This window comes from Ruegeria sp., assembly GCF_965221235.1.
In the GTDB taxonomy this organism is placed as follows: Bacteria; Pseudomonadota; Alphaproteobacteria; order Rhodobacterales; family Rhodobacteraceae; genus Ruegeria.
Window position 1 is genome coordinate 1 of record NZ_CBDCRS010000004.1, and the last position, 57,671, is coordinate 57,671.

50 protein-coding genes and 2 pseudogenes (1 of these 52 running past the window's edge) are annotated in these 57,671 nt (G+C 58.8%); 23 read left to right on the forward strand and 29 right to left on the reverse strand.

The window, feature by feature from the left end; translation table 11 throughout:
* Positions 1-276 precede the first annotated feature (276 nt).
* From ACOQOY_RS03070 to ACOQOY_RS03090, 5 genes are all read right to left on the reverse strand, one after another.
* A complete protein-coding gene (locus ACOQOY_RS03070; protein ID WP_420584029.1) occupies positions 277-732 on the reverse strand; it encodes a DUF1735 domain-containing protein in 456 nt (151 codons plus the stop codon).
* Between the two features lie 21 nt (positions 733-753).
* Complete coding sequence (locus tag ACOQOY_RS03075) at positions 754-8,424, reverse strand: choice-of-anchor R domain-containing protein (protein ID WP_420584030.1); 7,671 nt, start codon at positions 8,422-8,424, stop codon at positions 754-756.
* A complete protein-coding gene (locus tag ACOQOY_RS03080; RefSeq protein ID WP_420584031.1) occupies positions 8,417-8,671 on the reverse strand; it encodes a hypothetical protein in 255 nt (84 codons plus the stop codon). The genes ACOQOY_RS03075 and ACOQOY_RS03080 overlap by 8 nt, the downstream gene beginning before the upstream one ends.
* A 157-nt stretch (positions 8,672-8,828) precedes the next feature.
* Positions 8,829-9,149, reverse strand: a complete 321-nt coding sequence (locus tag ACOQOY_RS03085; protein ID WP_420584032.1) for a hypothetical protein — start codon at positions 9,147-9,149, stop codon at positions 8,829-8,831.
* A 4-nt stretch (positions 9,150-9,153) separates the two neighbouring features.
* Complete coding sequence (locus ACOQOY_RS03090) at positions 9,154-9,531, reverse strand: hypothetical protein (protein ID WP_420584033.1); 378 nt, start codon at positions 9,529-9,531, stop codon at positions 9,154-9,156.
* A gap of 185 nt (positions 9,532-9,716) precedes the next feature.
* Between ACOQOY_RS03090 and ACOQOY_RS03095 the strand changes: the two genes are divergently transcribed.
* The 3 genes from ACOQOY_RS03095 (at position 9,717) to ACOQOY_RS03105 (ending at position 11,589) form a co-directional block, all read left to right on the forward strand.
* On the forward strand, positions 9,717-10,256 hold the full coding sequence (locus ACOQOY_RS03095) for an IS110 family transposase (RefSeq protein ID WP_420584034.1): 540 nt from the start codon (positions 9,717-9,719) through the stop codon (positions 10,254-10,256).
* 68 nt (positions 10,257-10,324) lie between these two features.
* Positions 10,325-11,155 (forward strand): IS5 family transposase, encoded by an 831-nt coding sequence (locus tag ACOQOY_RS03100; protein WP_420584035.1) that lies wholly within the window; start codon positions 10,325-10,327, stop codon positions 11,153-11,155.
* Between the two features lie 26 nt (positions 11,156-11,181).
* Positions 11,182-11,589, forward strand: a complete 408-nt coding sequence (locus ACOQOY_RS03105) for a transposase (RefSeq protein ID WP_420584036.1) — start codon at positions 11,182-11,184, stop codon at positions 11,587-11,589.
* Between the two features lie 2 nt (positions 11,590-11,591).
* On the opposite strand, the gene ACOQOY_RS03110 is transcribed toward ACOQOY_RS03105, so the two are convergent.
* Entirely contained in the window at positions 11,592-12,473 is an 882-nt protein-coding gene (locus ACOQOY_RS03110) for an IS982 family transposase (protein ID WP_420584028.1), read from the reverse strand.
* A gap of 49 nt (positions 12,474-12,522) precedes the next feature.
* Here ACOQOY_RS03110 and ACOQOY_RS03115 point away from each other — a divergent pair, with 49 nt between their 5' ends.
* A complete protein-coding gene (locus ACOQOY_RS03115) occupies positions 12,523-12,705 on the forward strand; it encodes a hypothetical protein (protein WP_420584037.1) in 183 nt (60 codons plus the stop codon).
* Positions 12,706-14,121: 1,416 nt separating this feature from the next.
* Positions 14,122-14,361 carry a hypothetical protein gene (locus tag ACOQOY_RS03120; protein WP_420584038.1) on the forward strand — a complete coding sequence of 80 codons (240 nt, stop codon included), beginning with the start codon at positions 14,122-14,124 and terminating at the stop codon, positions 14,359-14,361.
* Here the strand turns inward: ACOQOY_RS03120 and ACOQOY_RS03125 are convergent.
* A pseudogene (locus ACOQOY_RS03125) lies at positions 14,293-14,451 on the reverse strand (IS6 family transposase); the annotation flags it as partial. The gene ACOQOY_RS03120 and the pseudogene ACOQOY_RS03125 overlap by 69 nt on opposite strands.
* 78 nt (positions 14,452-14,529) lie before the next feature.
* Here ACOQOY_RS03125 and ACOQOY_RS03130 point away from each other — a divergent pair.
* Positions 14,530-15,359, forward strand: a protein-coding gene (locus ACOQOY_RS03130; RefSeq protein WP_420584039.1) for an IS5 family transposase whose coding sequence is annotated in 2 segments (ribosomal slippage) — positions 14,530-14,638 and positions 14,638-15,359 — 831 coding nt in all. Because the reading frame shifts where the segments join, the coding sequence is not laid out codon by codon here.
* 13 nt (positions 15,360-15,372) lie between these two features.
* On the opposite strand, the pseudogene ACOQOY_RS03135 reads toward ACOQOY_RS03130, so the two are convergent.
* Both ACOQOY_RS03135 and ACOQOY_RS03140 read right to left on the reverse strand, forming a co-directional pair.
* Positions 15,373-15,534: pseudogene (locus tag ACOQOY_RS03135) on the reverse strand (IS6 family transposase); the annotation flags it as partial.
* A 39-nt stretch (positions 15,535-15,573) separates the two neighbouring features.
* The gene (locus ACOQOY_RS03140; protein WP_420584040.1) at positions 15,574-16,635 is read right to left on the reverse strand and encodes an Rpn family recombination-promoting nuclease/putative transposase; all 1,062 of its coding nucleotides are present in this window, start codon (positions 16,633-16,635) and stop codon (positions 15,574-15,576) included.
* A gap of 595 nt (positions 16,636-17,230) precedes the next feature.
* On the opposite strand from ACOQOY_RS03140, the gene tnpC reads away from it, so the two are divergent.
* Positions 17,231-18,700 carry an IS66 family transposase gene (gene tnpC, locus ACOQOY_RS03145; RefSeq protein ID WP_420584041.1) on the forward strand — a complete coding sequence of 490 codons (1,470 nt, stop codon included), beginning with the start codon at positions 17,231-17,233 and terminating at the stop codon, positions 18,698-18,700.
* Between the two features lie 43 nt (positions 18,701-18,743).
* Here tnpC and ACOQOY_RS03150 read toward each other — a convergent pair whose 3' ends face one another.
* The gene (locus ACOQOY_RS03150; RefSeq protein WP_420584042.1) at positions 18,744-19,700 is read right to left on the reverse strand and encodes an IS1595 family transposase; all 957 of its coding nucleotides are present in this window, start codon (positions 19,698-19,700) and stop codon (positions 18,744-18,746) included.
* Between the two features lie 371 nt (positions 19,701-20,071).
* On the opposite strand from ACOQOY_RS03150, the gene ACOQOY_RS03155 reads away from it, so the two are divergent.
* The 4 genes from ACOQOY_RS03155 to bmt all read left to right on the forward strand — a co-directional run bounded on the left by ACOQOY_RS03155 (position 20,072) and on the right by bmt (position 25,268).
* On the forward strand, positions 20,072-22,573 hold the full coding sequence (locus ACOQOY_RS03155; protein WP_420584043.1) for a Tn3 family transposase: 2,502 nt from the start codon (positions 20,072-20,074) through the stop codon (positions 22,571-22,573).
* A gap of 108 nt (positions 22,574-22,681) precedes the next feature.
* On the forward strand, positions 22,682-23,563 hold the full coding sequence (locus ACOQOY_RS03160; RefSeq protein ID WP_420583515.1) for an IS982 family transposase: 882 nt from the start codon (positions 22,682-22,684) through the stop codon (positions 23,561-23,563).
* A 245-nt stretch (positions 23,564-23,808) separates the two neighbouring features.
* Positions 23,809-24,129 (forward strand): DUF1476 domain-containing protein, encoded by a 321-nt coding sequence (locus ACOQOY_RS03165; RefSeq protein ID WP_420584044.1) that lies wholly within the window; start codon positions 23,809-23,811, stop codon positions 24,127-24,129.
* A gap of 122 nt (positions 24,130-24,251) precedes the next feature.
* Positions 24,252-25,268: a betaine--homocysteine S-methyltransferase gene (gene bmt / locus ACOQOY_RS03170; RefSeq protein ID WP_420584045.1), complete on the forward strand. Its 1,017-nt coding sequence runs from the start codon at positions 24,252-24,254 to the stop codon at positions 25,266-25,268.
* 19 nt (positions 25,269-25,287) lie between these two features.
* Here bmt and ACOQOY_RS03175 read toward each other — a convergent pair whose 3' ends face one another.
* From ACOQOY_RS03175 to ACOQOY_RS03220, 10 genes are all read right to left on the reverse strand, one after another.
* On the reverse strand, positions 25,288-26,064 hold the full coding sequence (locus ACOQOY_RS03175; RefSeq protein WP_420584046.1) for an enoyl-CoA hydratase-related protein: 777 nt from the start codon (positions 26,062-26,064) through the stop codon (positions 25,288-25,290).
* 72 nt (positions 26,065-26,136) lie between these two features.
* On the reverse strand, positions 26,137-26,592 hold the full coding sequence (locus ACOQOY_RS03180) for a cytochrome c-type biogenesis protein (protein ID WP_420584047.1): 456 nt from the start codon (positions 26,590-26,592) through the stop codon (positions 26,137-26,139).
* Positions 26,589-28,553: a heme lyase CcmF/NrfE family subunit gene (locus ACOQOY_RS03185; protein WP_420584048.1), complete on the reverse strand. Its 1,965-nt coding sequence runs from the start codon at positions 28,551-28,553 to the stop codon at positions 26,589-26,591. The genes ACOQOY_RS03180 and ACOQOY_RS03185 overlap by 4 nt, the downstream gene beginning before the upstream one ends.
* Before the next feature lie 74 nt (positions 28,554-28,627).
* Complete coding sequence (locus tag ACOQOY_RS03190) at positions 28,628-29,206, reverse strand: holin family protein (RefSeq protein WP_420584049.1); 579 nt, start codon at positions 29,204-29,206, stop codon at positions 28,628-28,630.
* Positions 29,197-29,808, reverse strand: coding sequence for a holin-associated N-acetylmuramidase (locus ACOQOY_RS03195; RefSeq protein ID WP_420584050.1), 612 nt, complete (start codon positions 29,806-29,808; stop codon positions 29,197-29,199). The genes ACOQOY_RS03190 and ACOQOY_RS03195 overlap by 10 nt, the downstream gene beginning before the upstream one ends.
* Before the next feature lie 147 nt (positions 29,809-29,955).
* The gene (ccmE, locus tag ACOQOY_RS03200; protein ID WP_420584051.1) at positions 29,956-30,402 is read right to left on the reverse strand and encodes a cytochrome c maturation protein CcmE; all 447 of its coding nucleotides are present in this window, start codon (positions 30,400-30,402) and stop codon (positions 29,956-29,958) included.
* Between the two features lie 7 nt (positions 30,403-30,409).
* Positions 30,410-31,438: an N-acetyl-gamma-glutamyl-phosphate reductase gene (argC, locus tag ACOQOY_RS03205; protein WP_420584052.1), complete on the reverse strand. Its 1,029-nt coding sequence runs from the start codon at positions 31,436-31,438 to the stop codon at positions 30,410-30,412.
* A 93-nt stretch (positions 31,439-31,531) separates the two neighbouring features.
* Positions 31,532-32,341, reverse strand: coding sequence for a glutamate racemase (locus tag ACOQOY_RS03210; protein WP_420584053.1), 810 nt, complete (start codon positions 32,339-32,341; stop codon positions 31,532-31,534).
* Positions 32,342-32,349: 8 nt separating this feature from the next.
* Entirely contained in the window at positions 32,350-33,228 is an 879-nt protein-coding gene (locus tag ACOQOY_RS03215; RefSeq protein ID WP_420584054.1) for a lysophospholipid acyltransferase family protein, read from the reverse strand.
* An 80-nt stretch (positions 33,229-33,308) separates the two neighbouring features.
* A complete protein-coding gene (locus tag ACOQOY_RS03220) occupies positions 33,309-36,728 on the reverse strand; it encodes an indolepyruvate ferredoxin oxidoreductase family protein (RefSeq protein WP_420584055.1) in 3,420 nt (1,139 codons plus the stop codon).
* 169 nt (positions 36,729-36,897) lie between these two features.
* Here ACOQOY_RS03220 and ACOQOY_RS03225 point away from each other — a divergent pair, with 169 nt between their 5' ends.
* The 5 genes from ACOQOY_RS03225 (at position 36,898) to grxD (ending at position 43,612) form a co-directional block, all read left to right on the forward strand.
* Complete coding sequence (locus ACOQOY_RS03225; RefSeq protein WP_420584056.1) at positions 36,898-37,806, forward strand: LysR family transcriptional regulator; 909 nt, start codon at positions 36,898-36,900, stop codon at positions 37,804-37,806.
* A 279-nt stretch (positions 37,807-38,085) separates the two neighbouring features.
* Positions 38,086-40,326, forward strand: a complete 2,241-nt coding sequence (locus ACOQOY_RS03230) for a mechanosensitive ion channel family protein (RefSeq protein ID WP_420584057.1) — start codon at positions 38,086-38,088, stop codon at positions 40,324-40,326.
* Between the two features lie 189 nt (positions 40,327-40,515).
* Positions 40,516-42,675: a phosphoribosylformylglycinamidine synthase subunit PurL gene (gene purL, locus ACOQOY_RS03235; protein WP_420584058.1), complete on the forward strand. Its 2,160-nt coding sequence runs from the start codon at positions 40,516-40,518 to the stop codon at positions 42,673-42,675.
* A 155-nt stretch (positions 42,676-42,830) separates the two neighbouring features.
* Positions 42,831-43,067, forward strand: a complete 237-nt coding sequence (locus ACOQOY_RS03240) for a BolA/IbaG family iron-sulfur metabolism protein (RefSeq protein ID WP_420584059.1) — start codon at positions 42,831-42,833, stop codon at positions 43,065-43,067.
* A gap of 182 nt (positions 43,068-43,249) precedes the next feature.
* Positions 43,250-43,612, forward strand: a complete 363-nt coding sequence (gene grxD, locus ACOQOY_RS03245) for a Grx4 family monothiol glutaredoxin (RefSeq protein WP_170354079.1) — start codon at positions 43,250-43,252, stop codon at positions 43,610-43,612.
* On the opposite strand, the gene ACOQOY_RS03250 is transcribed toward grxD, so the two are convergent.
* From ACOQOY_RS03250 to ACOQOY_RS03260, 3 genes are read right to left on the reverse strand one after another with little or no spacing between them, the layout of a single operon-like run.
* Positions 43,613-43,957, reverse strand: coding sequence for an MliC family protein (locus ACOQOY_RS03250; protein WP_420584060.1), 345 nt, complete (start codon positions 43,955-43,957; stop codon positions 43,613-43,615).
* Complete coding sequence (locus ACOQOY_RS03255) at positions 43,954-44,349, reverse strand: cell division protein ZapA (RefSeq protein WP_420584061.1); 396 nt, start codon at positions 44,347-44,349, stop codon at positions 43,954-43,956. The genes ACOQOY_RS03250 and ACOQOY_RS03255 overlap by 4 nt, the downstream gene beginning before the upstream one ends.
* Complete coding sequence (locus tag ACOQOY_RS03260; protein WP_420584062.1) at positions 44,349-45,143, reverse strand: hypothetical protein; 795 nt, start codon at positions 45,141-45,143, stop codon at positions 44,349-44,351. Before ACOQOY_RS03260 ends, ACOQOY_RS03255 begins: the two co-directional genes overlap by 1 nt.
* A 247-nt stretch (positions 45,144-45,390) precedes the next feature.
* Here ACOQOY_RS03260 and tkt point away from each other — a divergent pair, with 247 nt between their 5' ends.
* On the forward strand, positions 45,391-47,415 hold the full coding sequence (tkt, locus tag ACOQOY_RS03265) for a transketolase (protein ID WP_420584063.1): 2,025 nt from the start codon (positions 45,391-45,393) through the stop codon (positions 47,413-47,415).
* A gap of 55 nt (positions 47,416-47,470) precedes the next feature.
* Here tkt and ACOQOY_RS03270 read toward each other — a convergent pair whose 3' ends face one another.
* Positions 47,471-48,430 (reverse strand): DUF808 domain-containing protein, encoded by a 960-nt coding sequence (locus tag ACOQOY_RS03270; protein WP_420584064.1) that lies wholly within the window; start codon positions 48,428-48,430, stop codon positions 47,471-47,473.
* Positions 48,431-48,611: 181 nt separating this feature from the next.
* Here ACOQOY_RS03270 and gap (ACOQOY_RS03275) point away from each other — a divergent pair, with 181 nt between their 5' ends.
* The 3 genes from gap (ACOQOY_RS03275) to gap (ACOQOY_RS03285) all read left to right on the forward strand — a co-directional run bounded on the left by gap (ACOQOY_RS03275) (position 48,612) and on the right by gap (ACOQOY_RS03285) (position 50,915).
* Positions 48,612-49,613, forward strand: coding sequence for a type I glyceraldehyde-3-phosphate dehydrogenase (gene gap / locus ACOQOY_RS03275; RefSeq protein WP_420584065.1), 1,002 nt, complete (start codon positions 48,612-48,614; stop codon positions 49,611-49,613).
* Positions 49,614-49,684: 71 nt separating this feature from the next.
* Positions 49,685-49,828 (forward strand): hypothetical protein, encoded by a 144-nt coding sequence (locus ACOQOY_RS03280; protein ID WP_420584066.1) that lies wholly within the window; start codon positions 49,685-49,687, stop codon positions 49,826-49,828.
* An 82-nt stretch (positions 49,829-49,910) separates the two neighbouring features.
* Positions 49,911-50,915: a type I glyceraldehyde-3-phosphate dehydrogenase gene (gene gap / locus ACOQOY_RS03285; protein WP_420584067.1), complete on the forward strand. Its 1,005-nt coding sequence runs from the start codon at positions 49,911-49,913 to the stop codon at positions 50,913-50,915.
* On the opposite strand, the gene coaD is transcribed toward gap (ACOQOY_RS03285), so the two are convergent.
* The 3 genes from coaD to ACOQOY_RS03300 form a co-directional block, all read right to left on the reverse strand.
* On the reverse strand, positions 50,907-51,398 hold the full coding sequence (coaD, locus tag ACOQOY_RS03290; RefSeq protein WP_420584068.1) for a pantetheine-phosphate adenylyltransferase: 492 nt from the start codon (positions 51,396-51,398) through the stop codon (positions 50,907-50,909). The genes gap (ACOQOY_RS03285) and coaD overlap by 9 nt on opposite strands.
* Before the next feature lie 83 nt (positions 51,399-51,481).
* The gene (locus ACOQOY_RS03295; RefSeq protein WP_420584069.1) at positions 51,482-51,919 is read right to left on the reverse strand and encodes a CBS domain-containing protein; all 438 of its coding nucleotides are present in this window, start codon (positions 51,917-51,919) and stop codon (positions 51,482-51,484) included.
* Between the two features lie 58 nt (positions 51,920-51,977).
* A complete protein-coding gene (locus tag ACOQOY_RS03300) occupies positions 51,978-52,880 on the reverse strand; it encodes a LysR family transcriptional regulator (RefSeq protein WP_420584070.1) in 903 nt (300 codons plus the stop codon).
* A gap of 103 nt (positions 52,881-52,983) precedes the next feature.
* Here ACOQOY_RS03300 and ACOQOY_RS03305 point away from each other — a divergent pair, with 103 nt between their 5' ends.
* The gene (locus tag ACOQOY_RS03305; RefSeq protein WP_420584071.1) at positions 52,984-54,483 is read left to right on the forward strand and encodes a CoA-acylating methylmalonate-semialdehyde dehydrogenase; all 1,500 of its coding nucleotides are present in this window, start codon (positions 52,984-52,986) and stop codon (positions 54,481-54,483) included.
* A gap of 194 nt (positions 54,484-54,677) precedes the next feature.
* Positions 54,678-55,262 carry a L,D-transpeptidase gene (locus ACOQOY_RS03310; protein WP_420587200.1) on the forward strand — a complete coding sequence of 195 codons (585 nt, stop codon included), beginning with the start codon at positions 54,678-54,680 and terminating at the stop codon, positions 55,260-55,262.
* Between the two features lie 50 nt (positions 55,263-55,312).
* Here ACOQOY_RS03310 and ACOQOY_RS03315 read toward each other — a convergent pair whose 3' ends face one another.
* Both ACOQOY_RS03315 and ACOQOY_RS03320 read right to left on the reverse strand, forming a co-directional pair.
* Positions 55,313-55,789: a fasciclin domain-containing protein gene (locus ACOQOY_RS03315; protein WP_420584072.1), complete on the reverse strand. Its 477-nt coding sequence runs from the start codon at positions 55,787-55,789 to the stop codon at positions 55,313-55,315.
* Between the two features lie 71 nt (positions 55,790-55,860).
* The gene (locus ACOQOY_RS03320) at positions 55,861-56,712 is read right to left on the reverse strand and encodes a class I SAM-dependent methyltransferase (RefSeq protein ID WP_420584073.1); all 852 of its coding nucleotides are present in this window, start codon (positions 56,710-56,712) and stop codon (positions 55,861-55,863) included.
* 133 nt (positions 56,713-56,845) lie between these two features.
* On the opposite strand from ACOQOY_RS03320, the gene ACOQOY_RS03325 reads away from it, so the two are divergent.
* Positions 56,846-57,671: the 5' portion of a carboxylate-amine ligase gene (locus ACOQOY_RS03325; RefSeq protein ID WP_420584074.1), read on the forward strand. Its footprint extends 290 nt past the window's final position; only the first 826 of its 1,116 coding nucleotides appear in the window; it begins with the start codon at positions 56,846-56,848; its stop codon lies off the right edge, out of view.

The following is a 57,671-nucleotide window of genomic DNA, read 5'->3' on the forward strand; positions in this document are numbered from 1 at the left end:
CGTCGCCGTCCGCGAACCGGCCCCGGAAAACGTCACCTGCGGCCTGTCCGTGCTCGCGCCCGTCAGCGTCACGCCGGTGTTGAGGCTGTCACCCGATTTCAGCGCAAGGCTCCAGTCGTCCGTAGTCACATCCATGCCGCCGCCAATCGAAAGCGGCACATCAATCACCCTCACCCGCCACCAGCGCCCGGCCCAGCGTCACCGTGAACTCCGTCGTCCCGCCCTCCGTTGATACGGTCGCTACCAACCCGCGCCAGAGACGCGATCGTCGGCTCATCATCCACGATGGTCAGGGTGACATCCGCCGGGGCCGCCACCCCGTTGCCGCCGCTCACCGTGGCCGAGACGGTCACCGCCTTGTTTGCCGCATCCACCGCCATTGCCGACCGCCGTGATCGTGACCGTGCCCGTGCTCGACCTCTGCCCCGCCGGGATCGTCAGGGTCGTGCCCGCAAGCGTGTAATCCGCCGCCACGGTATTTGTCCCGGGGGCCGCTGCAACCGTCAGCACAATATCCTCATTCGACACAGCCCCGCTCAGCACCGCCGTCACCGTCGCGCGGGTCCTGGCCCCGCTCTCGTCAATCGACGCCGGGCTGAGAACCAGCGTCACCGGCAGCGCCCCGTCATCGGTAATCGTGATGGTCGCAGGCGTGAGCCCGAAGGTCTCCGCAACATCCGCAACCGCCGGCGTGCAGGGTGAGCCCCTCAACCCCCTCGGACGTGCTGTCATCCGTCGGGGTCAGCGTGAAGGTCACCGTGCCGCGGCTCTCACCCGCCGCAATCGTGATCGTCTGATCCGCAAACCGTCGCGTAATCCGTCCCCTCTGTGGCGCTGTCGCTCGCCGCGCCCACCGCAACCGTCACCGTCTTCGCCTCCGGGAAGGTCGTCGCCCCCGGTCAACGTCGCCGTCACCGCAAACGCTGTCGCACCCCCATCCTCGGCCACTGTGCCCGGATCCACCGACAGGGTCACACCCGTCGGAGCAGCGTCATCGTCGGTGATGGAAACCAGGAACGAATTGGCAGTCGAGGAGCGGCCCGCCCCGCCACCCACATTGGTGTTCAGGCTTGCCCGTCCAAATCCGTTCGAACCCGTCCCGTCACTCCCCAGCGCCACAACCACTTGCTCTGCGCTTTCCGAAACCACATCCTGGACCGCTGTCAGCACCAGCGTCGCCGTCTGCGACCCGGCCCCCGAAAACGCCACCTGCGCCGTGGCCGCTATCGCGCTCGTCGGCGTCACCCCCGTCAGCGTCACGCCGGTGTTGAGGTTCTGACCCGATTTCAGCGCAAGGCTCCAGTCAGCCGGGGTCACAGGGGTCACAGTCTCGCCGACAATCACAAGTGGCACATCAATCACCTCACCCGCCACCAGCGCCCGGCTCAGCGTCACCGTGAACTCCGTCGTCCCGCCCTCGTTGATACGGCCGCTACCAACCCGCGCCAGAGACGCGATCGTCGGGTCATCGTCGGTGATGGTCAGGGTGACATCCGCCGGAGCCGCCACCCCGTTGCCGCCGCTCACCGTGGCCGAGACGGTCACCGCCTTGTTCACCGCATCCACCGCATTGTCGACCGCCGTCACCGTCACCGTGCCCGTGCTCGCGCTCTGCCCCGCCGGGATCGTCAGGGTCGTGCCCGCAAGCGTGTAATCCGCCGCCTCGGTATCCGCTCCGGGGGCCGCTGCAACCGTCAGCACAATATCCTCACTCGACACAGCCCCGGTCAGCGTCGCCGTCACCGTTGCGCTGTTTGCGTCCCCGCTCTCATCAATCGACGCCGGGTCGAGCGCCAGCGTCACCACCGGCAGTGCCTCGTCATCGGTAAGCGTGATGGTCGTGCCCGTGCGCACAAACCAGTCCGGCACACCCGCAACCGTGGGCGTCAGGCCGATCGCCTCATCCCCCTCGGACGTGCTGTCATCCGTCGGGGTCAGCGTGAAGGTCACCGTGCCGCTGCTCTCTCCGGCCCTGATCGTGATCGTCTGATCATCAACCGTCGCGTAATCCGTCCCCTCTGTCGCGCTGTCGCTCGCCGCGCCCACCGCAACCGTCACCGTCTTCGCCTCACCGAAGGTCGTGAGCCCGGTCAGCGTCGCCGTCACTTCAATCTCCGTCGCGCTGCCATCCTCGGCCACTGTGTCCGTATCCACCGACAGTTCCACGCCCGTCGGGGCATCGTCGTCGGTTACCTGCACCTGGAACGATCTGGCCGTAGAGGAGGGGTTCGCCCCGCCGCCCACATTGGTGTTCAGGCTCGTCCGGTCAAACCCGTTCGCACCGGTCCCGTCCGGCCCCAGCGCCACAACCACTTCCCTTGTGCCTTCCGAAACCACATCCTGGACCGCTGTCAGCACCAGCGTCGCCGTCTGCGACCCGGCCCCGGAAAACGCCACCTGTGGCGTGGCCGTTCCCGTGCTCGTCAGCGTCACCCCTGTGTTGAGGCCCTGACCCGCCTTCAGCGCAAGGCTCCAGTTAGCCGGGATCACATTCGGGCCGCCAATCGCAATCGGTACATCAATCACCTCGCCCGCCACCAGCGCCCGGCCCAGCGTCACCGTGAACTCCGTCGTCCCGCCCTCGTTGATACGGTCGCTACCAACCCGCGCCAGAGACACGATCGTCGGCTCATCATCCACGATGGTCAGGGTGACATCCGCCGGGGCCGCCACCCCGTTGCCGCCGCTCACCGTGGCCGAGACGGTCACCGCCTTGTTTGCCGCATCCACCGCATTGCCGACCGCCGTGATCGTGACCGTGCCCGTGCTCGACCTCTGCCCCGCCGGGATCGTCAGGGTCGTGCCCGCAAGCGTGTAATCCGCCGCCACGGTATTTGTCCCGGGGGCCGCTGCAACCGTCAGCACAATATCCTCATTCGACACAGCCCCGCTCAGCACCGCCGTCACCGTCGCGCGGGTCCTGGCCCCGCTCTCGTCAATCGACGCCGGGCTGAGAACCAGCGTCACCGGCAGCGCCCCGTCATCGGTAATCGTGATGGTCGCAGGCGTGAGCCCGAAGGTCTCCGCAACATCCGCAACCGCCGGCGTCAGGGTGAGCCCCTCAACCCCCTCGGACGTGCTGTCATCCGTCGGGGTCAGCGTGAAGGTCACCGTGCCGCGGCTCTCACCCGCCGCAATCGTGATCGTCTGATCCGCAACCGTCGCGTAATCCGTCCCCTCTGTGGCGCTGTCGCTCGCCGCGCCCACCGCAACCGTCACCGTCTTCGCCTCCGGGAAGGTCGTGCCCCCGGTCAACGTCGCCGTCACCGCAAACGCTGTCGCACCCCCATCCTCGGCCACTGTGCCCGGATCCACCGACAGGGTCACACCCGTCGGAGCAGCGTCATCGTCGGTGATGGAAACCAGGAACGAATTGGCAGTCGAGGAGCGGCCCGCCCCGCCACCCACATTGGTGTTCAGGCTTGCCCGTCCAAATCCGTTCGAACCCGTCCCGTCACTCCCCAGCGCCACAACCACTTGCTCTGCGCTTTCCGAAACCACATCCTGGACCGCTGTCAGCACCAGCGTCGCCGTCTGCGACCCGGCCCCCGAAAACGCCACCTGCGCCGTGGCCGCTATCGCGCTCGTCGGCGTCACCCCCGTCAGCGTCACGCCGGTGTTGAGGTTCTGACCCGATTTCAGCGCAAGGCTCCAGTCAGCCGGGGTCACAGGGGTCACAGTCTCGCCGACAATCACAAGTGGCACATCAATCACCTCACCCGCCACCAGCGCCCGGCTCAGCGTCACCGTGAACTCCGTCGTCCCGCCCTCGTTGATACGGCCGCTACCAACCCGCGCCAGAGACGCGATCGTCGGGTCATCGTCGGTGATGGTCAGGGTGACATCCGCCGGAGCCGCCACCCCGTTGCCGCCGCTCACCGTGGCCGAGACGGTCACCGCCTTGTTCACCGCATCCACCGCATTGTCGACCGCCGTCACCGTCACCGTGCCCGTGCTCGCGCTCTGCCCCGCCGGGATCGTCAGGGTCGTGCCCGCAAGCGTGTAATCCGCCGCCTCGGTATCCGCTCCGGGGGCCGCTGCAACCGTCAGCACAATATCCTCACTCGACACAGCCCCGGTCAGCGTCGCCGTCACCGTCGCGCTGTTTGCGTCCCCGCTCTCATCAATCGACGCCGGGTCGAGCGCCAGCGTCACCACCGGCAGTGCCTCGTCATCGGTAAGCGTGATGGTCGTGCCCGTGCGCACAAACCAGTCCGGCACACCCGCAACCGTGGGCGTCAGGCCGATCGCCTCATCCCCCTCGGACGTGCTGTCATCCGTCGGGGTCAGCGTGAAGGTCACCGTGCCGCTGCTCTCTCCGGCCCCGATCGTGATCGTCTGATCATCAACCGTCGCGTAATCCGTCCCCTCTGTCGCGCTGTCGCTCGCCGCGCCCACCGCAACCGTCACCGTCTTCGCCTCACCGAAGGTCGTGAGCCCGGTCAGCGTCGCCGTCACTTCAATCTCCGTCGCGCTGCCATCCTCGGCCACTGTGTCCGTATCCACCGACAGTTCCACGCCCGTCGGGGCATCGTCGTCGGTTACCTGCACCTGGAACGATCTGGCCGTAGAGGAGGGGTTCGCCCCGCCGCCCACATTGGTGTTCAGGCTCGTCCGGTCAAACCCGTTCGCACCCGTCCCGTCCGGCCCCAGCCGCACGAGGAGCACCTCAGCAATCCCGGAACTCTCCGAAACCACATCCTGGACCGCTGTCAGCACCAGCGTCGCCGTCCGCGAACCGGCCCCGGAAAACGTCACCTGCGGCCTGTCCGTGCTCGCGCCCGTCAGCGTCACGCCGGTGTTGAGGCTGTCACCCGATTTCAGCGCAAGGCTCAATTCCTCCCTGGTCACACCCGTGCCGCCGCCAATCGAAAGCGGCACATCAATCACCTCACCCGCCACCAGCGCCCGGCCCAGCGTCACCGTGAACTCCGTCGTCCCGCCCTCGTTGATACGGTCGCTACCAACCCGCGCCAGAGACGCGATCGTCGGCTCATCATCCACGATGGTCAGGGTGACATCCGCCGGGGCCGCCACCCCGTTGCCGCCGCTCACCGTGGCCGAGACGGTCACCGCCTTGTTTGCCGCATCCACCGCATTGCCGACCGCCGTGATCGTGACCGTGCCCGTGCTCGACCTCTGCCCCGCCGGGATCGTCAGGGTCGTGCCCGCAAGCGCGTAATCCGCCGCCACGGTATTTGTCCCGGGGGCCGCTGCAACCATCAGCACAATATCCTCATTCGACACAGCCCCGCTCAGCACCGCCGTCACCGTCGCGCGGGTCCTGGCCCCGCTCTCGTCAATCGACGCCGGGCTGAGCACCAGCGTCACCGGCAGCGCCCCGTCATCGGTAATCGTGATGGACGCAGGCGTAAGCCTGAAGGTCTCCGCAACATCCGCAACCGTAGGCGTCAGGGTGATCACCTCAACCCCCTCGGACGTGCTGTCATCCGTCGGGGTCAGCGTGAAGGTCACCGTGCCGCTGCTCTCACCCGCCCCGATCGTGATCGTCTGATCATCAACCGTCGCGTAATCCGTCCCCTCTGTGGCGCTGTCGCTCGCCGCACCCACCGCAACCGTCACCGTCTTCGCCTCCGGGAAGGTCGTGCCCCCGCTCAGCGCCGCCGTCACTTCAATCGCCGTCGCGCTGCCATCCTCGGCCACTGTGCCCGGGTCCACCGACAGTTCCACGCCCGTCGGAGCAGCGTCATCGTCGGTTACAAACACAAAGAACGACCTGGCAGTCGAGGAGCGGTCCGCCCCGCCACCCACATTGGTGTTCAGGCTCGTCCGGTCAAATCCGTTCGCACCCGTCCCGTCCGGCCCCAGCCGCACAAAAAGCACCTCAGCAATCCCGGAACTCTCCAAAACCACATCCTGGACCGCTGTCAACACCAGCGTCGCCGTCCGCGAACCGGCCCCGGAAAACGTCACCTGCGGCGTGTCCGTGCTCCCGCCCGTCAGCGTCACGCCTGTGTTGAGGCTGTCACCCGGTTTCAGCGCAAGGCTCCAGTCGTCCGTAGTCACATCCATGCCGCCGCCAGCCGAAAGCGGTACTTCAATCACCTCGCCCGCCACCAGCGCCCGGCTCAGCGTCACCGTGAACTCCGTCGTCCCGCCCTCGTTGATACGGCCGCTACCAACCCGCGCCAGAGACGCGATCGTCGGCTCATCATCCACGATGGTCAGGGCGACATCCTCCGGAGCCGCCACCCCGTTGCCGCCGCTGACCGTGGCCGAGACGGTCACCGCCTTGTTTGCCGCATCCACCGCATTGTCGACCGCCGTGAGCGTCACCGTGCCCATGCTCGACCTCTGCCCCGCCGGGATCGTCAGGGTCGTGCCCGCAAGCGTGTAATCCGCCGCCACGGTATTTGTCCCGGGGGCCGCTGCAACCGTCAGCACAATATCCTGCTCCGACACAGCACCGCTCAGCACCGCCGTCACCATCGCGCTGTTTGCATCCCCGCTCTCGTCAATCGACGCCGGGTCGAGCACCAGCGTCACCGGAAGCGCCCCGTCATCGGTAATCGTGATGGTCGCAGGCGTGAGCCCGAACGTCTCCGCAACATCCGCAACCGCCGGCGTCAGGGTGAGCGCCTCAACCCCCTCGGACGTGCTGTCATCCGTCGGGGTCAGCGTGAAGGTCACCGTGCCGCTTCTCTCACCCGCCCCGATCGTGATCGTCTGATCCGCAACCGTCGCGTAATCCGTCCCCTCTGTGGCGCTGTCGCTCGCCGCGCCCACCGCAACCGTCACCGTCTTCGCCTCACCGAAGGTCGTGCTCCCGCTCAGCGCCGCCGTCACCTCAATCTCCGTCGCACCCCCATCCTCGGCCACTGCGCCCGGGCCCACCGACAGTTCCACGCCCGTCGGAGCAGCGTCATCGTCGGTTACAACCACCAGGAAAAGCGTAAAGGCAGTCGAGGTTGGGTCCGCCCCGCCCCCCACATTGGTGCCAAGACTGCCCCGGTCAAATCCGTTCGCGACATCGCCGTCCGGCCCAAGCGCTACCGTGATCGTCTCATCACTCTCGGAGACCACATCCTGGACCGATGTCAGCACCAGCGTCGCCGTCTCGGACGCCGCGCCTTCGAAGCGCAGCTGCGGCGTGGCCGTGCTCTCACCCGTCAGCGTCACCCCGGTGTTGAGGGTCTGACCTGACTTCAGCGCAAGGCTCCACTCATCCGGGGTCACATTCCTGCCGTTGGTCATCGCTAGCGGGACATCAATCACCTCGCCCGCCACAAGCGCCCGGCTCAGCCTCACCGTGAACTCCGCCGTCTCTCCTTCTTCAATCGCGCCGCTGCCCGTCCGCACAAGGGACACGGTCGTCGGCTCATTGTCCTCAACAACAAAAGACTGCTGGCCGGTGGAACCAATTGTGTAGCCCGTGCCGGGCAACAGCTTGCAGGTCACCGTGCTCCGTGGCTCATCAATGTTATCATCCACCGTCTGTAAACGATGGTTGGTCACATGTGAAAGGCTTTGCTGAGATTGGGACAGCTCCCTGCTGAACTTCCCCTTGCGCGCCGGGTTCAGCATATCACCCGTCTCAGTGATCTCGTAGTTCAGAGATGCAACCAAGGCTGTCCCGCTGTCGCGTCTGAATGAGCATCTGTTGTCTGGTCCTCCTTCAACTATATTAACAGGAGAACTTCTGATTTGATAAACGGCCGTTGTGTCTGCCTGACCGTTGATCTGGAAGATCATGGAAGCATCATTGCGGTCCGGAAAACCTGTGCTGCCCTGACCGTTGATACGACTTCCATTGGCGATCGACCAGCCGGTCGCGCCAGTCTGCCCATCAGCCTCGGTTATGCCCACGGTCGGGTTCTGGGTTCGATTATTTGCCCGGCCATCGTTGAACACCAGCCAATAGGTCGTATTCGCCAGAAGTTGGGTCCCGGCCGGAGCGGTGAATGTGTTCAGGGCATTATTCGTGCGGGTCGTTGGATTAGTGAGCTTCGCCACCAGAGCACCGGGCCGGTTATTGTTGCCATTCTCGCGAATGGCGACCGAAAGTGTGCGATCCGAATTGGGTCCCAGACGGATATTCACCTGAGAAATCGTGTAGCTGGCAGCGGTACTGCCCGTGGTAAAGGGGGTGGCAAATTCCAGATTCGTTGATTGTACTGCGGATTGGCCAGTATTGCTGACCAATGTTGTTGCGGTCTGTGCCTGCGCGGCAGAAGCCAGACTGATGAGCAGTGACAGGACGAATAGCGCTGCCGCCAAAGGCGCGCGCAGGGCCCCAAACCGGTCAACCAGCCCGCCGATGCATCGTTTCGCGCGCAAGAGCCGCGCTGAAGGACGAAGGATGGAAAGACCGGAAACAAAAGCGCGCCCGACAGATGCGGCAACTGCCGCCACAGAACGCGCAACGCAGGGCGCGGTCGGGCCGGATACAGTCCCGTCAGACATGCAACGGTCGGATTGCGGACCCGCCCATAACCGGCGCAGCAATGTCAACACCCACATAGCTGGCACACAGACGCAAGTCCGGCGTTCCGGCGTTCCGGCGTTCCGGCGTTCCGGCGTTCCGGCGTTCCGGCGTTCCGGCGTTCCGGCGTTCCGGCGTTCCGGCGTTCCGGCGTTCCGGCGTTCCGGCGTTCCGGCGTTCCGGCGTTCCGGCGTTCCGGCGTTCCGGCGTTCGAAAATGCGGGACCAAGTGGCAGCCTGTCAAGAACAGGTGCCCCAAAAGCGAAATTCAAAACTCTTCCAAGCAACATCCAGGATAGCCATTAATAACCACTGCCACCTTTCTGCTTTGAAAAGACATTTCGAGCACCAGCGCCATTCCGAAATCCGAAAAGGCTCCGTTGGCATTAACAACTCGCAGCGGTCCAGGCCGATGCGATCAGCTTGCGCCCCTTCAGACCTGGCAGACGTTTCTGCCACGCCCGGCGCTGCTCAGGGGGCAGGCCCTCCCACCAAATCCGCGCCTCGGCCATCGCCGCCCTTGCGCCAGCCTTCCCGTGATCCGGAACCTCAACAAGCGGCAGACCGGCATCCAGAACCCGCCGGACGATTACCCCCAGCACCACGCCCTCACGGTCGGCCAGGGCGTTCAGCCGGTCCTCCACATCTGCCGACACGCGGGCACCGACAAACCCCGCATACCGGCGCTCCCGCTGCCGCCGTGCCATGCCGTCAGGTCTCTGCCATCGCCTGCCGGTACGCCTCCGCCCGAAAGGCCCGCGCACCGTCGATATGGTGCAGGCCTCTGCCCCAGTTCTTTCGCTCACGCGCGGTCAGGCCATCCCACCAGATCCGGATCTCGTCCTCGCTCCCCGGCTCATCCGCACAATCACCCACAGGAGCGTCAGCAAACATCCTGCTCTCCGGTTGCGCCAGCAGGGGCAGACCCTCCGCCAAGGCCCGGCGCACGATCTCGGCCGCGTCCTCGTCAAGCGCATCCGCCAGCGCTTCGACCTCCGCCTTCATGGCGTCGGAGACCCGCAGCGCGAGAGACGCCGGAAAGCGGCTCTTGCGCCTGCGCCGCCTGACCGCCACAGTCTCGCTATTCATCGCAGTCCCTCCCCTTCATCGGATATGACAGAGATACCGTAATGGTCCCGGCGCGAATCTCGAACGTTCCGCTTGTTGCTGCGTTGGAGATGCGGTGTCGTTGCCCCAGACACGCAAGGCGTGTCCGTCTCTACGGGATCAGCCCCGAGGGGCGTCCCAACAACTGAGTACGAAGGAACAACGACGTGAGCACATTTATCGGAGTAGACGTGTCTTTGGCAAGCTCTGCCATTTGCATTCTTGGTGAAGGCGGCAAGGTCATCAAAGAGTCCAAAATCGACAGCGAACCGGCCGCGTTTGTCACGTTCATGCAAGACCTGCCTTATGAGATCACCGGGATTGGCATGGAGGCCGGCCCGCTGTCGCAGTTGCTGCACAAGGCTCTGGACGATGCGGGGTTTCCGATTGTGCTTATGGAAACCCATAAGGTGAAGAAAGCACTTTCCGCGATGCCCATAAAAACAGACAGAAGAGATGCGGAGGGGATCGCTCACCTGCTCCAGCTCGGCTGGTTCAGTGCGGTGCATTGCAAGTCGGTCACCGCTCAGGAGACGCGGGCGGTTCTGACCGGGCGCAACGCACTGAAGAAGGCGCTCATTGCCATAGAACTCTCCATGCGTGGGATCCTGCGCAACTTCGGATTGAAGATGGGGCAGATATCCAGGAAGGGTTACGAAGAACGGGTCCGGGAATTGATTGATGGCAACGACGCTCTGAGAGCCTGACCGAAAAGTAGTTGAAGGATATCATCGGGTTATGATTCTCTGAATTTTGCTGGCAAACGGAGGATCAGATGCCCTGGAATGATATCGCTCGCGCTCAACATACACGCAAAACGGACCGCTATCCAAGTGACATGTCAGACGATGAATGGTCGCTGGTCGAGCCAATGATTCCACCGGCACGGTCTGGCGGTCGTCCTCGAACGACGGATATGCGGGAAGTGATGAATGCGATTTTCTACATCGGATCGACAGGCTGCCAGTGGCGCGCTTTGCCGACAGACTTTCCTCCCATGACGACTGTACAGGGATATTTCTATAATTGGCGGAACGCGGGCTTGCTGGCGGCAATGAGTGATTTGCTGGTTGCTGCCGCTCGTGAATTGGAGGGCCGCGCTGCCGAGCCTACGGCGGGTGTGATTGATAGCCAAAGTGTGAAAACTACAGAAAGTGGAGGCATTTGCGGATATGACGCCGGCAAAAAGACCAAGGGGCGCAAGCGTCATATTGTGACGGACGTCCTTGGGCTTCTGCTGATTATCATCGTTCATGCCGCCAACATCCAGGACCGTGACGGCGCTCCCGATCTGCTCAAAGCGGTCGGCAAAAAATTCCCTTGTTTGCTCCATATTTTCGCCGATGGTGGGTATGCGGGGGATAAGCTCCGACAAGCCATGGGTGATGAGTGGACACTGGAAATAGTCAAGCGACCTAACAAGGCAAAAGGCTTCGTTCTTCTGCCCAAGCGATGGGTCGTTGAGCGCACTTTTGCATGGCTGGGAAGGTGTCGACGGTTGGCCAAAGACTGGGAACGCACAATCGAAAGCTCAACAGCCTGGGCGCTCGTTGCCAATATCCGCCTCCTGACACGCAGACTGGCAAGGCACTGCTATGCAACGTAAAACTTTAGATTCAGGCTCTGAAGCAGATGGCGTTGCCGATCCTGGCGGCACGGGCAGAACTGCGCAAGCAACTGTCGGTTTTTGAGCGGCTGGTGCGCAGCATGGCCATGAAGGACCCGGTGTGTTGCAAGCTCATGACCATGCCGGGGGTCGGGCCGGTTGTCGCTCTGACCTACAAAGCGGCGATTGATGATCCGACCCGGTTCCGCAGGTCGAAAGACATCGGGCCATGGGTTGGACTGACGCCCCGCCGGGAAGAGTCAGGGGAGCGCTCCGTCATAGGTGGCATCTCCAAGACCGGGGATGTCGGTTTGCGTTGCGCACTTTTCCAGGCGGCGAATATCATGTTGAACCGCGGTCGCGCGAACTGGCTGAAAACCTGGGCACTGCAGCTCGCTGAAAAATGTGGCAACAGGAACCCGAATTCCGGATAAGGTCATGTCACGTTGGGAATGCTTCGAATGACGTCTGGGACGACAACTTTCCCCATTTTGACCTTCGGCTGCGCCAGAACGTAGGCCACAACGCAGGAGAGCACGTGAACGAAGGCATTGGTTGGTGATCGGTGCCGCGTGTGTTCCAATCCCATGCCAGACTTGAGCTTGTCGAACAGGGTTTCGATGATGAACCTTTTGCGCAGCAGGATCTTGTCCAAGAGCGGCAGCAGGTAGTTTTTCATGTTGCGGCGAATGCCGGTGATCAGATGCAGGCCGCGCTGCCACAAACGCCGAAAAAGCGCTTTTGATATGTAGCCTTTGTCGGCGAACATTTTGCCGTCCAGTTCGGCAACCATAGCCTCAAACGGCTTGCGATCATCGGTGTTTCCGGCTGTGATCTTCACAGCCATAACTGGGCCCTTGCTATTGATGACCATGTGCAGCTTGAAGCCGAAGAACCAGCCCATGGTGCTACGCCCGCGTTTGGCCAGTCCTTTGAACACCTTGTTGCGGCTGATCCGGGCGTTATGGCAAACCGCCAGCTTGGTGCTGTCGGCAAAATAGAGTCCGGTCTCTTCTCCACGGAAACAATGCAGCAGCACGCAAAATGGCACGAGCAGGCGTGGCATCAGTGTGACGAACCGGCCATAGCTTGGCAAATCGCCAAAGCAGTCCCGGTATTCGATCTCCACCCCATAAAGCCAGAAATGCTTGAAATCCTTGTAAGCTGAGCCGTGAAACAGAACCATGATGAACAACATCTCGCTGAGCGAGAGTTTCCCGGACCGCAGCCGCTGGCGGCCTGTGTCGATCAGGCGATGCTTTTCCCAATCTTCGAAGGTTTTTGCAAAATCATCGATACAGCAAAACAAAGCAGTGATAGAGGTGTTCACGAGGGGCATTCCTATCCGTTGGTTTCGGTTACGGATAATGAATCAGGCCACGCCAGATTTGGGAATCCCCTCACCCTCGCTTAAGCAGAATCGGGGTAACAGGAAAAAGGCGAAGGTGGCGCTGGCGCGGCGGATCGGCGTGGTCCTGCACCGGATGTGGATGGACAACACCGACTTCCGGTCCATCCGAGAAGAGGCGATGGCGCTGCGCGCTGCCTGAGAAACCGAGGCCACACACGATGAACGTAGCATGAGCAAAAGGAGCAGAAGGCAACGTCTGAAAGCGTCTGCCCAGCGGTGTCCCCAACCGGGACGCGGTTCCCGATGATGCACGGGATTACCTCGTCGCCGATCCCTGCGGGGTCGAGTACGCGAGAGAGATAGGCATTCGGGACTGCACTGGACAAAGTATCAAGTCGGCAATCACAGCAACGGCGTTGTGCATTGACCACGTACGGAAGGCAGAGCCCGGTGGTGACATATCAGCTACGCAGAACAGCACAGACGCGCCAAACACACGATGAAACATAATCTTCTGAGAACCAGAGCCATGACGCCTGTGTGCTCTGCATATGACCGACCCCGCGAAAACCAAACCGGTCTCGCGGCGCGACCGGTTGCCAATGTAGCGCTTGACACGGACAGGGCCATTACGGAAGGTTATGACAGATATAAGACATATGTAGAACGAATGACGTACATTTAAAGTACAAGTGTCTGACGCAGTGTTAACATCAAGCTGACATCATGTCCGGTGCGCCCCGGACCCCGAACAGCCCCCGTGCTGATGCTCTTGCTGTTTCTCAACAATATCAGAGCCTTGATGACAGGATACAGGGTAGATCAAAATTGATAATTTTGATCTACAATCGTGCCTTTGATATTTTGCTCCATTCGCGACCGCTCACTCCGCTGCAATCCCTGTGGATGGGTCCGGCTCATGAGAGCGCGCGGGAACCAGGAGTCCGGTGCGCGTGGCGCAAGGCTCTGATTTCTCATAACTTCCCGTTTTGATGTTCGATCGACAAAAAGAAGCGCTCGGTCTGCGCTCGGGGATGGTCGAACAGTGTTTTACCGGAGCGTACATGACCACCGTCAGGCAAACCCGAAAGGTTTGCGGAAACGTGCTTAAGCCGGAATCTTCTTTTCCGGCTGGCAGATGCGGCCCGCCGGGCCTCTGCGCAGAACCGAACGCGCGGTGACCGGTCAGCCGGACTCGACCCGGGCAAACGTCCAGGCACGGTCTGAAAGTCCGTGGACGTCTCCGGGCCACGGTTGGCTCAATGGCGGTCGCCTCGATCGGTGCAGCTGTTCAGGCCGAGCGGCCGAGCTGGTGGCCGCAGGGCGCTGAACTTCGAGCTGATCGAGGTCTGTTCCCGCAAGGCGAGTGCATCAGATCCCGCACTCAACCCCGGATAGGCAAAATTCAGGATCATATCCCGAACAAGGCGCGGACCGCCGCCTCGGTCGGCCCCAGACAGGCCGTTTGAGGCGCTAAAAACGCCTCAGGAAGGCCGAAAGGGCCTCTCAGGGGCCCCAACCACGTTCCGGGCCGTTCTGGCGCTCAGGGGCAAGGCTCAGCGCCTCTCAGGGCTTTTCCGGGCCCAGACCCCGCCCCAAGCCATGCACCGGGTGCATGGTCCAACGCCGGGGTTCGGGCCGATCTGTCCCCGATCCGGTTTCGATCTGCCGCCTCGGTCCGGTGAAATTCGCGATTGCAGGGGCTGCGCCATGCGTCGGGCGCATGGCTCGGACCGGCATTGCCAAGTTGTTTGCCAACGGTTGCAAAGAGCAGTGGATGGTGCGGTCAGGCGGTCATCTCAAGGGCATAGCCATTCCAAAGATCGTGCGCATCCGATCGGGCGTGGCGGTATGAGATGGCGGAGAGACGATAACGTCGGGGTCGGAAGATTGTGGTGATCTGGCCGTGAGCGGAAAGGAACCTCTGGGCTTGCCTTGGTGATTTGAGAGCCTGACCGAAAAGTAGTTGAACGATATCATCGGGTTATGATTCTCTGAATTTTGCTGGCAAACGGAGGATCAGATGCCCTGGAATGATATCGCTCGCGCTCAACATACACGCAAAACGGACCGCTATCCAAGTGACATGTCAGACGATGAATGGTCGCTGGTCGAGCCAATGATTCCACCGCACGGTCTGGCGGTCGTCCTCGAACGACGGATATGCGGGAAGTGATGAATGCGATTTTCTACATCGGATCGACAGGCTGCCAGTGGCGCGCTTTGCCGACAGACTTTCCTCCCATGACGACTGTACAGGGATATTTCTATAATTGGCGGAACGCGGGCTTGCTGGCGGCAATGAGTGATTTGCTGGTTGCTGCCGCTCGTGAATTGGAGGGCCGCGCTGCCGAGCCTACGGCGGGTGTGATTGATAGCCAAAGTGTGAAAACTACAGAAAGTGGAGGCATTTGCGGATATGACGCCGGCAAAAAGACCAAGGGGCGCAAGCGTCATATTGTGACGGACGTCCTTGGGCTTCTGCTGATTATCATCGTTCATGCCGCCAACATCCAGGACCGTGACGGCGCTCCCGATCTGCTCAAAGCGGTCGGCAAAAAATTCCCTTGTTTGCGCCATATTTTCGCCGATGGTGGGTATGCGGGGGATAAGCTCCGACAAGCCATGGGTGATGAGTGGACACTGGAAATAGTCAAGCGACCTAACAAGGCAAAAGGCTTCGTTCTTCTGCCCAAGCGATGGGTCGTTGAGCGCACTTTTGCATGGCTGGGAAGGTGTCGACGGTTGGCCAAAGACTGGGAACGCACAATCGAAAGCTCAACAGCCTGGGCGCTCGTTGCCAATATCCGCCTCCTGACACGCAGACTGGCAAGGCACTGCTATGCAACGTAAAACTTTAGATTCAGGCTCTGAAGCGGCCCATGATTTTTTCTCGTTTTCGGGTCGGCCGATGCGAACCTTCTGCACGGTTGTTCAGTTCTTTGTGTGCCCTGTGATCCGCATTTGGAGCCAGACTCTTTATCGGCTTGATGTAGCTGCGCAGCGGCATAGCCGTTACGGACTGAGGGCTTTTAGGGGCGGACAGAATTGCCGGACCGGTGCGACCTCACCCATCCCCGAACACCGCCTTGAGGCTCTTGGCATCCAGCACCCGGTCGATCCACGCATCGAGCTGGTCGAGACCGGCCCCTTCGATCCGCGCCCGGTCGGCTTCAGACAGGGCACCAAACCGCCGCTCAAGCAGGCGGATCAGATCCTGTTTCCGACCCTTGGCAAGTCCCATGGCTTCGCCCTTGGCGATCCCGCGCGCCTCACCCTTGGCCTCACCTTCGGCCCTGAGTTCTTCCATGATGGTTCCCAAGATACCCTCCGTCTGACCGGCCCTGGCGGCCGCGAGCTTTCGTTCCAGTTCCTCAAGAGCCGCGCCCTGTGCTGTCTGACGAATATACACCGCAAACTGCGCCTGCAAAGAGGGATTGTCCGCCAGCGCTGCGTCGATCTCGTCCAGATGCTCCAGACCCCGCTGGGTCAGGGTCAGCAATCCCGCCTTCGCCACCGGATCGCTGGACAGCTCCTCGGGGGCCATCTGCGCCCACTGCCGCAGGATGAGATCGGGGCCATGCAGAAATACCAGTTCCGGCGTATCGGTCGCGATCATATCCGCCAGATCGGTCGGACCCGTCCAGGCCCTGGAACCGGAATAGCCCAGAAGCGGAATGATCGGCGGCAAGTTCTGCGCCCGTGCAGCACGGCCTTCCCGGCCCTTGCCCTTGCGCACGTAGTCCCGCCAGACCCGGACCATGTAGCCCAGCACCTGCAACACCACCTCCGCATCAGGATAGCTCTTGTGCTCGACCAGCACGTAGACGAAGGCTGACCCGCCATCGACCAGATCCACCTCCAGAAGCAAATCGGCCTGGGTCTCACCCATATCGCTATCGATGAAGGTTCCGGGAACGACCCGAGGTGATGTGTCGGCCAGCAGCCCCGCGATCTCGTTGGGCAGCTGATCCCGCACCAGCGGCCTTGAATGCGCCGGATCGGAGAACACCGACCGGAACAGTTTGTCATGCGGAGTGGGTATCGCCCCCCTGCGTCGGCCTTTCCGCGCCTCGGCAGGGTCGGCCCCGGTCGGCGCGTCGGGATTCGATCTGGTCGTATCGCTCATGACACCCGCCTAGCAGCGGGACCGTATCGGATCCAGTCGAGATCGCCCGATCCCAAAACCAGAAATCCTAACCGGAGTATTTCGCCCCTTTGCGCAATCCCGTGGATAGCCCACCTCGGAACCCGGACCAACACCCACTCTCACAGATTTGGAAACCCAAAGTCGCACACCTCTCCAGTCCGGGCGCAACCGCTCCCCCAGCATCCCCTTTCTCAGCAACTATTCCGAACTCTCAACTAGAGACTCAAAACCCGCTTTTCCAGACTTATCCACAGGCAAAATTCGCACTGCGACTCTCTTGTTCTAATAGTTCGTAACTGCTCGCCCCGTGATGCAAGCGCCTAAAGTCCAGCATCTGTTTTGATCGCGCTTGCTTCGGCGCAATGGTTTTCAGATCGCGGCCGGGTGCGACGATTTGAGTCGTCTATTCACGATTCCCGCACGCGTGTTTTTCATGCTTTTATGAGACCATGACACGCATTTTAACGTCTCAAACGCGGCATTGTGCTGGCCTGTATGGCGCGGCTTCATCTGCATTTTGGCTACTGTCGCGCAGCGTGGGTTGCGTGGCGTTATCCATTGGTAGAGTTGACTGATGCCAAGTGTGGACGCCAGTTCCCTGCGGGAAGAGTTTGATGCCGTTAATGAGCACATCGCCTCGCTTCGTCAGGCGGGAAAGATTTCCGGGGAAGCCGACGCCGCTATTGGCGTTTTGTGCAGTTTGCTGAGCATCCTGATCGTTGTCTTTCTGGAGAAGACAACCAAAAAGACTGGCAAGAATTCCAGTATCCCGCCTTCGCAGACAGATAAGGACGAGACCAAAAAACGCCGTAACTCCGGCAAGGGAATCCAATCGAACCAGATGACAGGTGACAACCTACGGAAAGTCACGGTTGAGGAAGAATCCACTGTCGACACCTGTGACGGCTGCGGAGCCGATCTGTCCGGTGTCGCGCCATCGGCCCACGAGAAACGCGTTCTTCTCGATATCGTGTTCGAGGTTATAGAGACCGAGGTTGCCGCAGAAATCAAGCAATGTCCCAAGTGCCGGACCCAGACCAAAGGGCGCTTTCCAGACAACATGCCGGGGCCGCTGCAGTATGGCGTTGGCTTTCAGGCGTTCGTAATCAATCTGGTGGTCGCCCAAATGTTGTCTTTGCGCCGTGCCGTAGAACTGGTGTACGCCATCTCTGGCAGGAAGCTGTCGGAGGCCACCTGCCTCGGCTACATCCAGCGGCTGTACGATTCACTTGAAGAATGGGAAACCGCCGCCGCAGATTACCTTCTGACATGCCCGGCTCTGCATGCCGATGAGACCGGCTTCAGAGTGGACAGTAAGACCCAGTGGCTGCATGTCCTGACCAATGGCTCACTGACGCTCAAATTCCTGCACCGCAAGCGGGGCAAGGAAGCCATCGAAGCGGTCGGGATCATTCCCTGCTACATTGGCGTGTTGATCCACGACTGCTGGGCATCCTATCTCACCTATAGCCAGTGCAAACATCAACTATGCGGATCGCATCTCCTGCGGGAACTGACCTTTGTGGTCGATTCCAACAATTACCGCTGGGCGCGCGCGATGAAGAAGTTGCTGCGCATGGCATGCCACAAGGTCAACAACAGCCAGTCCGGAGTTTTGAGCGAGGCCCAATGCCGAACGATACGTCAGAGGTATAGGACCATTCTGCGGGAAGGGGCCAAGGAAATGCCCGATATTCCGCCGAACCCAAAAGGCAGGCGCGGCAAAGTCGCAAAGTCGGACGCTCACAACCTGCATGAGCGCCTGTTGAAATACGAAGACTGTGTTTTGCGCTTCATGAGCGAACCCGATGTAAGCTTCACCAACAATGAGGGGGAGCGCAAAATCAGGATGGCAAAGGTCAAAATGAAAGTCTCGGGATGCTTCCGGACAGAACGCTACGCACACGCCTGGTGCCGGATATCAAGCTACCTGAGTTCCATGGCCGCACTCGGCTATAATCCACTGGTTGCTATCCAGATCGCGCTGGCCGGAAATACCGCCGACATGATCAAATCACACCACGAATACGATCAGGCCGCATGAGGGGGTGAGCAGTTACAAAACCTGACAAATAATTCTGAAAGGCTCAGTTCGCAAATTGTGTGCATGAGGTCCCAATCGCGGTCGCGAGACAGGATCTGGCCGATGATTTCAGCAGGTCACACCGTTCGAACCATCGCAGGTAGTTTTCGAGGTATTTGCTCGAAACGCCGCGATAGCGGCGCAGGAAGTCCTTCAACCCACTGTGCCGATTGTTGGCTGTTTGTATGTGAGCCACCCCACGCACCCGTTCACCGGCGGACTGGTTCAATGCTTCGTGTCTGACCCCAAGTGACTTGGCGCAGGGCGGGTAAACGTTGTTTCCATCAGTGACCAGAAGGATGTCATCATCAATCCGGGGTTCCAGAACGCTGTGTATGCTGTCAGCTGTGACAGATGGAAGGACGGAACACGCCGTTGTGCCGCCTCGGTCCACGGCAACCAATATCGGAACCTGTTCGTCTGACAGACCGCGCTTGCTGGCCTTGCCGCCCCTGCGGCGCGCCTTGCGATCAAGTTTGCGATCGCCCTTGCGGCTCTTGAGAACATAGGTCTCGTCGGCTTCGACAATGCCCTTGAGTTTTGGAGGGTCCTGGTCCTTCGTGCCTAAAAATCGGTGCCGCCAACGAAACGCCGTAGAGACGGCAAAATTACAGCGCTTTGCAGACGCGCGAACGGTCAGCCCATCCGCAAGGCAGCCCCCAAAGGCGAGCCATCTGTCCTTCTTGTGCAGGCCCTGTAAAGCCGTGCCCGTTGCCGCGTTGAAAGTCTTGTTGCAGGCCTTGCATTGATACCGCTGTAGCCCTCGGGCTTTGCCCCGCGAAACCGCGCCAGGCGTGCCACAATGCGGGCACTCACGGTCCTCGGCGACGCGCGCTTCGATCGCTGCCAGCGAAGCGGATGGCTCAGTTTCCCCCAGCAACACAGCCTGTGCTTGCTGCCTCTGCGCCAGACTGAGACCGTCTATGCGGGATAACCACTCCTGAAACTGCTTGTGATCCACTGTCAATACCTCCTCGATTTTCCCAAGATCATATCAGAAACGTGAAGCTTGCATACGATTTACGAACTGAGCCTTCTGAAATTTACAGTTCGGGGCATGCGAGAGGGCGATCTGTTCCAAAATCGATGTCCACAAGGTCACCCATGACCAATACCGCGTCGAGCTATATTCTGGACGTAGCCTCCGGGCCTGTCCCAAACCGATCCTTTCCGGACACCCTCTACCACATCTGTTGGCACATCAGATCGCGGTGCTCTTCGGCCCGGAACGGCCTAAACGGACCATAGCTGCATATATGGACATCTGAAAGAACATATCGGGTACAAAAGGGTGTTGACGTAAGGCTGGGTCTGACCTGAGATCGGACAAATTTGCCGAGTGGAGCGGATATGTCTGATCAATCATTTCTGGAATCTTGGAGCCTGAATTTCAACGAGTTGGAGTTCGTTGAGGCATTCAATTTAGCCAGCCGGATCTGGGTTGCCTTCCAACTGCGATTTTTCCAGACGCATGGGCGTTTCCCTTCGCGCGCGCAAGATCTCAGTTCTGAAGGACTGGAATATTTGGCCCAGCAACTGGACGTGAAGATTCCCGTTGATCAGGAGCAATTCGATTACCGCCACGTCAATGCCCGCCGCCACCGTGTTGCCATCCTGAAACATCTTGGGGTCCGGCGAGCCACAGATCGGGATCGCCTGGCTTTGCGCTCATGGATTTTTGAGAACTGCCGCAGGTCGTCGGCTCCGACAGTGGAAGAACAAGTTGCATCGGCATATGCGTGGGGCCTCAGCAACTCGATCTACATCTCATCTGACAAGATCATGGAGCGGTTGGTTCGTAGTGCCAGGCCCGATTTTCTTGAGGATTTGTTGGCCTCGATAGCCCGAGCTCTCCCGGCTAATACGCGGCGGCAGTTGGACGAGAGCCTTTCGGAACCAAGAGGGTATGGTGGGTTTCACCTTATGAAAAACGGGGTTGGCGCAGCCACTCTTGCCAACGTTCTTGGGGCCTGTGAACGCCTGACTTTTATTGCGGGCCTCGAGTTGTCCTCTGAGCATTTGGCTGGCATTGATCCCTCATGGATCGCCATGTTGTGCCGCCGGGTCGAACGTGAGAATGCCTCGGAAATGCGGCGGCATAGCGATGATCGTCGGATTGGCCTCTATGCCCTGTATCTCATGGATCGTCAGAAAAGGCTGACGGATGATCTGATCGATCTGTTTCTGGAAATCACGCATCGCCTTCAAACCCGCTCACGGCGAAGGGTGATTACCAGGATCGCCCGCGACATCGAGCGGGTTTACGGCAAGGATCAACTGCTGTGCTCCATGGCGGAAGCGGCCATTGAGTATCCGGAGGGGCGGGTGATTGATGTGATCTATCCGGTCGCCAGTGTTGCAAAGTTGAAGGCTGTGATTGAAGAACATCGTGCCAGCGGTACTCTGGACAAGCGCATCCAGACCGTCATGCGCGGTTCCTATGCCAATCACTACCGCAGGATGATGCCGAAGCTCTTGTCGGTGTTGCGATTTAGGTCGAACAATTCAGTCTGGCGACCAATACTTGATGCCCTTGAACGGATCGCCGAATGGCGGAAAGAGGGCCGCAGGACAGTACCTGTCGGGTCCATTCCTGCAGGCTGGAAGGAATTTGTCGTTGACGACAAGGGGCGTTTGAACGTGATTTCTTATGAAATCTGCATACTTGGTCAACTTCGTTCCAGTATCCGCGCGCGTGAAATCTGGGTTGAAGGTGCTGATCGCTACCGGAATCCGGACCACGACTTGCCCGCCGATTTTGACGAGTGTCGCGCGTCTTACTACGCCGATCTTGGCCTGCCTCAGGACGCTCAGGCCTTCGTGACAAATATTCGCAGCCAACTTGAGAAAGAGTTGCGATTGTTGAACGAGACACTGCCAAAAAACGACAAAGTCCGATTGCGAGCAACGGGGGATAACCGCATCTGTATCACGCCTTTCGAGCGCCAACCGGAGCCAGCCGGTTTGATCAACTTGAAAAACGAGATCGGACGAACCTGGCCAATGACAAGCCTTCTCGATGTCCTAAAGGAAACCGCTTTGGATACCCGGTTTCTGGATTGTTTCGAGAGTTCGGCCAGTCGGGAGGTGTTGACGGAAGATGTCCGCAACCGGCGTCTGCTCCTTACGCTTTACGGGGTTGGCACAAATGCCGGTCTCAACCGGATTGCCACTGGAACCGAGGGTGTCAGCATTGATGAACTCGCCCACGTTTACAGGCGCTATGTCAACGCCACCGCGTTGAGGGCGGCTTGCGCCAAGGTGGCCAACGCCACACTGGCAATTCGCGATCCGGATATCTGGGGTTCGGTTGGGATGGCCTGCGCGGCAGACTCCACGAAATTTGGGGCTTGGGACCGTAACCTCATGACGGAATGGCACGCCCGCTATGGCGGTCGGGGTGTCATGATTTACTGGCATGTCGAGCGTCGGGCGACCTGTATTTATTCGCAGTTGAAGCGATGTTCATCCTCTGAAGTGGCGGCTATGATCGAGGGAGTGTTGCGCCATTGTACGGACATGGAAATCCAGCGTCAGTATGTAGATTCTCACGGGCAAAGCGCTGTGGGCTTTGCCTTCGCCCACCTTTTCGGCTTCGAATTGGCCCCCAGACTCAAGGCGATTGCAAGTCAAAAATTGATGCTGGCATCTGCTGACCAGCGCGCCAGCCTGACAAACCTCACCCCTATTCTTGCGGGTGTCGTGGACTGGGACGAGATTGCGCGTCAATACGACGAGATGGTCAAGTACGCTGCAGCGATGCAACATGGCACTGCCGATCCGGAGTCGATCTTGCGGCGCTTTTCCAAGGGCGATGTGATGCATCCTACCTAACCCCGATTCTGCTTAAGCGAGGGTGAGGGGATTCCCAAATCTGGCGTGGCCTGATTCATTATCCGTAACCGAAACCAACGGATAGGAATGCCCCTCGTGAACACCTCTATCACTGCTTTGTTTTGCTGTATCGATGATTTTGCAAAAACCTTCGAAGATTGGGAAAAGCATCGCCTGATCGACACAGGCCGCCAGCGGCTGCGGTCCGGGAAACTCTCGCTCAGCGAGATGTTGTTCATCATGGTTCTGTTTCACGGCTCAGCTTACAAGGATTTCAAGCATTTCTGGCTTTATGGGGTGGAGATCGAATACCGGGACTGCTTTGGCGATTTGCCAAGCTATGGCCGGTTCGTCACACTGATGCCACGCCTGCTCGTGCCATTTTGCGTGCTGCTGCATTGTTTCCGTGGAGAAGAGACCGGACTCTATTTTGCCGACAGCACCAAGCTGGCGGTTTGCCATAACGCCCGGATCAGCCGCAACAAGGTGTTCAAAGGACTGGCCAAACGCGGGCGTAGCACCATGGGCTGGTTCTTCGGCTTCAAGCTGCACATGGTCATCAATAGCAAGGGCCAAGTTATGGCTGTGAAGATCACAGCCGGAAACACCGATGATCGCAAGCCGTTTGAGGCTATGGTTGCCGAACTGGACGGCAAGATGTTCGCCGACAAAGGCTACATATCAAAAGCGCTTTTTCGGCGTTTGTGGCAGCGCGGCCTGCATCTGATCACCGGCATTCGCCGCAACATGAAAAACTACCTGCTGCCGCTCTTGGACAAGATCCTGCTGCGCAAAAGGTTCATCATCGAAACCCTGTTCGACAAGCTCAAGTCTGGCATGGGATTGGAACACACGCGGCACCGATCACCAACCAATGCCTTCGTTCACGTGCTCTCCTGCGTTGTGGCCTACGTTCTGGCGCAGCCGAAGGTCAAAATGGGGAAAGTTGTCGTCCCAGACGTCATTCGAAGCATTCCCAACGTGACATGACCTTATCCGGAATTCGGGTAAAACAGCACGGGCAACAGACGTGTCCTGAGAAGAGCCGCCCCGCAGGCGCGAAAAAAGAGCCATCATATTCTCCTAAAATACTATACCTATACGGAGCCCAAAGGTGACTCCCACTACTTTTGGTTGCACAGTACATTTGGTCGCGCAACGGCTGTTTTCGCTATACATTCCACTGTTGTTTTTTTATCTGTTGAATGGAATTCCAGATAAGAGGTCCCCAAACAATGACCACATTTGACGAACGTGAAGCCGCGTTTGAAAACAAGTTCGCGCATGACGAAAAGATGCAGTTCATCGCTCGGATGCGCCGCAACCGGTTCATGGCCGTCTGGGCCTCGACCCTCAAGGGCGAAACTGTCGAGAAGGCACGCGCTTACGGGCAGGAACTTGTGCATACCGATCTTCAGAACGTAAGCGAGGATGACGTCGTCGACGCCGTTAAGGGGTACCTGGGCGATCTGGCTGACGAGGCGAAAATTCGCGAAAAGATGGCCGAGCTTCTGATTGAAGCCAAAGAACAGGTGATGGCCGAGGCCGAAATCTAAGGCTTAACCGCCTGCCTCATGATCTTCATGAGATTTATGAATTTGATTTGATGCCCCGGTCATGAGACACGGGGCGTCTCTGTTTTTATCGGCCCTTTGGTGCCTTCTTTCGGAATACCCCAATGACAAATGCACTCAGCAAGCTTCTGGAAACAAACGATGCCATTCTGGCCGATGGGGCGACGGGCACCAATCTGTTCAATATGGGCTTGCAATCGGGCGACGCGCCCGAGCTGTGGAACGTGGATGCGCCTGACAAAATCCGTGCACTCTATAGCGGGTCTGTTGATGCGGGCAGCGATCTGTTCCTGACCAACACCTTTGGCGGCACCGCCGCACGTCTGAAACTGCATGATGCGCAAAACCGCGTGGCCGAGCTGAACCGCATTGGCGCAGAACTTGGGCGCGAGGTGGCGGACAAGGCTGGACGCACCGTTGTTGTGGCCGGTTCCGTAGGTCCGACAGGTGAGATTATGCAGCCGGTAGGCGCCTTGTCCCATGCCGAGGCGGTTGAGATGTTCCACGAACAAGCCGATGCGCTCAAGGCCGGTGGGGCAGATGTTCTGTGGCTGGAAACCATCAGCGCACCCGAGGAATTCCGCGCCGCTGCCGAGGCATTCGCCCTCGCTGATATGCCCTGGTGCGGCACCATGAGCTTTGACACTGCCGGTCGCACCATGATGGGCGTCACATCAGCCGATTTGGCTCAGCTGGTGGAAACCCTGCCCAACCCGCCGATTGCTTTCGGTGCAAACTGCGGTACAGGCGCGTCTGACATTCTGCGCACCGTTCTGGGCTTTGGCGCACAAGGAACTGAGCGGCCAGTGATCTCAAAAGGCAACGCAGGCATCCCTAAATATGTGGACGGCCACATTCACTATGACGGTACACCGGAATTGATGGGTGAATACGCCGCCATGGCGCGCGATGCCGGGGCCTCGATCATCGGAGGTTGCTGCGGCACCATGCCCGCCCATCTACGCAAAATGCGTGAAGCGCTGGACAGCACGCCGCGTGGCACGCGCCCGACGCTGGAGCAGATTACAGATGCTCTGGGTCCGTTTTCCTCGGCCTCTGACGGAACCGGGGACGACGCCGCAACACCCGAGCGGCGCACACGTCGCCGCCGTCGCGCCTGACGCCGGTACGCTTTGGTTTTCAGCGCCCCTCGAATTTCGGGGGGCGTTTTTGCATGAAGGCTACAACCCCTTCGGCAAAGTCCCGGCTGCGTCCGCATTCACCTTGCAAATGCGCCTCAATCGTCAACTGCTGAGGCAGTGTTTTGTCGTACGAGCCGCGAATGGCCTGTTTTGTCGCCCTGAAACCCGCCGTCGGACCGTTGGCCAGATAGGCGGCCCGCTTGCGCCAATGCGCTTCGAACGCGTCGTCAGCGATAGCTTCCCAGATCAAACCCCATTCTTCGGCCTGACGCGCGCTGATCTTTTCGGCGAACAGAGCCGCCCCCATCGCCTTGGCAAACCCAATCTGACGAGGCATGAACCACGTGCCGCCCGCATCAGGCAACAAACCGATCCGGGCAAAGGCCTGCAAGAAATAAGAGCTCTCGGCAGCGATCACCACATCAGCGCAAAGCGCGATGTTTGCCCCTGCCCCAGCCGCCGGACCGTTCACCGCCGCAATGGTCGGAACCGGGCAGTCATAGATCGTTTCGAGCATGGGTTCGTATTCGTCGCGCAAAGTACGCTCGAGATCGACCTTACCGGTGCTGGACGCGTCACCCAGATCCTGCCCCGAACAAAACGCCCCACCCGCACCGGTCAGAACAATTGCCCTTGCGTGACGGGCCGCATGTTTCATGGCGTGCGTGATTTCAGCCCGCATCTGCGCGGTCAATGCGTTCATCTTATCGGGCCGGTTCAATGTGACAACGGCCAGATTATCCGTGATATCCAGCAGGATCGTTTCGTATTCCATAAACCCCTCCCCGGGTCTGCAATGCCCTGAACCCTGACTGAAATAACCGGGAAGGAAAAGGCGAACCCTGGGTCAGTCTTCGAGAATTTGCCGCAGACGTTCTTTTTCGGCTTCGGTCAGCGCGTCTTTGTCCCCTTCGGCCTGAACACGCGCCCGGGATCGCAGGAAACTCCAGCCGATGGCGGCAGCGATCAGCAACATGATCGGGCCGGCCAACCACAGCATCAGGTTCGACCCCGAGGTAGTCGGTTTCAGCAGAACGTACTCTCCATAGCGGTCTACGATGAATGCAATCGCCTCTTCATCTGTGTCTCCGGCTACCAGCCGTTCGCGCAGCAGCAGTCGCAAGTCACGCGCCAGCTCGGCGTTGCTTTCGTCGATGCTTTCGTTGCGGCAAACCAGACAACGCAAGCCGGTGCTCAGATCGCGGGCGCGCTGTTCCAGAACCGGGTCGTCCAGCACTTCGTCCGGTTGAACAGCGAATAACGGCGAGGCTATCAGAGCAAGGATCAGCACCAGACGCTTCATTCCGCAGGCACTCCGCCAGTTGGGGCCTTGCGCGCGCCGGCCGCAACGCGGAACCGGCGATCAGACAGGCTGAGCAAACCGCCCAGAGACATCAGGATGCATCCCGCCCAGATCCAGTTGGCCAGAGGCTTGATATAAGTCCGCATGACCCAGCCACCGTCGGCCTGCTGATCGCCAATCACTACATAGAGATCGCCGAGGAATCGGTAGTCAATCGCCGCTTCGGTGGTGGGCATACGCGCCACTGGATAGTCCCGTTTTTCAGGATGAAGTGTCCCCATAAAACGCCCATCCTTTTCGACCAGCACATCCGCGGTGGTCGAGAAATAGTTCGGTCCTTCGACGTTTCGAACATCTTTCAGCGTCAGTGTAAACTGCCCCACCTCGAACGGCTCGCCGGGTTGTGCGACGCGGATATCTTCGACCTCCCAAGCGGTCAGGCCCGCAATGGCGAACATGGTCACGCCCAGCCCGGTATGGGCCACGGCCTTACCCCAATCCGCGCCGGGTAGCCGGAACAGACGTTTGAAGTTGCCTTTACGGCCCGTACGGCTCCACAAATCAACTGCAGCGCCAAATGTGATCCAGGCACCAAGAAACAGGCCCACCGGCCCCAATGCGCTGCGCCCGGACTGCATCGCCCAGACGAGCAGCGCCAAGGCTACAGCCAGTATAAAGGCGTAGCGCAGAGAATAAGCGGTTTTCGCAAGCTTTCCACGCTTCCAAGGCAACATCGCGCCTACAGGCAAAGCAACCCCCAGAGCTACCATAAAGGGCGTGAAGGCCGCGTTGAAGAACGGTGCTCCGACCGAAAGTTTGCGGTCAAACGCCATCTCGGCCACCATTGGCCACATTGTTCCGACGAAGACCACAAAGCAACTGACGGCCAGCAGGACATTGTTCAGCACCAGTCCGCTTTCGCGACTGACCATGCCAAACACCCCTTTGGCCTCCATCGTCTGCGCACGGGCCGCAAATAACGTCAGCGCACCGCCCATGAAAAAGACCAGAATAAGCAGGATAAACACGCCGCGCTCCGGGTCATTGGCGAAGGCGTGCACCGATGTCAGCAGCCCCGAGCGCACGATGAACGTTCCAATCAGTGAGAACCCGAAGGCGATGATCGCCAGCAGGATGGTCCAGCTCTTCAGCGCTTCGCGTTTCTCGACCACAATGGCAGAATGCAGCAGCGCCGCGGCCAAGAGCCAAGGCATGAATGAGGCGTTCTCGACCGGGTCCCAGAACCAGAACCCGCCCCAGCCTAGCTCATAATAGGCCCACCACGATCCCAGAGCGATACCGATGGTCAGGAACACCCAGGCCGCCAGCGTCCATGGTCGCACCCAACGCCCCCATGCGGCGTCGACCCGCCCTTCGATCAGGGCCGCGACGGCAAAGCTGAAGGCCATGCTCAGACCCACATAGCCCAGATACAGGAACGGAGGATGAAAGGCCAAACCGGGGTCTTGCAACAGCGGGTTCAGGTCGCGCCCGTCAAACGGTGCGACGATCAGCCGATCAAACGGGTTCGAGGTGAACAGGATGAACGCAAAGAAGGCGACAGCAATCGAGGCCTGAACCGCCAGAACCCGCGCTTTCAATGTCGGAGGCAAGCCACCACCAAAGAACGCGGCCATTGCTCCGAACAGCGCCACGATCAGCACCCACAGCAACATGGACCCTTCGTGGTTCCCCCATGTACCGCTGATCTTGTAGATCATGGGTTTGGCCGAATGGCTGTTCTCAACCACAACTCGCAGTGAGAAATCCGAGGTCACAAAGGCCCAGACCAGCGCGCCAAACGAAAAAGCGACCAGCGCAAACTGGATGATCGCAGCCGGTTCAGCAAAAGCCATCCAGCCGGTCCAGCGTTTGGCGGCTCCGACCAGCGGAACCACCGACTGCACGATTGCAACCAGAAAGGCGAGGATCAGGGCGAAATGGCCAAGTTCAGTAATCATGGCCCGGATATAATCCGGTTACCGGGCCAGCACCAATCACTTTCGCCCCTTTGGGGCGAGCATAGTGTCGCGGGTCACGCCGTACGATTACGGTGCCATACTTTCAAAGCGCGATTTTCGTCCGGCTGTATTACCTTTTCCGCCAAGTCAGCATGAGTTCCAGGGTCCGCCACCCCCGGATCACCCCCTTCCATTTCCTTCAGCGCTCGCAAATTTTCAAGCACCTGAGGAGTTCGCTGCATGGTGGCCGTGATCTCTCGCTGCAAGTCTTGCGCTTTGGCCTGATGGCGGGCACCGAAGTAGAATGAGACGATAACGCCCAGCAACCACCATAACGGTTCGGGCACCAATGCAATCCCCTGCATCCGGGCCGAAAACCACAGTGGATCGACCATAGCGGCAACAAACAAACACAAAGTTCCCAAGGCCATAGCTGGACGGGGAAGCCGGTTCAAACCATCCATAAAACGATCAAAGCCGCCCTTGGACGGGGCCTTGAGTTCCTCGCCAAACTGAACCATTGCCTGCTGGCGCAACGCCAGGTCGCGCACTGCGCCACTCTCGGAGTTTTCACGAAAAATTTCAGCGGTTTCGCGCACCACGTTGCGCCCGCCACCAAACAGAATCGTCAACAAGTCTGAGATCACCCCCATCCGGAAACCCTCCTGCTGAATTCGGCATCGCTCAGATGATAGATGGGCGACAGAAATTCCTCGGCCCTGCGAATCCAGCCGCCTTTGCCCCCCGCTCGTGTCTGCGCGTATTTTCGCGATGCGGGTCGGTGATCTGCAAGACGAAAGTAATAATTGCGCCGCGCGATCCCATAGGCGTCCATCAACACAACGTCGTCCGGCTGCGCCGCATCCTCAGCAGCCCGGGCCGTCTTTGGGCCGATCACCCCGTCCACCGCAATTTCAAACCCCATGTCACGCAAAAGACGTTGCAGAATTCTGACCGCCTGAGAACCCGCGTTCACATACATATCAAACACCGACGGTTGCAGCGCCCGTGGCAGCAGGCTCAAACGGGGACGCTCAAAATAGTGATGCACAAAGATATCAATAGCTTGCGACACGCTCAGCGCACGAACGTCACGACTGTCGATTAAACCGTCGCCAGAAATATCCAGCCCGAGACGACGCAACGTGTGGATCGTCACTCCGTATTTGGTCGCGCCACCCGGATCGTCGGGGTCGTCCACATACCCGCCCTCACGTGCCACAATCTCAGTCGCAATTTGCCGTACCGTCTGCATCGAACCCTCCAGCTTTGGTCCGGCACACGGTTTCTCAGCGCGGTTAATTTCCGCCAACGAAACAGGGCGCTGCCGACAACCGCCGCGCAACGCCCTGATTTATCTTTTCCCAAACATTGCCGAGAGAGGCACGCGATTCAGCTGCGATCAGCTCTCACCAGCCTCTTTGTAAACGCCTTGCTCTTTCAGAGCATCCACAACCTCCTTCGGCATATACGTTTCGTCATGTTTCGCAAGTATTTCAGTTGCTTCGAATACACCGTTCACGTAAGAACCCGTTCCGACCATGCCCTGATTTTCCGAAAACAGGTCGGGCAATACGCCTGTGAACGCCACCGGAACGCTTTCCCCACCATCCGTCACAACGAAACGCACGGTTTCACCCTGTCCACGGATGATCGAACCTTCTTCGACCAGGCCACCAATGCGAAACACTTCGGTCGGCGAAGGTGGCTCGGCAATGACCTGGCTCGGCGAGCGGAAAAAGTTGATACCGTCCCGCATCGCATACCCAATCAACCCCGTCGCCAAGACCAAGGCGACAATGGCCACCAGAATAACTTGTACGCGACGGCGTTTCTTGAGCGTTTTCATTTCATCCTCACGGGAACAACGGGGCCATCATCAGGCCCGCGGTTTCATCCTCACCTAACATCAGGTTAGCGTTCTGCAAGGCTTGCCCACTGCTACCTTTTGTCAGGTTATCCAATGCGCCGATCACGATGGCCCGACGCTCGATCCGATCGCCGACGACACCGATATGACAGAAGTTCGATCCCCGTACATGGTGGGTCGAGGGCGTCTCGCCAAACGGCAGCATCTGGATAAACGGTTCGTTTTCATAGGCTTTGGTCAGAGCCTCATACACACTGACCGGATCACCCTTCACATAAGTGGTCGCCAGAATACCCCGGTTCGCAGGGATCAGGTGTGGCGTGAACTGGACATGTACGGTCCGGCCCGCCAAGGCCGAGAATTCCTGATCGAACTCGCCCAGATGACGGTGGGTGCCACCAACTGCGTAGGCGTTGTAGCCTTCGCTGAGCTCAGCATGCAGCAAGTTTTCTTTCAGCGACCGCCCCGCCCCGGAAACGGCGCATTTCAGGTCCAGAACGATATCGTCCAGATCAATCACACCCGCCGAGATCAGCGGCCGCAGCACATATTGACCGGTGGCGGCATTGCACCCCGTACCAGCCACCAACCGCGCGTTGCGGATGTCATCGCGGTAGAACTCAGTCAGGCCATATATGGCCTCTTCCTGCTGATCTAAAGCGCTGTGCGGGTTGCCGTACCACTTTTCGTACTCTTCGGGGTCGCGCAGCCGGAAATCGGCCGACAGGTCGATGATCTTCAGGTCCTTTGGCAGGTCCCGAATGACTTCCTGACTGGTTTTGTGCGGCAAAGCGCAAAAACACAGATCAATCTGCGAGAAATCAATTTCAGAGATTTTGCACAGATCCGGCAGGTCCATATGGCGCAGATGCGGGAAGACCTGCGCCATCGACATGCCAGCCTTACGCTCGGCGGCCAAGGCGGTGATGTCCATGTTCGGGTGCTCGGCGATCAACCGCACCAGTTCGGCGCCGGTGTAGCCGGAAGCGCCCAGAATTGCGATTTTATGGGTCATGTCAGACCTCTTGTTCAGTGTGTCACATATCACGACCGCCGTTGTGACGGCCTTCGAATAACGGAGAATACGCGGCGCCGTCCTTGACCTAAGTCAGGCGGCTTCGAACGTGATTTGTCGTCGGAGGAACTGCGTCGCCCGGTCGCTGACGGTATTCGGCTTGCCCGTGGTCAGAAACCCGCTTTTGCCTGTGCCCTGCATGTTTGGGTGACGTTGTAGGTAATCGGCCAGACTTTCAGCAACCAGTGCGCCTTGGCTGAAGACCTGAACATCCGCCCCCAAAGCAGCCTGAAACTCATCAGCCATAAGAGGATAATGCGTGCAACCAAGAATGGCGGCCTGCGGCTCCGGCATTTTCCGTTTCAAAGCATCCACATGGCTGCGCACCAATGCTTCGGCAAGGATCATGTCGCCATCTTCGATGGCATCAACCACACCGCCGCAGGCCTGCGCTTCGACATCCACGCCAATCGCACGAAAGGCCAGCTCGCGCTGAAACGCACGGCTGGACACGGTGGCAGGTGTGGCAAACAGGGCCACATGTTTGACCGCAACCTCGCGCGGAGGGCTATTGTCGCCCCACTGCCGCTCGGTCAGGGCCTCAATCAGAGGAACGAAAACACCCAACACGCGTTTGCCTTCGGGCACGCCTTCTTCCTGCATCCGGCGCAGCGCGGCGGCGCTTGCAGTGTTGCAGGCCAGAATCACCAGATCACAACCACGGTTCCACAGGTCGTGAACAGCGCGACGCGTCAGATCATAGATATTCTCTGCATCACGCACGCCATAAGGTGCATGCGCACTGTCCGCAAAATACAAGAAATCCACGTCCGGCAGACGTTTCTGCGCGGCGTCCAGAACGGTCAGACCGCCCAAACCAGAATCAAAGATGCCTACTGCCATTTGCCCCTTTAGGCGCGATGCCGTTCCTCAAATTCATAGCCGTAGTCATAAGACTTCAACGGCGTCGGGGACAGCTCATACGTGGCTTTGCGCAAGAAATCCATCATCTTGCGCGTATCCTTGGCCAATGGGTCCAGAACATCGCGGCCTATGGGCTCTCCGATCACCACTTTTACCGGGGTATCCACGCGCTTTTTGAACTCTTTGATCAGCAGACCCATGCGCAGGGTGTTGTGCAAATGGCTGGCGATCTGGAACAGGCGCGAGGTGTGACCGTCAAAGAAAACTGGCACCACAGTGGCATTCGACTTGGCCACCATCCGGGCCGTAAACCCGCGCCAGCCTGGGTCCATCGGGTGCGAGAACGGTTTAACGCCGGTACTAACAGTTCCGCCGGGGAAAATGCCAATCGCCCCGCCCTCGCCCAAATAGTTCAAAGCAGTCTTGCGCGTATCGAGGTTCAGCTTCATCGCCTCTTTCGTCTCGTCAAACGAGATCGGCAGGATAATGCGGTTGATATCCTCTGCCTTGCGAAACACGCGATGGGCCAAAATACGGAAATCTCCGCGCGTCTCAGACAGCATGTGCCCCATCATCAGCCCATCCAGTATGCCATACGGATGGTTTGCAATCAGGATCAGAGGGCCGTCTTTCGGAATGTTCGACAGTGCGCCGCCGACCACATCCAGCGACAGCCCATAGCGATCGACCATCACCGACCAGAAGTCACGCCCGTTGGCGACTTCAGTCTCATACCCGTCCGCGCGTTTAATGAGGCGCAAACGCCCTGTGGTGTTCTCCATCAGCTTGATCACCATCTTACCGCCTTTGGTTTCGGCGGAATGGGCGTAGGAAATGTCACGAGCGACATGGCGGCGCGAGGGCATGCGAGTCTCCGAGGTTTGCTGCCTGCTAAATAAGTGTAAGCAACAATTTTGCCTAGGTTTCGTGACAAAGCCGTGACGATTTACTCAGCTGCGGCGCGCAATTCCGGTCCTCCGCCCCGAATGGTCGAAAGCAATTCCTCACGTCGTTTTGCAGCTTTGGCCTCGTTGGCCTGCAACACGGGTCCGAACCCACGAATGTCCAATGGCAGTTGCGCAAGGGCAATCACGGCGTCTTTGGTTTGCGGTGTAACAAGGGGCGTTACCTCCTTGATATCACGCTCATATTGCTTGATCAGGGCGCGCTCCATCCGTCGCTCAGCGCTGTAGCCAAATATATCGAGTGGCGTCCCGCGTAAGACTTTCAGCTTAGCCAACAGTTTCATCGGCTTCAGCATCCATTCCCCAAATGCGCGTTTACGCGGCCGACCATCCGACCCCATGCCGCCAAGAATGGGCGGAGCCAGATGGAATGTCATCTTAAAGTCCCCATCAAACTCGGCTGCGGCCTTGTCCCGGCTGTCTAGCATCAAACGGGCGACCTCGTATTCATCCTTATAAGACAATAGCTTATGATAGCCTTTTGCCACGGCCTCGCGGATCGCTTCATCCTCGAACGAGTCCACCATTTTGCGATAGCGTTTCGCCAGACGGCTACTTTGATACGCGGTCAGGTGTTGGGCGCGAAAGTCGATCTTCTGCTCCAGCGTTTTTGGCAGATCGGCCACATTAGGCTCTAGGATACCAGCCACTTCCTGCGGGTGCAGAACTGCCCAGCGACCGATATCGAAGGCGCGCTTGTTGCGCTCAACCGCAGTTCCATTCAGTTCGATGGCGTTCACAATGGCTTCGTGGCTGACTGGCAACAGGCCCCGCTGCCATGCCGCGCCAAAGACCATCATGTTCGAATAGATCGAATCTCCCATAACAGCCTTCGCCAGATCGGTGGCATCGAACATCGACAACCCATCCTTCAATCTGGCCTGCAATGCCAGTTCCAGCCGGTCGCCCGGTATGCGGAACTCGGTGTCGCGCGTGAACTCTCCGGTGACTATCTCGTGGTTGTTGACGACAGCGCCGGTTTGCCCGGTGCGCGTCAGACCCAGAGTCTTGGCCCCGGCCGAGACGACAAGGTCACCACCAATCAGCGCATGCGCCTCGCCCGTGGCCACACGGATGGCGCTGATATCTTCGGGACTATTTGCCAGACGGCAGTTGATATGCACTGCGCCGCCTTTTTGCGCCAGACCGGCCATCTCCATCATTCCGGCGCCTTTGCCATCAATCTGAGCAGCCTGCGCCAGAACCGCACCCAGGGTCACCACGCCGGTACCACCAACCCCGGTGATGACGACGTTATGTGTGCCTTTGATTTCAGGCAGAACAGGTTCGGGCAGGTCAGGAAGATCAATTTCAGTCGTTGCTTCCTTGCGGATCTTCGCACCTTCCAACGTTATAAACGACGGGCAAAACCCTTTGAGACAAGAGAAATCCTTGTTGCAACTTGATTGGTCAATCGCGCGCTTGCGGCCTAGTTCAGTCTCTTTCGGCACGATGGAAACGCAGTTCGATTGCACCCCACAATCACCACAGCCTTCACAGATGTCGGTATTGATAAACACCCGCTTGTCCGGGTCCGGGAACGTACCGCGCTTGCGCCGGCGACGTTTTTCGGCCGCGCAGGTCTGCACATAGACGATGACCGAGACGCCTTCGATCTCACGGAACTGCTCTTGCACCTGCATCAGATCGGCGCGTTCATAGGTTTCCACGCCTGCGGGCAAAGCCTTGAAGTTCACGTCTTCTTTTTCGTCGTAGACCACAGCGACCTGTTTCACGCCCATGGCCTTAACCTCGGCCACGATCCGTTCCGCTGTCAGGTCGCCTTCATTCTCTTGTCCGCCGGTCATGGCGACCGCATCGTTGAACAGGATTTTGAAGGTGATATTTGTCCCCGCCGACAGCGCTGCCCGGATCGCTTGCACGCCCGAGTGGTTGTACGTCCCATCGCCAAGGTTCTGGAACACGTGCTGGGTTGTTGAGAACGGAGCCTCGCCAATCCAGTTCGCGCCCTCGCCGCCCATCTGGGTGAACCCAGTGGTCTCGCGATCCATCCACTGAACCATATAGTGACAGCCGATCCCGGCATAGGCGCGGCTGCCATCCGGCACCTTGGTCGAACTGTTATGCGGGCAGCCTGAACAGAAATACGGCAGGCGCGTTGCGATCTCTTCGGCATTGTCGGCCCGGCGTGCCTCGGACAGTTTGGCAAGACCAGCGCGAATACCATCGGTCTCGCGCTCTTCTTCAATAAGGATTTCGCCCAGTTTTTCGGCGATCATATTTGGGTCCAGTGCGCCGCGGGTCGGGAACAGCTCTTCGCGGTGCAGGGTTCCTGCTCCGCCTTTGTACCAGCCATAAACCCGGCGGCCGCGACGGTCGTCAAAGATGGCTTCTTTGACCTGAACCTCAATCAGCTTTCGTTTTTCCTCAACGATTACAATCAGGTCCAAGCCTTCAGCCCAGTCATGGAACCCCGTCATATCCAGCGGGAAGGTCTGGCCGATCTTGTAGGTGGTGATCCCAAGCCGCTCAGCCTCATTCGCGTCGATATTCAGCAGCGACATCGCATGAGACAGGTCCAGCCAGTTCTTACCGGCGGCCACGAAACCGATCTTGGCCCCCGGCTTACCCCAAACCCGTTTATCCATCTTGTTGGCATGCGAGAACGTTTCTGCGGCAAAGCGTTTGTAGTCGATGATCCGCCCCTCTTGCAGGTGCGGCGTGTCGCCCAGCCGAATGTTCAACCCCCCGTCAGGCATATCGAACTCGGGGGTTGTCAGGTTCATCCGATCAAAGCGGCCGTCTACAACCGAAGTTACCTCGATCGTGTCCTTCATCGTCTTCAACCCGACCCATAGGCCGGAAAACCGGCTGAGCGCAAAGCCGTAGATGCCGTAATCCAGAATCTCCTGCACGCCTGCCGGGCTGACGATTGGCATGTACATATCGACCAGAGACCACTCGGACTGATGCAAAACGGTCGAGCTTTCGCCGGTATGGTCATCGCCCATCGCCATCAGCACACCGCCATGTTTGGCAGTGCCCGCCATATTCGCGTGGCGCATCACGTCGCCGGACCGGTCTACCCCCGGCCCCTTGCCGTACCAGAGGCCGAACACGCCATCGAACCGACCGTCCCCGCGCAACCCCGCTTGCTGGCTGCCCCAAAGGGCAGTAGCCGCGAGATCTTCGTTCAGACCATATTGAAAGGTGACGTCGCTCTCGGCCAGTTGTTTTTGCGCCCGCGTCATCTGAAGGTCTACCGCACCCAGCGGAGACCCACGGTAACCTGTCACCAGCCCTGCGGTGTTCAGCCCCGCCTGCATATCGCGGGCCTTCTGCATCAGCATCAGGCGCACCAGAGCCTGAGTGCCATTCAGAAGAATGGGGTTTTTGTTTAGATCGAAACGGTCATTCAGCGATATTTGTGGCTGACTCATCAGACGCCTCCCCTCGTCAGATCAGTGTGCTACACTTTCATCCATTTTAGGTCATAAATTCTGACCTGTATAGAGTTTATCCCCTGAATCATAAGGATTTCAGTGTTTGATTGTAGAAGTTGTTACCTATTTCATATAGGCAGTCCGAAAGATAACGAAAGTTGCGGCGATGGATTGGGACAAGCTTAGGATATTTCACGCAGTGGCGGATGCAGGTAGCCTCACTCATGCGGGTGACAAGCTGAATCTGTCGCAATCGGCTGTTAGCCGACAGATCAGAGCGCTGGAAGAGTCACTTGATTCGACCCTGTTTCACCGCCATGCCCGTGGCCTGATCCTGACCGAACAGGGTGAGTTGCTGTTCGACGCAACCTCAGCCATGTCCAAACGCCTGGATGCGGCTGCGGCACGCATCCGTGATAGTGAGGAAGAGGTCTTTGGCGTCCTGCGCGTAACCACCACATTCGGATTTGGCACCCTTTGGTTGGCCCCACGCCTGCCGAAACTCTACGAGCAATACCCTGACCTCAACATCGACCTCATGCTAGAAGAGCGCGTACTGGACCTGCCAATGCGTGAGGCCGACGTGGCCATTCGAATGAAAGAACCCAGCCAGGCCGATCTGGTGCGCAAGCGCCTGATGACCGTGCAGATGACGCTGTATGCCACACAGGATTATATCGACACTCATGGCGGCATGCTAAATTCGCTGGAAGAGATCAAGAACCACCGTTTGATTTGTCAAACTCCCGCAGCGCCGCAAGTTGGCGCCGGGGCCTCTATGGTGCGCCACCTGATGACCTACAACCCGGGTTCGCTGCTGACGGTAAACAACTACTTTGGCGTCTTGCAGGGCGTGCTACACGATCTGGGTATCGGAGTGCTGCCCAACTACGTCACGCAGGACTTTCCGCAGCTTGTACCCATCCTGTCGGATATCGAAACCGCGGATGTTCCGGTCTACCTCGCCTACCCCGAGGAATTGCGTCATTCCAAACGCGTCGCCGCCTTCCGCGATTTTGTTCAGGACGAGATCATCGCACAGCGCAAAGAATTGAAACGCTTGGGAAAACTGTAGCTATGCGCTTTTAGCATAGCGGCAATGATCAACGATCATTGTGAAATATCTTGAAGGTTCACAAACTGATCCCTAAATGAGCACTCGAAGGCGGTGATGCTGAAACGCTCATCATCTTCATACCTCCCTGTTGGACTATGGCCGAGCTTAGTGCTCGGCCTTTTTTTTGGCTTGGGGCAGTCCGGAATGTATTGCTTTGGCAAAACATCTGGGAAAGTCGGGCACTTAGACCTATGATCACAAAAAAATCACGAAAACTTGTGATCGAGGACAGATTCGATGTTTTATCCCTTTCGTCTAATAATATTGGCGATCCTTTCCGTATTTTGGCTTTCCGGGCCAATGTTGGCGCAGGAATCCGGCGCTACGGCGACAATTACCATTCCCAATGATCTGACCCCGGAACAGGTCGATGATCTGGTCGCCCGAATGTCGGATGATCAGGTCCGGTCAATTCTTTTGGAACGATTGGACGCTGTCGCCGAGAAAAACGCGGCAGAAGCCGAAGAACGCGAAGACCCGATCACCGAAATCAATGAGATCTGGGCCGAAATGCTGGCTTCGTGGACGCAGGTCATTGTGACCGTGCCGAATATTTTCCATGCGCAGGTCGATGCGTTTTCCAACTTTACCGAAAAATTTGGAACCAACGGGGCATTTGTCCTTATGGGGCTGGTTCTGAGTGTACTTGTCGTCGGGTTCATCGCGGAAAAGCTGTTTGAATTTCTGACCCGTCGTTGGCATGTCCAGACCGAAGTTGAGGATGAAGGCGACCTCTGGGGCGCTGTCCGCTATTTGTTCGGTCGCTTTTGCCGCGAGATCGCGGGGCTGGTGGTGTTTTACGTTGTCATCCGTGCCGTCGGACGCGGACTGCTGACACCGGAACAGATCACTTATGCCGCGCCGTTTGTCTTTTATCTGATCTGGATTCCTCGACTGGGCGCGGCCGCTTCGCGGTTCATTTTGGCACCGCAAAAGCCGCACTACCGCCTTGTCAATATCGACGATCACTGGGCCAAGTACCTGCATCGCAACCTGATCGGTCTGCTGATCCTGATCGGCTTCACTCTGTTCCTGCTGCATTTCAACCGACTGAACGGGATTACCAGCGGTGAAACGCGTATCGGATTCTGGTTGAACGCAGGTATTCACATCTATATCGCCGTGATCGCGTGGAAAGCCCGCGAGGGTCTTTCGCAGATGATGCTGGGTACCGACCCCGATCACACCAAGTTCGACGAAGAAGTCGCGCACTATTATCCGTACTTCGCCATCGGCGTGTCGGCGGTAATCTGGCTGCTCGTTGAGTTTCTGGTGGCGCAACGCCATCCGTGGTCACTGGCATTGCTGGTTCAGGGCGCGCATTTCACCACCATGTTCTGGCTGTTGATAGCACCAGCTCTGGATACGCTGATCCGGGGTCTGGTGCGTCATCTGCAACCGCCAATGCAGGGTGAAGGACCTGTGGCCGAACGGGCCTATAAGTCGACCAAGCGCAGCTATATCCGCATAGGTCGCGTTCTGGCTGGTATCCTGGTCATCCTGATGATTTCGAACGCGTGGGATCTGAACCTGCGTGAAATCGCAGGCGGAGGCGATGAGTCCGGCAGCAAACTGGTGCAGTTCTTCATCATCATCGCGGTCGGCTACATCTTGAATGAGGTCATGTCGCTGTGGATCAACCGCCGTCTCGCCAAAGAGATGACGGCCGACCAAAGCCCCGACGAAGAAGCCGGAGAAGGCGGCGGAGCCGGTGGTTCACGTCTGGCAACGGTGCTGCCCCTGCTGCGCGTCACGGCGCAGGTGGCAATCGCGGTGATCTTCTTGCTTCTGGCCCTCGGGGCGCTGGGGATCAACATTACCCCGCTGCTGGCTGGTGCCGGTGTTCTGGGTCTGGCCATCGGTTTTGGTGCTCAAAAATTGGTTGCCGATATCGTGGGCGGCATCTTCTTTCTGGTGGATGACGCATTCCGCGTGGGTGAATACGTCGATGTCGGTGGCACCACCGGCACGGTCGAGAAAATCTCGATCCGGTCCATGCAGCTGCGTCACCATCGCGGGCCGGTTCACACCATTCCTTACGGTGAGATTCAAAAACTGACCAACTACAGCCGCGACTGGGTCATCATGAAGCTGAAGTTCACCGTGCCCTTCGATACCGACCCCAACAAGGTCAAGAAGATCTTTAAAAAGATCGGTGCCGAAATGATGGAGGACGAGACCCACAAGGACGGGTTCCTCCAGCCCTTCAAGTCTCAGGGTGTGTTCGACTTTGACGATGTCGGTATGATTATCCGCGGCAAGTTCATGGCCAAACCGGGCAAACAGTTCACCTTGCGCAAGGAGATCTTCAACCGGGTCAAAGCCGCGTTCAAGGAAAACGGCATCGACTTTGCCCGCCGTGAGGTTCGTGTTGCGATCCCGGGGCTGGAAGAGTCTGAGAACCTGACTGAGGAACAAAAAGCAGCCGTTGGGGCCGCCGCCGCTGATGCGGCCAACAAGGCGCAAAACCCGGCCTAAACCAAGGTAACAGGCGGCCGTTTTGTCGGTCGCCAGCCCCAAATTCTCGGCCAATTCAACGGAACCGGTCTTATAATCGGTTCCGTTTTTCTTTGTAACAGGCACCCTGCGCTGACTTGACCCTTTCCACAGGCGTCCCCTTGCCCTACAAGGCGCGCAATCTCGGCCCACTTGGACACAGGACAGAAGATGCAAGAGCCCGCAATCACACCCGATCTGATCGCCGCACACGGGCTGAAGCCCGACGAGTATGACATGATCCTTGAGATCATCGGGCGTGAGCCGACATTCACCGAACTGGGCATCTTTTCTGCCATGTGGAACGAACACTGTTCCTACAAATCGTCAAAGAAATGGCTGCGCACCCTGCCCACCTCTGGCCCTCAGGTGATCTGCGGACCGGGTGAGAACGCTGGTGTGGTCGATATCGGTGATGGTCAGGCCGTTGTGTTCAAGATGGAAAGCCACAACCACCCGTCCTACATCGAGCCCTACCAAGGTGCGGCAACTGGTGTCGGTGGCATCCTGCGCGACGTGTTCACTATGGGCGCACGTCCGATTGCGTCTATGAATGCGCTGTCCTTTGGCGAACCCGGCCACCACAAAACCCGCCAACTGGTGAACGGCGTTGTCGAAGGCATTGGCGGCTACGGCAACTGCTTCGGTGTTCCTTGTGTTGGCGGCGAGGTCCGCTTCCACCCTGCCTATAACGGCAACTGCCTTGTAAACGCCTTCGCTGCGGGTCTGGCCGACAGCGACAAGATTTTCTACTCGGCCGCGTCTGGTGTTGGGATGCCCGTCGTCTATTTGGGTGCGAAAACCGGGCGCGATGGCGTCGGCGGTGCAACCATGGCCTCGGCCGAATTTGATGACACCATCGAAGAAAAGCGCCCCACCGTTCAGGTCGGCGACCCTTTCACCGAAAAGCGCCTGATGGAAGCCACACTGGAGCTAATGCAAACCGGTGCTGTGATCTCGATCCAAGACATGGGTGCCGCTGGCCTGACTTGCTCGGCTGTCGAGATGGGCGACAAAGGCGGTCTGGGCGTACGTCTGGATCTGGAAAACGTTCCCCAGCGCGAAGAGAACATGACCGCGTATGAGATGATGTTGTCAGAATCTCAGGAACGCATGCTTATGGTCCTTAAACCCGAGCTTGAGGCCGAAGCCCGCGCTGTGTTCGAGAAATGGGATCTGGACTTTGCCATCGTCGGTGAAACCATCGCCGAAGACCGCTTCCTCATCGTCCATAACGGAGAGGTCAAAGCCGATCTGGTGCTGTCGAAACTGTCTTCGACTGCCCCGGAATACGACCGCCCGTGGGTTGCAACGCCCGAGGCCGAAGAACTGGCCGATGTTCCCCAGATCGACCCCATTGACGGGTTGCGCGCCCTGCTCGCTTCGCCGAACTACGCGGGTAAGCAATGGGTTTATGAACAATACGACACCATGGTCATGGCCGACAGCGCCCGCACACCCGGACTGGGCGCAGGCATGGTGCGCGTGCATGGTACCGACAAAGCGCTGGCTTTCACGTCCGATGTGACCCCTCGCTACGTCCGCGCGAACCCGGTCGAAGGCGGCAAACAAGCCGTAGCCGAAGCCTATCGTAACCTGACCGCCGTCGGGGCCAAGCCTCTGGCGACGACTGACAACCTGAACTTCGGCAACCCCGAAAAACCGGAAATCATGGGCCAGTTTGTTGGCGCGATCCAAGGTATTGGCCAAGCTGTCGCCGCGCTGGATATGCCGATCGTTTCGGGTAACGTTTCGCTCTATAATGAAACCGACGGTCAGGCGATCCTGCCGACCCCGACCATTGGTGCCGTTGGCCTGCTGAACACCACCGAAGAAATCATCGGAAAAGACGTCCGCGAAGGCCATGTCGCTTTGGTCATCGGTGAAACTAAGGGTCATCTGGGCCAATCCGCCCTGCTGTCTGAGGTCTTCAATCGCGAAGACGGCGATGCCCCGCATGTGGATCTGGATGCCGAAAAGCGCAACGGAGAGTTCATCCGCGCCAACCGCGACGTGATCAAAGCCTGTACCGACCTCAGCGACGGAGGCCTTGCCCTGGCCGCGTTTGAACTGGCCGAGGCTGCGGGCGTCGGCATTCACCTCGACGAGGCCCCAACCGAGTTCCTGTTCGGCGAAGATCAGGCCCGCTATCTGGTCGCCTGCAACTTTGATCAGGCCGAGGCGCTGATGATCGCCGCAGGTCAGGCGGGTGTGACGCTGACTTCGGTTGGCCGCTTTACTGGCGACAGCGTGAAAATCGGAACATCCGAAGCACCGCTGGCCGAGTTGCAGGATACCTTCCGCAGCAGCTTTGCCGAAGCAGTGGCCTGACCCGTAAACAGCTTAGGGACTTCTTCTCGTCCCAAATACGGAAATCCTGCGTTCAACACGGGCGCAGGATTTGCCGTATCTGGGCCACCGCCACATCTTGCACGCCCCGTCCCATCGCTCTACATCTTGGGAAAGACCTTCAGGAGTGAACCTACATGCCGATGAGCGCCCACGAAATTGAAACCCTGCTGCGTGAAAGCTTTCCAGATGCGGAAATTCAGGTTGGCGGGCAGGACGGCGTACATATGTCTGCCATGGTAGTGGACGAAAGCTTTCGCGGGAAAAACCGCGTTCAGCAACAGCGCGCTGTCTACGCGGCCTTGAAAGGTAAAATGGACGGCCCAGATGGGGAACTGCACGCATTGGCGCTGACCACCAAAGTGCCGGAGTAAAGCCCTTGTTTTGGGATTGGCCATCCTCGTTTTTGCGATGGCGCGTTCCCAAAACAGACGGCAAACCTCCGCTTGGTATGGAAGCGACGGATGTTGACCTTGTGAACAAGGTCCAGGCCGAAAACGAACGACTAGAACGCATGAATGGGCGCGACTAAGCGCCGATGACAAGGAAACGCGAAATGACCGACGTGAAAACTCAGATCGACGAAACCGTCAAAGCCAATGACGTGGTGCTGTATATGAAAGGCACCAAAGAGATGCCCCAGTGCGGCTTCTCATCCCGCGTCGCTGGCGTGCTGAACTATATGGGCGTCGACTATGCCGACGTGAATGTTCTGGCCGACGAAGAAGTTCGCCAGGGTATCAAGGACTACTCCGACTGGCCTACCGTGCCGCAGCTCTATGTCAAAGGTGAGTTTGTCGGTGGCTGCGACATCATCACCGAGATGACACTGTCGGGCGAGCTGGACACGCTGTTTGACGACAATGGTGTCGGCTACAACAAAGAAGCAGCCGACAAAATCCGTGAGGCAAATGCCTGATCAGCGGCTGCTACAATTCTCTAAAACAACCTGCTCACTGGCGGCATCGGCACCGACCGCCAGATAGCTCACTGTGGCATCCCAGCCTTTTGAGCGCAGGATATAGGTGCCTGCCCCGCCCTCGGATTCATAGCGAATACCAGATCCGCTCTCGGCCTGGCGCATTGTAACCAACTGATTATCGACCATCATCGCCGCCGCACTAGAGCCGTCCGGCGCATTGAAATACGCCACCTGTAGCGGCACGCCGTTCTCACACGTGAAGGTAACCGGCAGAATGTCGATCTCGGCCAGCGCAATGGAACCGGGCAGCGCCATCAGCGCTGCAACCGCAAATGTCTTCATCCCGCAGACCTTTCCTCGACCACCGACGCCAACGCCTCGGCCCGTGCGGCCAGTTCCGCCAGCGTATCCGTCACAAACGGAGGCACCACGGCCACTTCGAACCGTTCAGGTTCGGGCTGAGGCATGGTTCTGAGGGCTTGCAACTCTGCCTCAACCTCGGCCAATTTCGCCTCAAGCGCTCTGATCTTTTCGTCGGTTCCGGCAGTTTTGTCAGCCAACATCAGGCCGGCCATTAGCAACATACGCGATTCAGGCATCCGACCGATCTGATCCGACAGCACCTGCGCCTCATCATCCAGCATCTTTGCCGCCGAATGCAGAAATGGTTCTTCACCTTCCTGGCACGAGACGTCAAAGCCGCGCCCACCGATTTGAATGGTTACTTCGGGCATTATTCCACCTCTCCATCAGCCAGTTTTGCCTTCGACAGCAAGGGCTCCAGCCGGGCCAGTACCGCATGCGCCTCGGCGGCATCGGTTGCTTGTGCCGCCCGGGTCGCTTCCAGCTCGGCCACCGTAGCGCGGTTAAGCAGCTCAGCGTCCTGAAGCCCGCTTTCGGCCGCTTCACGCAGCTCGTCGACTGTCTGTCGCAACTGCTCATTCGCTTTGCGCATCCGTTGCAGGTCGTCATCCAGACGCGACATGGCTGCACCGTGACTGCTACGCTCTGCCCGCAGCATTTCCAACTCGGCGCTCAGCTCGGCCAAACGCTCACTGTCAGCCAGCTCCGAGCGCAGACGCGCATTCTCGGCTTCGATGTCCTGCGCCGTTCCCATCGCAGTCTTGAGTTCTGCGTTCTCCGCCTTCAGCGCTTCAAGCTCATCCTGATTGTCCAGCGCAGCCTTGGCGTCCGCCAATTCCGCGCGCGCCGCTTCAACCGAAGCCAGTTGCGCGGCCGCTTCTGCCAGTTGCTGACGCAATGCAGCGTTTTCTGGGTCTTCTACCGGCGCGGCCTTGTGGCTTTCCAAATCGGCACGCATCGCGTCGATTTCCTGATCGTGCCGCGCCTTCAGCGACTTAAGGCGCTCCTCCAACTGTGCGTTGGCGACCCGCTCATCTTCCAATGCCGCGCGGAGAGCTTCGTCCTCGCCGCTGGCCGGAGGTGCATCCCGCAGCGCTTCGACACCGGTTCCGATCCGATCCATCGCGGCCATGATACGGCGTTGTAATTCTTCGATCTGGCTCATGCCCCTGCCACCTCTTTATCAAGGTTCGTTCGTGTCGCGACTGTGTCCGAATCAACATCTGCCGCTTCTTGCACTAGTCTACCCCAATGGGAGGGAAAATACCCACTGTTTGCTTTCAACAACTTGGACTGGTTTCTTGAACCACACCAGTACCGAAACCCTACCGAAACACAGGGTTCCGCTTGCACTTTGAGGGGTGGATGGTATTGAGCGCGCAATCTGCCTGTAATCCAAAGGAACAACGCCCGTGGACCTGACTGCGCTGCGCAATGCAAACCCCGAACACTGGGACAAAGCTGCGGCCATCCGCACCCTGACCCTGGACGCCGTCGCTGCCGCCAATTCCGGCCATTCCGGTATGCCGATGGGCATGGCCGATGTCGCGACCGTGCTGTTCGAGAAGCACTTGAAATTCGACGCCTCGGCCCCGAACTGGCCAGACCGCGACCGGTTCATCCTGTCCGCCGGCCACGGCTCGATGCTGATCTATTCGCTGCTCTATCTCACGGGCCACGGCGACGTCACGCTGGACGAGATCAAGAACTTCCGCCAGTTGGGTGCAAAAACCGCTGGTCACCCCGAGAACTTCCTCGTCGACGGGATCGAGACCACAACCGGCCCGCTGGGTCAGGGCATCTCGAACGCTGTGGGCTTTGCCATGGCCGAGGAAATCCAGCGCGCGCATTACGGCAAGAAGGTCGTGGATCACTATACTTATGTAATCGCTGGCGACGGCTGCCTGATGGAAGGCGTCAGCCAAGAGGCGATTACTCTGGCCGGTCGTCACGAACTGAGCAAGCTGATCGTCTTCTGGGACAACAACAACATCACAATCGACGGCACCGTCGATATAGCCGACCGCACCGATCAGGTGCGCCGTTTCGCAGCCTCGGGCTGGCATGTGATCGAGATCGACGGCCATGATCCGCAAGCCATCGACGCCGCCATTGTGGACGCGAAGAAATCCAGCAAGCCGACCATGATTGCCTGCGAAAGCCACATCGCTCTGGGCCACGCGGCACAGGACACCTCAAAAGGCCATGGCGCGCTTACCGATCAGGATCAGCTGAAAGCGGCCAAGGAAGGCTATGGCTGGCCACATGATGCATTCGAAATCCCGGCCAATGTGAAGTCGGCTTGGGAAGCCATCGGTTCGCGCGGCTCTGCCGAGCGAGCTGCGTGGCAAGAGCGTTTCGCACAACTGTCCGAGCGCAAGCAGGCCGAGTTCAACCGCGCCTACGCGTTTGAAGCGCCCAAGCGTCTGGCGGGAGCCATCCGCGCGTTCAAAAAGCAGGTCTCGGAAGATCAACCGAAACTGGCCACCCGCGCCTCGTCGGAAAAGGTTCTGAACGTTGTGAACCCGATCATGACCGAGACCGTTGGCGGCTCGGCTGACCTGACTGGTTCGAACAACACCAAATCGGCTGATATGGGTGTCTTCTTGCCGGAAAACCGCAAAGGTCGCTACATCCACTACGGCATCCGTGAACACGGCATGGCCGCTGCAATGAACGGCATGGCGCTGCATGGCGGCATCCGCCCCTATGGCGGCACGTTCATGGCCTTCACCGACTATGCCCGTCCATCCATGCGTCTGGCCGCACTGATGAAAGTGCCGTCGGTCTTCGTGATGACGCACGACTCGATTGGTCTTGGCGAAGACGGCCCAACCCACCAGCCGGTTGAGCATCTCGCCATATCGCGCGCGACGCCGAACACCTATGTGTTCCGTCCCGCCGACACGGTTGAAACGGCTGAGGCATGGGAGCTGGCGCTGACCTTCAAGGACAGCCCATCGGTCCTGTCGCTGACTCGTCAGGGCGTGCCGACTGTGCGCACCCAGCACAAGACCAAGAACCTCGTCGCCCAAGGCGCCTATGTTCTGGCCGAAGCCGAAGGCAAACGTCAGGCCATCCTGATCGCCACCGGGTCTGAGGTCTCGCTGGCTATGGAAGCCAAGACGATGCTCGAAGCCGAAGGCATTGGCACCCGCGTCGTTTCTATGCCCTGTATGGAACTGTTCGCCGAGCAAGACGAAGCCTACCGCAAGCGCGTTCTGCCCGCAGGAGCCGTCCGTGTCGGTATCGAAGCTGCCGTCCGCGCCGGCGGCTGGGATCGCTGGCTGCTGGGTGAGCGCGGCCGCGAAGCCAAAGCCGGCTTCATCGGCATGTCGAGCTTCGGCGCTTCGGCCCCTGCCGGAGAGCTTTACAAACATTTCGGCATCACTGCCGAGGCAACGGTTGCAAAGGTCAAAGAACTGCTGGGTCTGTAAACAGACCCAGCTGACCAAGCAAAGGGCGGCCTCGGCCGCCCTTTTCATTTGGATTTTAGTGGGCGTCCGACTTCTGGAAAAGAGGTAGTATCACTTTGGTTGCCATTGGGATCAAGACTAACCCCCAGGCCAGACCAAACACGCCGTCCATCGCGGCTTTGGAAATCCATTCCACAGCGCCGACCCACTGCTCGGAAACCGAATGCCCAATCGCATAGGCCCAGTCATGAATGTGATGACCCAGCCAGCCAAAGCCCAAAACTTCCATCCCGTGGATGACAATCGAGCCTCCGACCCACAGCATCGCCGCCGTTCCGACGATTGAGAGCGTTTTCATCACGCCGGGCATCGCCTTGACCAACCCACGACCCAATCCGCGCCCAATCGGTGTTGGCGCGTTATTGGCCAGAAACAGCCCCACGTCATCCATCTTCACGATCAATGCGACCGAGCCATAAACGGCAACCGTCACCCCGATCCCAACAACCGCCAAAGTCGCCGCCTGCATCCAAAGATTCGGGGCCTCAATCGCGGCCAGTGCGATGGTCATGATCTCGGCCGACAAGATGAAATCCGTTTTGATTGCGCCGCGGACTTTCTGTTCCTCCAGATGACCAGGATCCTTTATCTTCATGTCTTCGTGCACTGCGTGGCTGCCATGCGGAAAGAGCACGTGGAAAATCTTTTCGGCGCCCTCGAAACACAGGTAGGACCCGCCAAGCATCAGTAGTGGCGTAATCAGCCACGGCGCAAAATTGGCCAACAACAACGCCACTGGCAGCAGCAATATGAGCTTGTTGAAAAACGACCCGCGCGCGATGCGCCAGATGATTGGCAGCTCCCGCGCAGGCGCGAATCCCTGCACGTATTTTGGTGTGACTGCCGCATCGTCGATAATCACCCCTGCCGTCTTGGCCCCAGCTTTGCCCGCCGCCGCGACCACATCGTCAACTGAGGCTGCCGCCACCTTGGCGATCCCCGCCACGTCGTCCAAAAGGGCCAACAGACCGCTCATCGCGCTTCCTTTCTTCTCACCTGCCGCACCCGGACCCTACCCGATCTCACAGCTAGCGCAAGCGTTAGCGCAATCGCGTGAGGTTTGCGCTAACACCTTAAAAATATGCCGCTTTTACTCTTTTGAGATTCCAATTTCACCGCTATATGGCCTGCAACGCAAGCGCATCTGGAGACATCATATGACCATCAAGGTCGGTATCAATGGTTTTGGCCGCATCGGCCGCTGCACCCTGTCGCATATTGCCGCGTCAGGCCGTAACGACATCGAAGTGATCAAAGTCAACGCAACCGGACCGCTGGAGACCTCGGCGCATCTTCTGAAATATGACAGCGTGCATGGCCGTTTCCCACGTGAAGTCTCCATCAATGGCAACACCATGGATTTGGGCCGCGGCCCGATGGAGATGTTCTCGACCTACGACATGAACGAGCTGGACTGGGAAGGCTGCGATGTCGTTCTGGAATGCACCGGCAAGTTCAACGACGGTACAAAGGCGAAAACCCACCTAGAGCGCGGCGCAAGCAAAGTCCTGCTGTCCGCGCCCGGTAAAAACGTCGACAAGACCATCGTGTTCGGAGTGAACCACAACACACTGACCGCAAATGACAATATGGTTTCGAACGGCTCCTGCACCACCAACTGCCTTGCTCCGCTTGCCAAGGTGTTGGACGAAGGGATCGGTATCGAAAACGGCATCATGACCACGATCCACGCCTATACCGGCGACCAGCCGACTCTGGACCGTCGCCACAGTGATCTGTACCGCGCCCGCGCTGCGGCCATGTCGATGATCCCGACCTCGACCGGCGCCGCTGCCGCTCTTGGTGAGGTCCTGCCGAACCTGAAAGGCCGTCTGGACGGTTCCGCAATCCGTGTTCCCACGCCGAATGTCTCGGCGGTTGATTTGACCTTCCGCGCTGGTCGCGAAGTCACCGTTGATGAGGTTAACGAGATCGTCCGCGAAGCCGCACAAGGCCCGATGCAGCGCGTTCTGGGCTATGAGCCCGCACCGCTGGTCTCGACCGATTTCAACCATACCGAAGAAAGCTCGATCTTCGCGCCTGAACAAACCCGTGTGGTCGATGGCCGTCTGGTCCGCGTTCTGGCCTGGTATGACAACGAATGGGGCTTCTCAGTGCGCATGGCTGACGTCGCCGTCGCGATGGGTCGCCTTAACTAAGATCGGTTTGAAATCTTGAACCTTTTTGCCCGCTCAGGTTATCTGAGCGGGCATTTTTGTTCGGGGCCGCTATGACCAACCAAATCGCAATCTGGCTTGGCCTCCTGATCCTCGGCGGGTTCATTCTGGACTATGCGCTGTTCGGACCCGAGCATTTGATTTTCCTTGGTAAGAAACTCTACGCCTTCTTGGACTGGCTCGCTTTCTGGCGCTGACAGAGGTTTTGCTTGACATTTTCGCCAATCTGGCTTTGTTAGCGCTAACTTCATTTAAGCCGATATTCGGACGGAGCGGAACATGACACTCAAGCTGGCAATCAACGGATTTGGACGGATCGGACGGGGCGTTTTGCGCGCTGTGATGGAAAGCGGACGCACGGATGTCGAGATCGTCGCCATCAACGACCTCGCCAAGCCCGAAATGAACGCGCATCTGTTCGAATTTGACAGCGTGCATGGCCGTTACCCCCACAAAGTGACCCTGACGGATGCCGGGCTCGACGTTGGCGCAGGCCCGATCCGACTGTCCAGCGAACGCGACCCCGAAGCGCTGAACTGGTCGGATGTGGATGTGGTTCTGGAATGCACCGGCGTGTTCCGCACGCGCGAGGCGGCGGAACGCCACCTCAAGAACGGCTCAAAGAAAGTGCTGATCTCGGCCCCTGCTCGCGGAGACGGTGCGGTAAAGACCGTCGTGTTTGGCGTCAATGAAAGTGAGCTGACCGCAGAAGACATCGTAGTCTCAAACGCATCCTGCACCACGAACTGCTTGTCGCCCGTGGCCGCCGCGCTGGATGCCGGACTTGGCATCGTGCATGGCAACATGACCACCGTCCACGCCTATACCGCCAGCCAGCCAGTACATGACACGGCGGGCAAGGATCCGTACCTATCGCGGGCCGCTGCTCTGTCGATGATCCCGACAACCACTGGTGCTGCTGCTGCTGTAGGTCTGGTTCTGCCGCAGCTGGCGGGCAAGCTGACCGGTCAGGCGATCCGCGTCCCAACCCCGAATGTCTCTGTCGTTGATCTGGTGGCTGAGGTTTCGCGCCCCACCACCGAAGAAGAGGTCAACGCACTGTTCGTCGAAGCGGCCGCAAAGATCCCCGGAGTACTGGCCGCCGAGAGCCGTCCGCTGGTGTCGATGGATTTCAACCACGATTCCCACAGCTCGACCATGTCGCTGGCTGAAACCAAAGTGACCGACGGCACTTTGGTGCGCGTCCTGGCTTGGTATGACAACGAATGGGGTTTCTCGAACCGCATGCTGGATACAGCTGCGGCGATGGGGTCCTTAGCCTAACCGCTCGCGCAGTGCTGCATTCACACGGGGCGTGACGAATTTCGACACGTCCCCGTTAAGACGCGCGATTTCCTTGACCAGTTTCGAGGCGATGGCCTGATGCCGCGCCTCTGCCATCAGGAATACGGTCTCGATTGAATCGTCAAGCGCGCGGTTCATGCCAACCATCTGGAATTCATACTCGAAATCCGCCACCGCGCGCAGTCCACGCACGATGATCTGAGCGCCCACATCGCGGGCGCAGTCGATCAGAAGGTTCTCAAAAGGATGCGCGACGATCTCTGTGCCAGTTTGTGCTGTCAGATGCGTGCATTCCTCTTCGATCATGGCCACACGCTCTTCCAGAGAAAACAACGGCCCTTTGTCGCGGTTGATGGCGACACCGATCACCAGCTTATCCACCAGCGCTGAGGCCCGACGGATGATGTCAATATGACCCAGTGTTATCGGGTCAAAAGTTCCCGGATACAATCCAACCCGCATCAGGACCTCCTGCGCAACAATATTTCTGCGTCAGCAAACACAACTTTGCCGCAGGTGCAAGGGTCAGAACAACATCAATGCCGTCAATGACCCATAATCATGCCCTGAAGAGCATCCTTTTCCATCGCCAATTCGGAAAGCTGCGCTTTGACCACGTCCCCAAGGGTCACGATACCCACCAGCTTGCCCTCTTCGACCACGGGCATGTGGCGAAAGCGACCTTCGGTCATGCGGGTCATGATGTCTTGCACCGTGGCCTGACGAGTTGTCGTCACCAGTTCTTGCGTCATGTACGCGCTGACCGGCTGGGACAGGCATCCACTGCCGCTTGCGGCAAGTTCGCGGACGATATCGCGTTCGGACAGAATGCCGGATGCCGTCTGGCCACCATCTTCTGATACAACCACGGTCCCGATACGTTTCTCCGCAAGGATCTTCGCAGCCTCTGAGACGGTTGCCGATGGCATGACTGTCACCACACCTTCGGACGCCTTTGATTTCAGAATGGCCTGGACGAGCATGAAGAACACCTCCGAAATAATAAACTTATCCAAAGCGTTGCGCGATTGGGTCAACCTGTCAAGCGTTCGCGTCGGCTTCTAACCGCGCAACTTCGTCGCGAATTCCGCGCGTAAGAGCGTCAGCAAAGCGGTTCAGCCGTTCGTTGCGCTGATCACCCTGATGCCGGACCAGATAAAAACTTCGCGTCAGACTCACTTGATCCATCAGGATTTTCCGAAGGCTGGGATGGAAAGGCAAAGTGAAGTCATGAGCGACACACAGCCCGGTCCCCAGAGAAACCTGCCGCAGCTGAACCGACACCGAATTCGATGCAAGCGCGACACGGTCAACACCGATATCGTTGAGATAATCCAGCTCGCGATCAAAGATCATATCGGGGATGTAACCAATCAGTCTGTGCCCTTTTAGGTCTTCGACATTCTGCACGGGGTCATGACGATCCAGATAGTCCTGTGTTCCGACCACATGTAACTTGTAATCGCTGACTTTCTTGACCAGCAGCTTCCCCGCTGTCGGCGCACTGACCGTCACCGCCATATCCGCCTCGCGACGCGACAGGTTAATGATGCGTGGTAATGCGAGGATCTGAATGTCCAATTCCGGGTTAGCATCGCTGATTTTCGCACAGACCTGCGGCAGCAGATAGTTCGCACAGCCATCCGGCGCGCCGATCCGAATTTGTCCGCTGAGCGACTTGGTTGACCCCGCCACAGCACCAGCGGCGGCGCGCATCGCCTCTTCTGCTTGCAGGCCATGATTCAAAAGACGCTCACCGGCGGTCGTCAGAACATAGCCCTGCTGCGATTTCGTGAACAGCTGCGCATCCAGATTGGCCTCAAGCCGCGCAATCCGCCGCCCGACTGTGGCCGGGTCGATCTTGAGGATACGCCCAGCGGACGAAAGGCTTTCCTCACGCGCGACAGCCAGAAAAATCCGCATGTCATCCCAGTTCGGGTTCATCTTTTTCCTTTTGCATTTTTGCAAAGCTCTTTTGGAACATTGCCTCTGTTCGCGGGATTTATGCAAGTCTATCTTGCGCTCAAATCTATCGGAGGAGTTTTCGATGCAAGACCTGACTCATTTCCTGAACGGCGAACAAGTGGCTGGCACCTCGGGCCGGTTCGATGACGTGTTCAACCCGGCAACTGGCGAAGTACAGTATAAATGCCCGATGGCCAGCGCAGCTGAGACCACGGCAGCCATTGAACAGGCCGCAATTGCCCAGCCTGCATGGGGCGCGACGAACCCGCAGAAACGCGCGCGCGTCATGATGGCGATGGTCGGCCTGATGAACCGCGACATGGACAAGCTGGCCGAAGCGCTGAGCCGCGAGCACGGCAAAACCATCCCGGATGCCAAAGGCGACTTGCAACGCGGCTTGGAGGTCATCGAATACTGCATCGGTGCGCCTCAGATGCTGAAGGGTGAGTTCACCGACAGCGCAGGCCCCGGTATCGACATGTATTCCATGCGCCAGCCGCTGGGCGTTGTGGCTTCGATCATGCCATTCAACTTCCCTGCGATGATGCCGCTGTGGCACGTCGGCCCCGCGCTGGCCTGTGGCAACGCGGTTGTGCTGAAGCCTTCCGAACGCGACCCCTCGGTCCCGCTGATGCTGGCCGAGCTGTTTGTCGAAGCGGGTTTGCCCAAAGGTGTCTTCCAGGTCGTCAATGGTGACAAAGAGGCCGTGGACACCTTGCTGGACAGCGAGATCATTCAGGGCGTTTCCTTTGTTGGCTCGACCCCGATCGCGCAATACATCTACTCTCGCGCTACGGCGAACGGTAAGCGCGCCCAGTGCTTTGGCGGTGCCAAGAACCACATGATCGTCATGCCCGACGCCGATCTGGATCAGGCTGCGGATGCTCTGGTCGGTGCCGGTTTCGGCGCGGCGGGCGAACGTTGCATGGCGATTTCGGTCGCTGTGCCGGTCGGAGAAGAAACCGCAGACGCTCTGATCGAGAAACTGATTCCGCGCGTCGAAAAGCTGAAGGTTGGTCCCTACACCGCAGGCGACGATGTTGACATGGGCCCGGTTGTGACCGCTGCCGCCAAGGAACGTATCCTCGGCCTGATTAACTCGGGCGTAGAGCAAGGCGCACAGCTGGTTGTCGACAACCGGGACTTCAGCCTGCAAGGGTATGAGGACGGTTTCTTCGTCGGTCCGCATCTGTTTGACCGCGTCACTCCGGACATGGACATCTATAAGCAAGAGATCTTCGGCCCGGTCCTGTCGACCGTCCGCGCGGGTTCGTATGAAGAAGCGCTGAAACTGGCGATGGATCACGAATATGGCAACGGCACAGCGATCTTCACCCGTGACGGTGACACCGCGCGCGACTTTGCCAGCCGAGTGAATATCGGCATGGTGGGTATCAACGTTCCGATCCCGGTTCCGCTGGCCTATCACACGTTCGGCGGCTGGAAGAAATCCATGTTCGGCGACCTGAACCAGCACGGTCCGGACAGCTTTAAGTTCTACACCCGCACCAAGACCGTTACGTCCCGCTGGCCCTCAGGCATCAAGGAAGGCGGCGAGTTCAACTTTAAAGCCATGGACTAACCCGCTCGGGTCATACAACACATGAACCCGGTCTGTTTCAGGCCGGGTTTTTGCGGCAAAGCGCCGCCAATACATGCGGCCTCACAAAAATTTCAGCCTGCATGCTCTGGAAAAATGGGGCGATGAGCAATAATTTACCAACAAATTATTGTTCGAGCAGTCCTGAACCGGAGGCCAATTTGTCTAATTCACGCATGACTCGCCGCTCTGCTTTGTTGGGCGCAGCATCCCTTGTCGCGACACCAGCCCTGGTGCGCGCTCAAAGCAGCGATGCCTTCCCTGTGGATGAAGAAGCGATCAGCACACAATTGCCGGTGCGCCGCAACGTGTCCTCGTTCTCGCAGCAGAACTGGAAGGATCACTTTGACGAGCTGGGCGCAGGTTGCTTGCTGGCCGACATCACCAGCCGCGCGGTTCATTACTGGGGCCCGGACGGCACGTACAAGCTGTATCCCAGCTCGGTTCCGATGAGCGAAGAGCTAACCAAGCGCGGCTATACCGAGGTTGTCCGCAAGGCCGAGAACCCAAGCTGGACACCGACCTCATCCATGCGCGAGCGTGACCCGAGCCTACCTGTCCGCATGGAAGGCGGAGATCCCGGCAATCCGCTGGGTACGCGCGCCATGTATCTGGGGTGGCCCGCCTATCTGGTGCATGGCACCCACGACACGCGGAAGATTGGTCGCCAAAGCTCGTCAGGGTGTATCGGTCTTTACAACCAGCATGTTGAGGAATTGTATCCTCTGGTGCAGATCGGAACGCAGGTCCGACTGGTATAACGAAAAAGCCCCGGCCTTTTGGACCGGGGCTTTTCAATTCAGACGTCGGATTATTCCGGCAGGATCACTGCGTCGACCACGTGAATCACGCCGTTGCTGGCCTCGATATCGGCCTTCACAACTTCGGCATCATTGACTTTGACGCCACGCTTGGCGTTCACGCTCAGACGGTCGCCCTGAACGGTCAGAACCTTGGCGCGCTTACCTGCGATATCGCCCGACATCACCTTGGCTGGAACCACGTGATAGGTCAGGATTTCGATCAACTGATCTTTGTTTTCCGGCAGCAGCAGCGTCTCAACCGTGCCTTCGGGCAGAGCGGCGAAAGCCTCATCCGTTGGCGCGAAGACTGTGAACGGGCCGTCGCTCTTCAGCGTGTCTACCAGACCGGCTGCCTGCACGGCGGCGACCAGTGTGTTGAACGATCCTGCCGCTACGGCGGTGTCCACGATGTCAGCAGCTTGCGCTTTGACAGGAAGTGCAAGGACAAGTGCGGCGGCGGCGCCCATGAAAGTACGGCGAAACATGGCTGTTGTCTCCTCTCCAGCTTGTTATGGAAAGGTCTACGGGCGTTTTGCCGCACCGGATCACTTTGGGATCAATTTTCTTTGACCTGAACCCAGATACTCTGCGCGCGGCCGTCCTTCAGAAATGGCAACGCATCCATCGCATCGGGGCGATCCTGTTGCAGGTAATATCCCGGCCAAAGCATTGAATACGCGCCAGATTGTAATAAAGCGTGCAGGACATACTGTTCACCCCAACCCGGGCAGTCATAGAAGAACCGCTTGGGGTATTCATAGGGCAGAAAAACATCGTGAACGTGGATCACCACCCCCGGCTTCAGCGCGGGAATGATCCGGCAGAACAGGTGTGCGACGTCATTACTGACCCGCACAACATGGCTGGAATCGATAAACAGCACGTCGCCCGCTTCCAGCTGTTCGAAGATCGCCGGGTCGACCTCTTCCAGCCGCTTTTGTTCGAAGTGATCGACAACATGTGCGATATCTGCGCGGGGATATGGGTCAATCGCCGTAATCTGCGTTTGCAATCCACCGTCGATGATCGCCTGACGGGTTACGCGGGTCGAGTTGCCGCAACCGACTTCGATCACCCGCTTGGGCGCAAAACGGCGGATCATCAGATACAGCGCGTCTGCGTCTGGGCTGTCATAATACCCGTTGCCAAGCCGATAACCTGTCTGATTGCGCACAGGGTCCTTCAAAGCGGCCAGCGCGTCGGCGTGTTCGGCGTATTCGGCGACCAACTGTCCGATCTCAAACCCCTCCATTCCCGGTGACAAGGCATAGGCCGGGCGGGTCAGTCCCCCTGCCCGCTCGAACGCCTCAAGCCGGGCGTGTTCATCCTGTTCCGGGGCCTTGTCGATCAGCTTGACGCCCAGTTCATCGAGGGCGTCGTTGATCTTGGGGAATTTTCTCGGTTTCACGGGCGGCTCCACTTTCCGGTTCGCCCGTTCCATACCTTTGCTTGCCCGGCCTCTGCAAGAAGCGCTGTGCCAAACGCTTGGCAAAACAGAAATTTCCGTATTCACTGGGCAAAATAGTTGTACGAGGGCCGCCATGCAGCAGGAATTCACGCTGGGCATCGAAGAAGAGTATCTGCTGGTCGACCGCGACAGCCTGCAACTGGCCGAGGCCCCCGCCGCCCTGATGGATGCCTGCCAGTCGGATTTCGAAGGTCAGGTCAGCCCCGAATTCCTGCAATGTCAGATCGAGGTCGGCACCCGGCCGCATGCAACGATCAAATCAGCCCGCGAAGACCTGAAGCGCCTGCGGTCCTGCGTTGCCAAACGTGCCGCTGAGCATAACCTCGCTCCGATTGCCGTCTCCTGTCATCCGTTTGCCGATTGGAAGAAACAGCATCATACCCGCAAGGATCGCTATGACGCGCTGCAACATGCCCTTGGCGGCGTCGCGCGCCGAATGCTGATCTGCGGAATGCACGTTCACGTCGGAGTCGAGGATCCAGCCCTGCGCGCTGATCTGATGCCGCAGCTTTCCTACTTCTTGCCGCATCTTTTGGCACTATCCACCTCCTCCCCCTATTGGCAGGGGGAGGACACCGGTCTGTCCTCGTATCGCCTGACGGTGTTCGACAATCTGCCGCGAACAGGGCTGCCGCCTGTCTTGGCCAGCTGGGCCGACTACGAGCGGACGACCGGCATACTGGTTGAGCTTGGGGTGATAGAGGATACGACAAAAATTTGGTGGGACCTGCGCCCGTCGCACCGTTTCCCAACCCTTGAGACGCGGATCATGGATGTGCAGCCGCGGCTAGAACACACTCTGTCGCTGGCGGCGTTAGTACAGGCTTTGACCCGGATGCTTTGCCGTCTGAAGGACCGCAACCTGCGCTGGCGTCACTACGACCAGTTCCTGATCGGCG

What these genes read in the sequence shown, in the direction of transcription:
- ACOQOY_RS03070 (WP_420584029.1), bottom strand. Translation starts at nt 732, where the DNA reads ATGACAGCACGTCCGAGGGGGTTGAGGGGCTCACCCTGCACGCCGGCG.
- ACOQOY_RS03075 (WP_420584030.1), bottom strand. Translation starts at nt 8,424, where the DNA reads ATGTCTGACGGGACTGTATCCGGCCCGACCGCGCCCTGCGTTGCGCGT.
- ACOQOY_RS03085 (WP_420584032.1), bottom strand. Translation starts at nt 9,149, where the DNA reads ATGGCACGGCGGCAGCGGGAGCGCCGGTATGCGGGGTTTGTCGGTGCC.
- ACOQOY_RS03090 (WP_420584033.1), bottom strand. Translation starts at nt 9,531, where the DNA reads ATGAATAGCGAGACTGTGGCGGTCAGGCGGCGCAGGCGCAAGAGCCGC.
- ACOQOY_RS03100 (WP_420584035.1), top strand. Translation starts at nt 10,325, where the DNA reads ATGCCCTGGAATGATATCGCTCGCGCTCAACATACACGCAAAACGGAC.
- ACOQOY_RS03105 (WP_420584036.1), top strand. Translation starts at nt 11,182, where the DNA reads ATGGCGTTGCCGATCCTGGCGGCACGGGCAGAACTGCGCAAGCAACTG.
- ACOQOY_RS03115 (WP_420584037.1), top strand. Translation starts at nt 12,523, where the DNA reads ATGAATCAGGCCACGCCAGATTTGGGAATCCCCTCACCCTCGCTTAAG.
- ACOQOY_RS03120 (WP_420584038.1), top strand. Translation starts at nt 14,122, where the DNA reads ATGGTCCAACGCCGGGGTTCGGGCCGATCTGTCCCCGATCCGGTTTCG.
- ACOQOY_RS03140 (WP_420584040.1), bottom strand. Translation starts at nt 16,635, where the DNA reads ATGAGCGATACGACCAGATCGAATCCCGACGCGCCGACCGGGGCCGAC.
- tnpC (WP_420584041.1), top strand. Translation starts at nt 17,231, where the DNA reads ATGCCAAGTGTGGACGCCAGTTCCCTGCGGGAAGAGTTTGATGCCGTT.
- ACOQOY_RS03165 (WP_420584044.1), top strand. Translation starts at nt 23,809, where the DNA reads ATGACCACATTTGACGAACGTGAAGCCGCGTTTGAAAACAAGTTCGCG.
- bmt (WP_420584045.1), top strand. Translation starts at nt 24,252, where the DNA reads ATGACAAATGCACTCAGCAAGCTTCTGGAAACAAACGATGCCATTCTG.
- ACOQOY_RS03175 (WP_420584046.1), bottom strand. Translation starts at nt 26,064, where the DNA reads ATGGAATACGAAACGATCCTGCTGGATATCACGGATAATCTGGCCGTT.
- ACOQOY_RS03180 (WP_420584047.1), bottom strand. Translation starts at nt 26,592, where the DNA reads ATGAAGCGTCTGGTGCTGATCCTTGCTCTGATAGCCTCGCCGTTATTC.
- ACOQOY_RS03185 (WP_420584048.1), bottom strand. Translation starts at nt 28,553, where the DNA reads ATGATTACTGAACTTGGCCATTTCGCCCTGATCCTCGCCTTTCTGGTT.
- ACOQOY_RS03190 (WP_420584049.1), bottom strand. Translation starts at nt 29,206, where the DNA reads ATGGGGGTGATCTCAGACTTGTTGACGATTCTGTTTGGTGGCGGGCGC.
- ACOQOY_RS03195 (WP_420584050.1), bottom strand. Translation starts at nt 29,808, where the DNA reads ATGCAGACGGTACGGCAAATTGCGACTGAGATTGTGGCACGTGAGGGC.
- ccmE (WP_420584051.1), bottom strand. Translation starts at nt 30,402, where the DNA reads ATGAAAACGCTCAAGAAACGCCGTCGCGTACAAGTTATTCTGGTGGCC.
- argC (WP_420584052.1), bottom strand. Translation starts at nt 31,438, where the DNA reads ATGACCCATAAAATCGCAATTCTGGGCGCTTCCGGCTACACCGGCGCC.
- ACOQOY_RS03210 (WP_420584053.1), bottom strand. Translation starts at nt 32,341, where the DNA reads ATGGCAGTAGGCATCTTTGATTCTGGTTTGGGCGGTCTGACCGTTCTG.
- ACOQOY_RS03215 (WP_420584054.1), bottom strand. Translation starts at nt 33,228, where the DNA reads ATGCCCTCGCGCCGCCATGTCGCTCGTGACATTTCCTACGCCCATTCC.
- ACOQOY_RS03220 (WP_420584055.1), bottom strand. Translation starts at nt 36,728, where the DNA reads ATGAGTCAGCCACAAATATCGCTGAATGACCGTTTCGATCTAAACAAA.
- ACOQOY_RS03225 (WP_420584056.1), top strand. Translation starts at nt 36,898, where the DNA reads ATGGATTGGGACAAGCTTAGGATATTTCACGCAGTGGCGGATGCAGGT.
- ACOQOY_RS03230 (WP_420584057.1), top strand. Translation starts at nt 38,086, where the DNA reads ATGTTTTATCCCTTTCGTCTAATAATATTGGCGATCCTTTCCGTATTT.
- purL (WP_420584058.1), top strand. Translation starts at nt 40,516, where the DNA reads ATGCAAGAGCCCGCAATCACACCCGATCTGATCGCCGCACACGGGCTG.
- ACOQOY_RS03240 (WP_420584059.1), top strand. Translation starts at nt 42,831, where the DNA reads ATGCCGATGAGCGCCCACGAAATTGAAACCCTGCTGCGTGAAAGCTTT.
- grxD (WP_170354079.1), top strand. Translation starts at nt 43,250, where the DNA reads ATGACCGACGTGAAAACTCAGATCGACGAAACCGTCAAAGCCAATGAC.
- ACOQOY_RS03250 (WP_420584060.1), bottom strand. Translation starts at nt 43,957, where the DNA reads ATGAAGACATTTGCGGTTGCAGCGCTGATGGCGCTGCCCGGTTCCATT.
- ACOQOY_RS03255 (WP_420584061.1), bottom strand. Translation starts at nt 44,349, where the DNA reads ATGCCCGAAGTAACCATTCAAATCGGTGGGCGCGGCTTTGACGTCTCG.
- ACOQOY_RS03260 (WP_420584062.1), bottom strand. Translation starts at nt 45,143, where the DNA reads ATGAGCCAGATCGAAGAATTACAACGCCGTATCATGGCCGCGATGGAT.
- ACOQOY_RS03270 (WP_420584064.1), bottom strand. Translation starts at nt 48,430, where the DNA reads ATGAGCGGTCTGTTGGCCCTTTTGGACGACGTGGCGGGGATCGCCAAG.
- gap (WP_420584065.1), top strand. Translation starts at nt 48,612, where the DNA reads ATGACCATCAAGGTCGGTATCAATGGTTTTGGCCGCATCGGCCGCTGC.
- ACOQOY_RS03280 (WP_420584066.1), top strand. Translation starts at nt 49,685, where the DNA reads ATGACCAACCAAATCGCAATCTGGCTTGGCCTCCTGATCCTCGGCGGG.
- gap (WP_420584067.1), top strand. Translation starts at nt 49,911, where the DNA reads ATGACACTCAAGCTGGCAATCAACGGATTTGGACGGATCGGACGGGGC.
- coaD (WP_420584068.1), bottom strand. Translation starts at nt 51,398, where the DNA reads ATGCGGGTTGGATTGTATCCGGGAACTTTTGACCCGATAACACTGGGT.
- ACOQOY_RS03295 (WP_420584069.1), bottom strand. Translation starts at nt 51,919, where the DNA reads ATGCTCGTCCAGGCCATTCTGAAATCAAAGGCGTCCGAAGGTGTGGTG.
- ACOQOY_RS03300 (WP_420584070.1), bottom strand. Translation starts at nt 52,880, where the DNA reads ATGAACCCGAACTGGGATGACATGCGGATTTTTCTGGCTGTCGCGCGT.
- ACOQOY_RS03305 (WP_420584071.1), top strand. Translation starts at nt 52,984, where the DNA reads ATGCAAGACCTGACTCATTTCCTGAACGGCGAACAAGTGGCTGGCACC.
- ACOQOY_RS03310 (WP_420587200.1), top strand. Translation starts at nt 54,678, where the DNA reads ATGACTCGCCGCTCTGCTTTGTTGGGCGCAGCATCCCTTGTCGCGACA.
- ACOQOY_RS03315 (WP_420584072.1), bottom strand. Translation starts at nt 55,789, where the DNA reads ATGTTTCGCCGTACTTTCATGGGCGCCGCCGCCGCACTTGTCCTTGCA.